At 73.5% G+C, this 57,360-nt stretch carries 49 protein-coding genes and 1 riboswitch (2 of these 50 running past the window's edge); of the genes, 23 read left to right on the forward strand and 26 right to left on the reverse strand.

Annotated elements, in window-relative coordinates; genetic code table 11:
• The 4 genes from AB0P06_RS16465 to AB0P06_RS16480 all read right to left on the reverse strand — a co-directional run.
• Positions 1-974 carry the 5' portion of a S8 family serine peptidase gene (locus AB0P06_RS16465; RefSeq protein WP_363607964.1) on the reverse strand. The gene continues 514 nt to the left of window position 1, outside the view, so the window shows 974 of its 1,488 coding nt (coding positions 1-974); it begins with the start codon at positions 972-974; its stop codon lies beyond the left edge, outside the window.
• A gap of 263 nt (positions 975-1,237) precedes the next feature.
• A complete protein-coding gene (locus AB0P06_RS16470; protein WP_363607965.1) occupies positions 1,238-2,356 on the reverse strand; it encodes an amidohydrolase family protein in 1,119 nt (372 codons plus the stop codon).
• A gap of 3 nt (positions 2,357-2,359) precedes the next feature.
• Positions 2,360-3,799 (reverse strand): glutamine synthetase family protein, encoded by a 1,440-nt coding sequence (locus AB0P06_RS16475; RefSeq protein ID WP_363607966.1) that lies wholly within the window; start codon positions 3,797-3,799, stop codon positions 2,360-2,362.
• Between the two features lie 76 nt (positions 3,800-3,875).
• Positions 3,876-6,578 carry an MXAN_6230/SCO0854 family RING domain-containing protein gene (locus tag AB0P06_RS16480; RefSeq protein WP_363607967.1) on the reverse strand — a complete coding sequence of 901 codons (2,703 nt, stop codon included), beginning with the start codon at positions 6,576-6,578 and terminating at the stop codon, positions 3,876-3,878.
• Positions 6,579-7,138: 560 nt separating this feature from the next.
• Between AB0P06_RS16480 and AB0P06_RS16485 the strand changes: the two genes are divergently transcribed.
• The 9 genes from AB0P06_RS16485 (at position 7,139) to AB0P06_RS16525 (ending at position 18,768) form a co-directional block, all read left to right on the forward strand.
• Entirely contained in the window at positions 7,139-8,914 is a 1,776-nt protein-coding gene (locus AB0P06_RS16485) for a 3-hydroxybutyryl-CoA dehydrogenase (RefSeq protein ID WP_363607968.1), read from the forward strand.
• A gap of 182 nt (positions 8,915-9,096) precedes the next feature.
• The gene (locus AB0P06_RS16490; RefSeq protein ID WP_363607969.1) at positions 9,097-10,014 is read left to right on the forward strand and encodes a TetR family transcriptional regulator; all 918 of its coding nucleotides are present in this window, start codon (positions 9,097-9,099) and stop codon (positions 10,012-10,014) included.
• Positions 10,015-10,405: 391 nt separating this feature from the next.
• Positions 10,406-11,776, forward strand: coding sequence for a crotonyl-CoA carboxylase/reductase (gene ccrA / locus AB0P06_RS16495; RefSeq protein ID WP_363607970.1), 1,371 nt, complete (start codon positions 10,406-10,408; stop codon positions 11,774-11,776).
• A complete protein-coding gene (locus tag AB0P06_RS16500; RefSeq protein ID WP_363607971.1) occupies positions 11,776-13,815 on the forward strand; it encodes a protein meaA in 2,040 nt (679 codons plus the stop codon). The genes ccrA and AB0P06_RS16500 overlap by 1 nt, the downstream gene beginning before the upstream one ends.
• A gap of 26 nt (positions 13,816-13,841) precedes the next feature.
• On the forward strand, positions 13,842-14,828 hold the full coding sequence (locus tag AB0P06_RS16505; RefSeq protein WP_363607972.1) for a CoA ester lyase: 987 nt from the start codon (positions 13,842-13,844) through the stop codon (positions 14,826-14,828).
• 18 nt (positions 14,829-14,846) lie between these two features.
• Positions 14,847-15,350, forward strand: a complete 504-nt coding sequence (locus tag AB0P06_RS16510; RefSeq protein WP_363607973.1) for a MaoC family dehydratase — start codon at positions 14,847-14,849, stop codon at positions 15,348-15,350.
• Positions 15,351-15,510: 160 nt separating this feature from the next.
• Positions 15,511-16,713, forward strand: coding sequence for an acyl-CoA dehydrogenase family protein (locus AB0P06_RS16515; protein WP_363607974.1), 1,203 nt, complete (start codon positions 15,511-15,513; stop codon positions 16,711-16,713).
• Between the two features lie 497 nt (positions 16,714-17,210).
• Positions 17,211-17,903, forward strand: coding sequence for a phosphatidylserine decarboxylase (locus tag AB0P06_RS16520; RefSeq protein ID WP_363607975.1), 693 nt, complete (start codon positions 17,211-17,213; stop codon positions 17,901-17,903).
• Positions 17,904-17,943: 40 nt separating this feature from the next.
• Complete coding sequence (locus tag AB0P06_RS16525; protein ID WP_363608014.1) at positions 17,944-18,768, forward strand: CDP-alcohol phosphatidyltransferase family protein; 825 nt, start codon at positions 17,944-17,946, stop codon at positions 18,766-18,768.
• 106 nt (positions 18,769-18,874) lie between these two features.
• Here the strand turns inward: AB0P06_RS16525 and AB0P06_RS16530 are convergent, their stop codons facing one another.
• A complete protein-coding gene (locus AB0P06_RS16530; RefSeq protein ID WP_363607976.1) occupies positions 18,875-20,149 on the reverse strand; it encodes a hypothetical protein in 1,275 nt (424 codons plus the stop codon).
• A gap of 430 nt (positions 20,150-20,579) precedes the next feature.
• Positions 20,580-21,695 (reverse strand): hypothetical protein, encoded by a 1,116-nt coding sequence (locus AB0P06_RS16535; protein WP_363607977.1) that lies wholly within the window; start codon positions 21,693-21,695, stop codon positions 20,580-20,582.
• Between the two features lie 280 nt (positions 21,696-21,975).
• Positions 21,976-22,140: riboswitch (cobalamin riboswitch) on the forward strand.
• 98 nt (positions 22,141-22,238) lie between these two features.
• Here AB0P06_RS16535 and AB0P06_RS16540 point away from each other — a divergent pair.
• Genes AB0P06_RS16540 through AB0P06_RS16560 form a run of 5 tightly spaced genes read left to right on the forward strand, consistent with a single transcriptional unit; the run spans position 22,239 to position 28,869 of the window.
• Complete coding sequence (locus tag AB0P06_RS16540) at positions 22,239-23,228, forward strand: cobalamin biosynthesis protein (protein WP_363607978.1); 990 nt, start codon at positions 22,239-22,241, stop codon at positions 23,226-23,228.
• On the forward strand, positions 23,225-24,769 hold the full coding sequence (locus AB0P06_RS16545) for a cobyric acid synthase (RefSeq protein WP_363607979.1): 1,545 nt from the start codon (positions 23,225-23,227) through the stop codon (positions 24,767-24,769). Before AB0P06_RS16540 ends, AB0P06_RS16545 begins: the two co-directional genes overlap by 4 nt.
• Complete coding sequence (locus AB0P06_RS16550) at positions 24,766-26,868, forward strand: putative cobaltochelatase (RefSeq protein ID WP_363607980.1); 2,103 nt, start codon at positions 24,766-24,768, stop codon at positions 26,866-26,868. The genes AB0P06_RS16545 and AB0P06_RS16550 overlap by 4 nt, the downstream gene beginning before the upstream one ends.
• A gap of 5 nt (positions 26,869-26,873) precedes the next feature.
• A complete protein-coding gene (cobO, locus tag AB0P06_RS16555; protein WP_363607981.1) occupies positions 26,874-27,479 on the forward strand; it encodes a cob(I)yrinic acid a,c-diamide adenosyltransferase in 606 nt (201 codons plus the stop codon).
• 10 nt (positions 27,480-27,489) lie between these two features.
• A complete protein-coding gene (locus AB0P06_RS16560; RefSeq protein ID WP_363607982.1) occupies positions 27,490-28,869 on the forward strand; it encodes a cobyrinate a,c-diamide synthase in 1,380 nt (459 codons plus the stop codon).
• A gap of 38 nt (positions 28,870-28,907) precedes the next feature.
• On the opposite strand, the gene AB0P06_RS16565 is transcribed toward AB0P06_RS16560, so the two are convergent.
• From AB0P06_RS16565 to AB0P06_RS16580, 4 genes are all read right to left on the reverse strand, one after another.
• Positions 28,908-29,738, reverse strand: coding sequence for a hypothetical protein (locus AB0P06_RS16565; protein WP_363607983.1), 831 nt, complete (start codon positions 29,736-29,738; stop codon positions 28,908-28,910).
• A 208-nt stretch (positions 29,739-29,946) separates the two neighbouring features.
• Complete coding sequence (locus AB0P06_RS16570) at positions 29,947-30,981, reverse strand: TolB-like translocation protein (RefSeq protein WP_363607984.1); 1,035 nt, start codon at positions 30,979-30,981, stop codon at positions 29,947-29,949.
• Positions 30,978-32,300, reverse strand: coding sequence for an MFS transporter (locus tag AB0P06_RS16575; RefSeq protein WP_363607985.1), 1,323 nt, complete (start codon positions 32,298-32,300; stop codon positions 30,978-30,980). The genes AB0P06_RS16570 and AB0P06_RS16575 overlap by 4 nt, the downstream gene beginning before the upstream one ends.
• 5 nt (positions 32,301-32,305) lie before the next feature.
• Positions 32,306-33,253, reverse strand: a complete 948-nt coding sequence (locus AB0P06_RS16580) for an alkaline phosphatase family protein (RefSeq protein WP_363607986.1) — start codon at positions 33,251-33,253, stop codon at positions 32,306-32,308.
• A gap of 307 nt (positions 33,254-33,560) precedes the next feature.
• On the opposite strand from AB0P06_RS16580, the gene AB0P06_RS16585 reads away from it, so the two are divergent.
• Together AB0P06_RS16585 and cobC are read left to right on the forward strand one after the other, a co-directional pair.
• On the forward strand, positions 33,561-34,787 hold the full coding sequence (locus AB0P06_RS16585) for a cobalamin biosynthesis protein (RefSeq protein ID WP_363607987.1): 1,227 nt from the start codon (positions 33,561-33,563) through the stop codon (positions 34,785-34,787).
• A complete protein-coding gene (cobC, locus tag AB0P06_RS16590; protein ID WP_363607988.1) occupies positions 34,784-35,830 on the forward strand; it encodes an Rv2231c family pyridoxal phosphate-dependent protein CobC in 1,047 nt (348 codons plus the stop codon). Before AB0P06_RS16585 ends, cobC begins: the two co-directional genes overlap by 4 nt.
• Positions 35,831-35,992: 162 nt before the next feature.
• Here the strand turns inward: cobC and AB0P06_RS16595 are convergent, their stop codons facing one another.
• The 3 genes from AB0P06_RS16595 to AB0P06_RS16605 all read right to left on the reverse strand — a co-directional run bounded on the left by AB0P06_RS16595 (position 35,993) and on the right by AB0P06_RS16605 (position 38,650).
• The gene (locus tag AB0P06_RS16595) at positions 35,993-36,520 is read right to left on the reverse strand and encodes an HAD domain-containing protein (RefSeq protein WP_363607989.1); all 528 of its coding nucleotides are present in this window, start codon (positions 36,518-36,520) and stop codon (positions 35,993-35,995) included.
• A gap of 186 nt (positions 36,521-36,706) precedes the next feature.
• On the reverse strand, positions 36,707-37,894 hold the full coding sequence (locus AB0P06_RS16600; RefSeq protein WP_363607990.1) for a serine hydrolase: 1,188 nt from the start codon (positions 37,892-37,894) through the stop codon (positions 36,707-36,709).
• Positions 37,895-38,017: 123 nt separating this feature from the next.
• Positions 38,018-38,650 carry a TetR/AcrR family transcriptional regulator gene (locus AB0P06_RS16605; protein ID WP_363607991.1) on the reverse strand — a complete coding sequence of 211 codons (633 nt, stop codon included), beginning with the start codon at positions 38,648-38,650 and terminating at the stop codon, positions 38,018-38,020.
• 109 nt (positions 38,651-38,759) lie between these two features.
• Between AB0P06_RS16605 and AB0P06_RS16610 the strand changes: the two genes are divergently transcribed.
• The 3 genes from AB0P06_RS16610 to AB0P06_RS16620 all read left to right on the forward strand — a co-directional run bounded on the left by AB0P06_RS16610 (position 38,760) and on the right by AB0P06_RS16620 (position 43,047).
• The gene (locus AB0P06_RS16610; RefSeq protein ID WP_363607992.1) at positions 38,760-40,316 is read left to right on the forward strand and encodes a long-chain fatty acid--CoA ligase; all 1,557 of its coding nucleotides are present in this window, start codon (positions 38,760-38,762) and stop codon (positions 40,314-40,316) included.
• A gap of 46 nt (positions 40,317-40,362) precedes the next feature.
• Positions 40,363-41,532 (forward strand): acyl-CoA dehydrogenase family protein, encoded by a 1,170-nt coding sequence (locus tag AB0P06_RS16615; RefSeq protein WP_363607993.1) that lies wholly within the window; start codon positions 40,363-40,365, stop codon positions 41,530-41,532.
• Positions 41,533-41,718: 186 nt separating this feature from the next.
• On the forward strand, positions 41,719-43,047 hold the full coding sequence (locus AB0P06_RS16620; protein WP_363607994.1) for an MFS transporter: 1,329 nt from the start codon (positions 41,719-41,721) through the stop codon (positions 43,045-43,047).
• Between the two features lie 100 nt (positions 43,048-43,147).
• Here AB0P06_RS16620 and AB0P06_RS16625 read toward each other — a convergent pair whose 3' ends face one another.
• The 7 genes from AB0P06_RS16625 to AB0P06_RS16655 all read right to left on the reverse strand — a co-directional run bounded on the left by AB0P06_RS16625 (position 43,148) and on the right by AB0P06_RS16655 (position 47,177).
• On the reverse strand, positions 43,148-43,498 hold the full coding sequence (locus tag AB0P06_RS16625; RefSeq protein WP_363608015.1) for a cupin domain-containing protein: 351 nt from the start codon (positions 43,496-43,498) through the stop codon (positions 43,148-43,150).
• 311 nt (positions 43,499-43,809) lie between these two features.
• A complete protein-coding gene (locus AB0P06_RS16630; RefSeq protein ID WP_363607995.1) occupies positions 43,810-44,526 on the reverse strand; it encodes a hypothetical protein in 717 nt (238 codons plus the stop codon).
• A 22-nt stretch (positions 44,527-44,548) separates the two neighbouring features.
• A complete protein-coding gene (locus tag AB0P06_RS16635; protein WP_363607996.1) occupies positions 44,549-45,235 on the reverse strand; it encodes a pentapeptide repeat-containing protein in 687 nt (228 codons plus the stop codon).
• A 73-nt stretch (positions 45,236-45,308) separates the two neighbouring features.
• Positions 45,309-45,479 carry a multiple cyclophane-containing RiPP AmcA gene (amcA, locus tag AB0P06_RS16640; RefSeq protein WP_363607997.1) on the reverse strand — a complete coding sequence of 57 codons (171 nt, stop codon included), beginning with the start codon at positions 45,477-45,479 and terminating at the stop codon, positions 45,309-45,311.
• A complete protein-coding gene (amcB, locus tag AB0P06_RS16645; protein WP_363607998.1) occupies positions 45,476-46,618 on the reverse strand; it encodes a cyclophane-forming radical SAM peptide maturase AmcB in 1,143 nt (380 codons plus the stop codon). Before amcB ends, amcA begins: the two co-directional genes overlap by 4 nt.
• A 23-nt stretch (positions 46,619-46,641) precedes the next feature.
• Entirely contained in the window at positions 46,642-46,812 is a 171-nt protein-coding gene (locus AB0P06_RS16650) for a hypothetical protein (protein ID WP_363607999.1), read from the reverse strand.
• Entirely contained in the window at positions 46,809-47,177 is a 369-nt protein-coding gene (locus AB0P06_RS16655) for an ATP-binding protein (protein WP_363608000.1), read from the reverse strand. Before AB0P06_RS16655 ends, AB0P06_RS16650 begins: the two co-directional genes overlap by 4 nt.
• Before the next feature lie 697 nt (positions 47,178-47,874).
• Between AB0P06_RS16655 and AB0P06_RS16660 the strand changes: the two genes are divergently transcribed.
• Together AB0P06_RS16660 and AB0P06_RS16665 are read left to right on the forward strand one after the other, a co-directional pair.
• A complete protein-coding gene (locus AB0P06_RS16660; protein WP_363608001.1) occupies positions 47,875-48,771 on the forward strand; it encodes a hypothetical protein in 897 nt (298 codons plus the stop codon).
• A complete protein-coding gene (locus tag AB0P06_RS16665; RefSeq protein WP_363608002.1) occupies positions 48,768-49,295 on the forward strand; it encodes a GNAT family N-acetyltransferase in 528 nt (175 codons plus the stop codon). Before AB0P06_RS16660 ends, AB0P06_RS16665 begins: the two co-directional genes overlap by 4 nt.
• Before the next feature lie 195 nt (positions 49,296-49,490).
• Here AB0P06_RS16665 and AB0P06_RS16670 read toward each other — a convergent pair whose 3' ends face one another.
• From AB0P06_RS16670 to AB0P06_RS16690, 5 genes are all read right to left on the reverse strand, one after another.
• The gene (locus tag AB0P06_RS16670; protein ID WP_363608003.1) at positions 49,491-50,588 is read right to left on the reverse strand and encodes an LLM class flavin-dependent oxidoreductase; all 1,098 of its coding nucleotides are present in this window, start codon (positions 50,586-50,588) and stop codon (positions 49,491-49,493) included.
• A 267-nt stretch (positions 50,589-50,855) separates the two neighbouring features.
• A complete protein-coding gene (glnII, locus tag AB0P06_RS16675) occupies positions 50,856-51,878 on the reverse strand; it encodes a glutamine synthetase (RefSeq protein ID WP_363608004.1) in 1,023 nt (340 codons plus the stop codon).
• A gap of 175 nt (positions 51,879-52,053) precedes the next feature.
• A complete protein-coding gene (locus AB0P06_RS16680) occupies positions 52,054-53,064 on the reverse strand; it encodes an SCO1860 family LAETG-anchored protein (RefSeq protein ID WP_363608005.1) in 1,011 nt (336 codons plus the stop codon).
• Positions 53,065-53,263: 199 nt separating this feature from the next.
• Positions 53,264-53,941 (reverse strand): uracil-DNA glycosylase, encoded by a 678-nt coding sequence (locus AB0P06_RS16685; protein WP_363608006.1) that lies wholly within the window; start codon positions 53,939-53,941, stop codon positions 53,264-53,266.
• Positions 53,942-54,024: 83 nt separating this feature from the next.
• Positions 54,025-55,116 carry an amidohydrolase family protein gene (locus AB0P06_RS16690; RefSeq protein WP_363608007.1) on the reverse strand — a complete coding sequence of 364 codons (1,092 nt, stop codon included), beginning with the start codon at positions 55,114-55,116 and terminating at the stop codon, positions 54,025-54,027.
• Positions 55,117-55,159: 43 nt separating this feature from the next.
• Here AB0P06_RS16690 and AB0P06_RS16695 point away from each other — a divergent pair, with 43 nt between their 5' ends.
• Positions 55,160-56,323, forward strand: coding sequence for an aminotransferase class V-fold PLP-dependent enzyme (locus AB0P06_RS16695; RefSeq protein ID WP_363608008.1), 1,164 nt, complete (start codon positions 55,160-55,162; stop codon positions 56,321-56,323).
• 158 nt (positions 56,324-56,481) lie between these two features.
• Here the strand turns inward: AB0P06_RS16695 and AB0P06_RS16700 are convergent, their stop codons facing one another.
• Entirely contained in the window at positions 56,482-57,072 is a 591-nt protein-coding gene (locus AB0P06_RS16700; protein WP_363608009.1) for a hypothetical protein, read from the reverse strand.
• A gap of 212 nt (positions 57,073-57,284) precedes the next feature.
• Between AB0P06_RS16700 and AB0P06_RS16705 the strand changes: the two genes are divergently transcribed.
• Positions 57,285-57,360, forward strand: partial view of a phosphonate degradation HD-domain oxygenase gene (locus tag AB0P06_RS16705; protein ID WP_363608010.1) — the 5' portion only. The gene runs 1,505 nt beyond the window's last position; 76 of the gene's 1,581 nt are visible here — the first part of the coding sequence; its start codon is at positions 57,285-57,287; its stop codon lies beyond the right edge, outside the window.

Genomic DNA, 57,360 nt, shown 5'->3' on the forward strand with positions numbered 1-57,360 from the left:
TCGGTGGTCTTGTGCGCCAGGTCGATGTTCTCGTTGCCCGCGGCGGCCACGTTCAGGACGCCCTTGCGCTGCGAGAACTCGACCGCGCGGCGGACGGCGGTGGTGATCGCCGCCTGGTCCGCGTCGTTCTGGCAGTTGAACATCCACGGGTCGACGTAGTAGCTGTTGTTGGTGACCTTGAACTTGTGCTCACCGGCCCAGACGAAGCCGCAGATGGCGTACTCCGGGTAGATGAAGCCGCCCTCGTCGACGACCTTGACCGCGGCCAGCTTGACGTTCGGGGCCACACCGACGACGCCCTTGCCGTTCTTGGCGGCGGCGATGGTGCCGGCCACGTGGGTGCCGTGGTCGCTGCTGGTCGGCTGCCAGGCGTTCCAGTCGGTGTTCGGCTTGCCGCCGTCGATGCAGGAGACCGACTGCGAGGCGTCCACGTTGGGTGCCAGGTCCTCGTGCAGCGCGTCGATGCCGGAGTCCAGCACGCCGACGGTGACGTTGCGGCTGCCGAGGGATATCTTGTGCGCCTTGTCCGCACCGATCTGGCGCATGTCCCACTGGTTGGCCTCAAGGGGCTCCTGGCCGGGGGCGGGCGCGGCGGTCGGCTCGGCGGCCACCTCGGCCTTCTGCGAGTCGGCGGCGGTGATGCCCTTGGTACGGCTGGCACCGACCGACTCGACGCCCTTCGCCTGCCGCAGCTTGGCGGCGAACTGGGTGTCGTTCGAGCGGGCGATCACCACGCCGATCTGCTCGTACGAGTAGACCACCGTGCCGCCGAGCGCGCTGACGGCCTTCTCGACCTTCTGCACCTGGCCGTGGTTGGCCTTGGTGTTGACGACGTAGCTGAGCAGAGGCCCGGTCGTCGGCTCGGCCCCGGCGGCCGCGACGGCGGTGCCTGCCGGCAGCGCGAGGGCGCCGGCGGTGGCGAGAACGAGGCCCACCGCGGCGTACCGGGTCCGGCTGATCCGAGGAACACTCATAGGGGTTGGCCCTCCCGAGTCGTCATGCAGCTGCGGTTGGCAGGTGCACTGGAATGATCGGGACGCTAGTGAACAAGCGTTGCAATCCGCAAGAGGTAGACATCTAATCGTCACAAGTCGGCCATCTGCGGAAGTTAAGACTCCGCTGTTGACGGCCGCGACGAAAGGTTCAGACCATCGGACTGTCAATCACATGAGCCCGGGCGTGTCGAGAGGGGGGAGTCAGCCCCGGACGGACGGCTGCTCGGGAACCGCCGACCGACTCAAAGGCCGTACAGGCAACGGGCGTTGTCCGCGGCGACCTGCCGGGCGAGGCCCTGCGCGTCCGCCGCCGAGCAGGCGCCGTCGGCCCGCCAGCCGGCCAGCAGGGCACCCAGGCCGTGCCGGAACTGGGCCGCGCCGACCAGGTACAGCTCCGGCAGCCCGTAGGCGTCGGTGGAGAACAACAGTTTGCCGAACGGTGCCAGCTCCAGCATCTCGCCGAGCACCGCCGCCGCGCGCGGCCCGACGTAGGAGGCCGTCAGCCCGAGATCGGTGTAGACCCGGGGGAACGCCTGGGCCAGCCAGGCCGCCTGCCGGTGGTACGGATAGCCGTGCAGCAGCACCAGCGGGACGCCGCTCGGCTCGGCGGCCCGGACGAAGTCGGTCAGCAGGGACGGGTCGGCCCGGTGCAGGGTGAGGTCCGGATCGCCGAAGCCGGTGTGCAGTTGGAGCGGCAGACCGAGGTCCGCGCAGACCTCCAGGGCCGTCCAGAGCAGGTGGTGCAGCAGCACCGGATCGGTCAGCCGGCCGCGCCCCGCCCGCAGCCACTCCCCCGCGGCGGCGACCACCGCCGCCGGGGCGGGCCGCTCGGCGGGCACCGCGAGACCGTACCGGTAGGCGAGCACCGACTTGACCGCCACCGCACCGGCGGCGGCCGCCGCCAGCGCCTCCCGTACCGCGAGCGGCCAGGCCTGCGCCGTCGCCGAGACCGCCTGGGCCACCGACTCCAGCCGCACCACCTCGCGCACCCGGGCGCCGGCCGCCTCGGCGAACTCGCTGAGCGGGAGCAGCTGGTGGCCGGCCGCCGTGGTCAGCCCGGCGTCCACCAGGCAGGTGTCCAGCGCGGCGGCCGCGAGCAGCCGCCGGGTGGCCTCGGGAGCGCCGAGCTCGCGCCGCCGGGCCAGGTAGTCGGCGGCCGGGGCGTGGCAGGGCAGCCCGAGCGCGGGCGGGCACCAGCGCCGGACCGCCAGGCCGAGTGCGCTGTCGAACGGCGAGGTGCCGGGGGCGGGCGGCCGGTCGGACTCGGTGAGCAGCCCGGCCAGGGCGTCGTCGGCCAGATCGGCCACCACCACGCTGTGGCAGTGGTGGTCGAGCAGCGCCGGGACATCCAGCGAGTCCACCGGTCAGTACCGCCAGCGGGTGGCCGCGGCCAGCTGCTCGGGGGTGGCCGCGGCGTACTGCTCGCTCTCGGCCCGGCGGACGGCCAGCACCGCCTCGTACAGCGGCTCACCGAGCGCCTCGCGGAGCACCGCCGACTTCTCGTACGCCGCGATCGCCTCGGCCGGGCTCGCGGGCAGCCGGGGCACCGTGCCGGGAGCGGCCTCGGCCGGATCACCGGTGAACTCCGGTGGCAGCGCGAGCCGTTGGTCCAGCCCTGCGAGGCCGGTGGCGAGCACCGCGCCGACCGCCAGGTACGGATTGGCGGTGGCGTCGAAGCACTTGACCTCGGCGTTGGCCGCGGTGGCCCGCTCGCCGGAGGAGCCGGTGATCAGCCGCAGGGCGGCCTCGCGGTTCTCCAGACCCCAGCACTGGTAGGCGCCGGCCCAGTGCGAGGGCACCAGCCGCAGATAGCCGGCGGGGCTGGAGGAGCCGAGCACCAGCAGCTCGGGCAGCGCGCCGAGCACCCCGGCGAGGAAGCCCTCGGCCTCCACCGTCAGCCCGTGCGGTCCGGCGCCGCCCCGGCCGAGGTTCCGCCCGTCGCGCCAGAGGCTGAGGTGGAGGTGGCCGCCGTTGCCGACCGCGCCGGGCTCGACCACGGGAGCGAAGGAGACCCGCAGGCCGTGCCGGGCGGAGACGGCCCGCACGGTGTGCCGGACCAGCACGGAGGCGTCGGCCGCGCCGACCGGGCCCTCGGGGGCGACCGACACCTCGAACTGGCCCGGGGAGTACTCGGGGTGGATCTGCAGCACCGTCAGGCCCTGCTCGCCGAGGGCGCGCAGCACGTCCCCGAGGTAGTCGGAGAGGTCGGTCAGGCGGTGCATGCCGTAGGCCGGGCCGTCCGTCGGGTAGCGCAGGCCCTCCTGGGGCGCTCCGGCGCGGGCGACCACCCACTCGACCTCGATGCCGGCCTTGAGACTCAGGCCGCGCGCGGCCGCGGCGGCCTCCATCCGGCGGGCGAACAGCCGCTGGCACCCGGGGTGCGGGTCCCCCGTCTGGGTGTACCTCTCCCCCGGCGCCCAGGCCCAGCCGGGCTGGGCGGCCAGCGGGACGATCCGGTCGAGGGCCGGGTAGAGCCGCAGATCACCCGTCGGGCCGCCGATGATCCGGCTGGTGGTGATCGTGTCGTCGGCCAGGAAGACGTCGAAGCAGGGCGCGGTGCCGACGCCCCACTGCGCGGCGTGCACCAGCCCACCGAGCGGGACGGCCTTCACCCGGGTGATGCCCGCGTTGTCCACCCAGGTGACGGCCACCGCGTCCACCCCGGCCACGCGCAGCCGCTCGGCGGCCGCCTCCGCCCGCTCGCCGCGCTCGGCGCGCGGCGGCAGGGCGACGGCGCCGAGGTGGCCGCCGAGGCCGGTGGCGGGCGGCTCGGCGGGGCCCGCGGCAACGGTTCCGGTGCTCATGCCCCCATGCTGCCGGGCCCGTTGACCCCGGGGAATTCCTCTATCGGGTGATTGGAGTGGACGCCTGTCCGCCCGTTCACTCGTCCGGGTTGAACAGGGCCACCAAGTCCCCTGCGGTGAGCCGCTCCACGGTGTCGGGCGCGGCGTCCGACGGGCCCGGGTACAGCCGGTAGGCGGCGCCGGTGAGGCCCGCGGGGACGGGCACATCGGCGTGCACCAGCGCGGTGAACGCCCGGGCGCCGGTGAGCCGTTCGGCGAGCAGCCGGACGGTGTCGTCGGCCGGCCCGTCGGTCCGGTCGTCGGGCTCGTGCCGGGCGCGCAGCCGCTCGGCGAAGGCCGCCACCGGCTCGCCCCCGGCCCGGCGGTAGGCGCTCAGCGCGGTGCCGGTGCGGCCGCGGACCAGGACCTCGTCGGTACGGGCGGCGGCGGTGGCGCAGGCGAGGTCCCAGAGCGTGGCGCGGGAGCCCCCGGCGAAGTGCGCCAGCACGTCGGCGGCGAGCACGCCGATCCGGTCCCGGTGCCGCCAGACGTTGTGGAAGCCGCCCGAGGCACTGGTGTTGAGGTCCGTCCAGACGTACTCGCGCTGGGTCAGGTCGACGATCATCGGGACACAGACCCTGGCGTCGCCGGCCAGGTCGAGGCGCTGGCGGACGTCCTTCGGCCGGAAGCTGCTCCGGCGGTACTTCGCGGTCTCGGTGGCGTCAAGGTCCAGGAAACCGGCGAAGGCGTCGGTGAGGTCCTCGAAGGGGATGTCGTTGTAGCTGAAGACGATCGTCACCGCGTAGCGCGCCCCGGCCGCGGCCAGCACGAGCAGGTCGAGGTCGACGAACTCGGTGGCGCCGTGCGGCGGCGGGGCCGAGGTGAGGTCGCCCGAGTGCACCGCCGCGCGCGGGCCGTGCACCAGGTGGGTGTAGTCGCAGAGGCCGACGAACCGCCACTGGTCGTCGTAGAGGGCGACCGACAGATCCAGGTCGACGCGTTGGCGCGGGGTCTGCATCCAGTGCAGGAAGAGCCGCACCCGCCGGCCGTCCGGGAGCCGTTGCACGCTGCCGCGCGGCAGCGCCACCAGCGTTTTGGCGCTGGCCCGTTCGGCGAACGGGACGACCAGGTCGGCCAGGCCCTCGTCCAGCACCGCGAGGTCGAGGCGCTCGTGCGCACCCGCCCGGCGCAGCAGTTCGGCCTCGATCAGGGCGCAGACCGGTGCGCTGAGGGCGGCCGGGACGACGGTGCCCCAGTCGTCGCGGGCGTGGGCCAGCGAGACCCGGCCGCGCGGGAAGTACAGCCGGCGCTCGCCGAGTTCACGCGCGGCGCGCAGCCGACCGTACGCGCCGAGCAGCGGGCCGGGCGCGACCTTGCGCAGCGCGCCCGGAAGCGCCCCGGCGAGCGCGGCGGGCAGCGGTTCGGCCGGGCTCCAGGTGGCGTGCACCCGCAGCAGGTGGTGCAGTCGGCGGACCAGCTCGCCCGGGCGGGCGGTCAGCAGCCGGACGGCGGCGGGCACGTCACCGACGGCGAGGGCCTGTTCGACCCGGCCCGCGAAGGTGGTGACGGCCAGCCTGGTGTGGCCGCCCGGGGTCTCGGCGACCCGCAGCGGCGCGGGCGCGTCGCGCAGTTCGGCGCCGAGGCCGTGCAGGTCGAGGTCGCTCTGCCGGAGCACGGCGAACGCGGCGGCGGCGTACGGGAAGCGGGCCCGGTGCTCGTAGGGGTGCAGCAGTTCGCCGGCCCGCAGCCAGGCGGACCGGTGGCGGCCGAGGTCCTCGGCCAGGGTGCCGAGCGGCAACGCGTCGAGGGCGGCGAGCAGTTCGCGGCGGAGCGGGCGGGGCAGGTTGCGCAGCCGCAGGCCCTTGGCGGTGGCGGGCAGCAGGTCGGGCTCGGCGCCGGACCAGGCCCAGATCAGCCGCAGTACGTCGGTGGCGATGGTGAGGCGGTCGGCGAGCAGTGGGCGGGCGGTGGCCTGGTCGCGGTGGAGCAGGGCGGCCAGGACGCTCGCGCGGCTCTCCCGGACGGGGATGTCGACGGGCAGCCAGTCGGCCGGATCGGCGGGGGCGTGGTCGAGCAGCAGGGCGAGGTCTTCGCGGTCCTGCGGGTCGAGCGGGGTGCGGCGCCCGAGCAGCCGGGCCAGTTCGGCGGCGGCCACGGCGGCCGGGTCGGCGCCCTCGGCGAGGCGCAGCGGGCGCAGCAGGCTGTCGCGGGGGTGCTCGCGGGCTGCGTTGCGGACGGCCTTGGCGTCCAGCGGGAGGTGGCGTTCCCCGTCGACCGGGGTGCTGCAGAGCAGGCATCGCGCCCCGCGCGGCCAGAGGGCCTCGGCGTCCTGGTAGCAGTCGTCGCAGAGCAGGTGGGCACAGGGCGCGAGGGCGCCGATGCCGGCCTCGGCGCCGGTGCGGTCGCACCAGGAGCAGGGCTGGTTCGGCTGGTTGAGCAGGAAGGCGCGGATGTGCGCGGAGTAGGTGGCGTGCGCGTGGGCCGGGACCGTCTCCGGGAAGCGGCGGAACAGCGGCTGGTGCTTGCGGTCGGCGCCGAGCAGGGCGTCGATCCGGCGCAGCAGTTCCGCTCCGGCGTCGGCCAGGGCGGCCGGGCGGAGCCGTCCGAGCGCGGCGCGCAGCGGCCCGGTCAGCAGGAAGCCGCGCTGCGCGAGGTCGGCCTCCAGGGCGATCAGCCCCGACGCGTTGGAGGGGTCCGGCTCTCCCGGGGCCGCCCCGGCGGCGACCACGACCGCCCCGTGCCGGCGCAGCAGGTAGGCGTCCAGACCGGTGTCGGGCGTGGCGGTGCTCTGCTTCTTCACTGGTGTCCCCCGGGGATATGACGAAGCGGGGGCGGAGAGTGGGCGCACTCGGGTTCATTGTAAGAGATGAGAGGAGAAGGAAGCACGCCGCGGAGCCGCCCCCGCACCGCCACCCTAGCGAAGCCCCCGCCCGACGCCGAACGGATTTCCGGTTCGGTCCCCCCACCCCCTTCCTACTGGCGAGTAGCTTCGCTACAGTGTCCGCACGCACCACCACCGGGCTTCGGGAGCCGCACCGGCGGGGTCGTCGGCCGGCGCGCGGGATCGTGCGGTACGGGCGGCGGCGGGCGGTGCGTCTTTCACCGGTCCGTGCCGCGATGGGCGGCGGGCCGGGTTTCCTCCTCGTATCAGCGCCGCTTCCTTCACCTTTGAGCGCCTGAGTACCACGGCACACCCGCGGCACGGCCGGAGCGGACCGGCGGCTGCGCCGGTGGGCCGCAACCGTCGTCTCCCCAGCCCCGCGCGCGAACCCTCCTCCGGCGGCGGCCGTCCCCGGTGTACGGGCGCGGCGGCGCGCCCGCCGGAGCGCGCGGGCCCTTCATGACAAGGAGTCAGGACAGATGGAGCGTCCCTTTCCCACGGTCGCCGTGGTCGGCCTCGGCACGATGGGTGCCGGTGTCGCGGTCGCGGCCGCGAAGAGCGGCCGCCGGGTGATCGGCATCGAGGCCACCGCGGACTCGGCCGCCCGGGCGCTGGCCCGGATCGAGGAGGCGACCGCCCACGCGGTGGCCCGTGCGCGGATCACCGCCGAGGAGCGGGCCGCGCTGCTCGCGCTGATCTCGGTGGGCCACGCGCTGGAGGCCGCCGCGGCGGCGGACCTGGTGATCGAGGAGGTCCCCGAGCAACTGGAGCTGAAGCGGGAGCTGTTCGCCGCACTGGACCGGATCTGCCCGGCGGAGACGGTGCTGGCCACCGGCACCACCGCCCTGTCGGTGACCCGGATCGCCGCCGCCACCACCCGCCCGGAGCGGGTGCTGGGGCTGCACTTCTTCAACCCGGTGCACACCATGAAGCTGGTCGAGGTGGTCCGCACCGTGCTGACCGCCCCGCAGGTGGCCGAGGACGCCGCCGCGTTCTCCCGCGACCTGGGCAAGGAGCCGGTGGCGGCGGGCGACCGGGCCGGCTTCGTGGTGAACGGGCTGCTCTTCGCCTATCTGAACCAGGCCGCCGCGATGTACGAGTCCCGGTACGCCACCCGGGAGGACATCGACGCCGCGATGCGGCTCGGCTGCGGCCTGCCGATGGGCCCGCTGGCGCTGCTCGACCTGATCGGCGTGGACACCGCCCGCACCGTGCTGGAGGCGATGTACGAGCAGTCCAGGGACCGGCTGCACGCGCCCGCGCCGATCCTCGGCCAGCTGGTGGCGGCCGGGCTGCTGGGCCGCAAGACCGGCCGCGGCTTCTACACCTACGAGGCGCCGGGCTCGTCCAGGACGGTCGACGCGGCGACCGCCGGCACCGCGGCGCGGGTGCCGGGCCGGGAGGTGCGCGACGTCGGAGTCTGCGGCTCGGGCACCATGGCCACCGGCATCGCCGAGGTGTTCGCCAAGGCCGGGTACCCGGTGCTGCTGGCCGCCCGCGGCCAGGAGAAGGCCGACCGGGCCAAGGCGCGGCTCGCCGGGTCGCTGGAGCGCTCGGTCTCCCGGGGCCGGCTGACGGCGGACCAGCGGGACGCGGCGCTGGCGCTGGTGACACCGGTCGACCGGTACACCGAGCTGGCCGGGGTGGACCTGGTGGTCGAGGCGGTGGCCGAGGACCTGGCGGTCAAGCGCGAGCTGTTCGCCACCCTGGACAAGATCGTCAAGCCCGGCGCGGTGCTCGCCACCACCACCTCCTCGCTGCCGGTGATCAGCTGCGCCACGGCCACCTCGCGGCCGCAGGACGTGATCGGGATGCACTTCTTCAACCCGGCGCCGGCGATGCGGCTGGTCGAGGTGGTCTCCACGGTGCTGACCGCGCCGGACGTCACCACGACCGTGCTGGAGCTGTGCGCGGCGGTGCGCAAGCACCCCGTGGAGTGCGGCGACCGGGCCGGGTTCATCGTGAACGCGCTGCTCTTCCCGTACCTGAACGACGCGGTGCGGATGCTGCAGGAGCACTACGCGACGGTGGACGACATCGACACCGCGATGAAGCTGGGCTGCGGCTATCCGATGGGTCCGTTCGAACTGCTGGACGTGGTCGGCCTGGACGTCTCGCTGACCATCGAGCAGGTGCTGCACCAGGAGTTCCGCGAGCCGGGTCTGGCGGCGGCGCCACTGCTGGAGCACCTGGTGGCGGCCGGCTGCCTGGGCCGCAAGACCGGCCGCGGCTTCCGCGACCACGCGCGCCGGTGACCGCGCCGTCGACCGGGGGCGCCGGGCCCCGCGGCGCGGTGCCGCACGGGTCCCCGCCGCCCGGCTGGAGCCCCGGGGCGGTGGCCGCCCGGTGGCCGAGACCGGCCGTGACCGGCCCGGTTCCGCCGGTGCGCCGGGGAAGGCCGGCCACCCCGGCGTCGGGGACGTGTAGCGTTCCGGACATGGATCGGGTTCAGTCAGCCTCCCCACAGCACGCCGCCGTACCGCGCGGCGCCGACCGGCCGGCCGGGTCCGGCCCCGCCGTCCCCGACACCGGCCCGGGCAGCCGCCGGGCGGCCGCGCAGCGCCAGCAGATGCGCCAGGACCTGGCGACGGCGGCGATGGAGCTGTTCGCCTCGCAGGGCTACGAGGAGACCACGGTCGATCAGATCGCGGCGGCCGCCGGGGTGGCCCGACGCACCTTCTTCCGGTACTTCCGGTCCAAGGAGGAGGCGATCTTCCCGGACCACGACGACACCCTGGTCCGGGTGGCCGACCTGCTGGCCAGCGCCGAGCCCGAGGAGCACCCGCTGGACGTGGTCTGCCGGGGCATCAAGGAGGTGCTGCGGATGTACGCCTCCACCCCCTCGGTGTCGGTCGCGCGGTACCAGCTGATCCGTCAGGTCCCGGCGCTGCGCGAGCGGGAGATCGCGGTGGTGGCCCGGTACGAGCGGTTGTTCACCCGCTATCTGCTGGGGCGGTTCGACACCCGCGAGTCCATCCCGTCGGGCTGGCAGCGCGGCGGTGAGGACGACTCGATGCTGGCCGAGGTCTCGGCGGCGGCGGTCGTGGCGGCGCACAACCACGTGCTGCGGCGCTGGCTGCGGGCCGGCGGGCGGGGGGACGTGGAGGCGCAGCTGGACCACTCCTTCGAGGTGATCCGGCGGACCTTCTGGGCCGCCTCGGAGCCCGGCCCGCGACGGCGTGGGTCGCTGGTGGCACCCGGTGCCAGTGCGACGCCGCTGGAGACGGCGGCCCGGAGCGCACTGAGTGCCAGCCCCGGAGGTGAGGTGCTCATCACAGTGGCCAGGACGGACGCCCCGCTGGACGTGGTGGTGGACAGCATCAGGGCTGCGCTGATCAGCGCCAAGGAGGCCTGAGCAGCAGCGTCTTCGCAGGTCGAAGCGGTTTCACAGGGCTTTGGGGGCCCGCGCCGGAGGGTCGGCGCGGGCCCCTTCCGCGCCTGCGGGCACCCGGTCGAACACGGATCCGGTTCACCCGAATTGATGACACCCGGTGTCTTTACGCGTGGCACAGGGTGCCACTACCTTGTTACCCACCAGTCGCGGCGCCGCGGCTCCCACCTCGGCGCGCCGTCGTCCGGCGTTCCCACACCCCGGGAGCTCTGCCCTACGCCAGGCACCAGCCGGGCGCACGCCAGGCCCACCCCGCCAGACCACCCACCACCCACCTCAGCGAAGCCGGTGTCCGCTCCCGGCTCCCCCAGACGCCCTGTGCTCCCTCGGCACAGGTACGCCTTCGGAGGCAGCCATGAAGGAAATCCTCGACGCGATCCTCAGCTCCGACAGCACGTCCGCGGACTTCGCCGCGCTCAGACTGCCGGAGTCCTACCGGGCGGTGACGCTCCACAAGGACGAGGAGCAGATGTTCGCGGGCCTCGACAGCCGCGACAAGGACCCCCGCACGTCCCTCCACCTCGACGAGGTCGCCCTGCCCGAGCTGGGCCCCGGCGAGGCGCTGGTCGCCGTCATGGCCAGCGCCGTGAACTACAACACGGTGTGGAGCTCGATCTTCGAACCGGTCTCCACCTTCGGCTTCCTGGAGCGCTACGGCCGCCTCTCGCCGCTCACCAGGCGCCACGACCTGCCGTACCACGTGGTCGGCTCGGACCTCGCGGGCGTGGTCCTGCGCACCGGCGCCGGGGTCAACGCCTGGAAGCCGGGCGACGAGGTGGTCGCCCACTGCCTCTCGGTCGAGCTGGAGTCCTCCGACGGCCACAACGACACGATGATGGACCCGGAGCAGCGGATCTGGGGCTTCGAGACCAACTTCGGCGGCCTGGCCCAGCTGGCCCTGGTGAAGACCAACCAGCTGATGCCCAAGCCCGCCCACCTGACCTGGGAGGAGGCCGCCTCCCCCGGTCTGGTCAACTCCACCGCCTACCGCCAGCTGGTCTCGCAGAACGGCGCGGGCCTGAAGCAGGGCGACAACGTGCTGATCTGGGGCGCCAGCGGCGGCCTCGGCTCGTACGCCACCCAGTACGCGCTGGCCGGTGGCGCCACCCCGATCTGTGTGGTCTCCAACGACCAGAAGGCCGAGATCTGCCGGGCGATGGGCGCCGAGGCGATCATCGACCGCTCCGCCGAGGGCTACCGGTTCTGGAAGGACGAGAACACCCAGGACCCGCGCGAGTGGAAGCGCCTCGGCGGGCGGATCCGCGAGCTGACCGGCGGCGAGGACGTGGACATCGTCTTCGAGCACCCCGGCCGCGAGACCTTCGGCGCGAGCGTCTACGTCACCCGCAAGGGCGGCACCATCGTCACCTGCGCCTCCACCTCCGGCTACATGCACTCGTACGACAACCGGTACCTGTGGATGTCGCTCAAGCGCATCGTCGGCTCGCACTTCGCCAACTACCGCGAGGCCTGGGAGGCCAACCGCCTGATCGCCAAGGGGAAGATCCACCCGACGCTGTCCAAGGTCTACCCGCTGGAGCAGACCGGCCAGGCCGCCCTCGACGTCCACCACAACAAGCACCAGGGCAAGGTCGGCGTGCTCTGCCTCGCCCCCGCCGAGGGCCTGGGCGTGCGCGACGCCGAGCTGCGCGCGAAGCACCTGCCGGCCATCAACCTGTTCCGCGAGGTCTCCGAGCGGGCGGCAGAGCCGAGCCGGGGCCTCTGATGGCAGACCGCGACCGCCCCTGGCTGATGCGGACCTACGCCGGCCACTCCACCGCGAGCGACTCCAACGCCCTCTACCGGCGGAACCTGGCGAAGGGTCAGACCGGTCTCTCCGTCGCCTTCGACCTGCCGACCCAGACCGGCTACGACTCCGACCACGTCCTCGCCCGCGGCGAGGTCGGCCGGGTCGGCGTCCCGGTCGGCCACGTCGGGGACATGCGCACCCTGTTCGAGGGCATCCCGCTCGACCGGACCAACACCTCGATGACGATCAACGCCACCGCGATGTGGCTGCTGGCGCTCTACCAGGTGGTCGCCGAGGAGCAGGGCGCCGACATCTCCGGGCTCACCGGCACCACCCAGAACGACATCGTCAAGGAGTACCTCTCGCGGGGGACGCACGTCTTCCCGCCGGGCCCCTCGGTGCGCCTGATCACCGACATGATCGCCTACACGGTCGGGCGCCTCCCCAAGTGGAACCCGATCAACATCTGCAGCTACCACCTCCAGGAGGCCGGTGCCACCCCGGTCCAGGAGATCGCCTACGCGATGTGCACCGCCATCTCGGTGCTGGACGCGGTCCGCGACTCCGGCCAGGTGCCGGCCGAGCGGATGGGCGAGGTGGTCGCCCGGATCTCCTTCTTCGTCAACGCCGGCGTGCGCTTCGTCGAGGAGATGTGCAAGATGCGCGCCTTCGCCCGGCTCTGGGAGAAGGTCACACTGGAGCGCTACGGCATCCAGGACGCCAAGCAGCGCCGCTTCCGCTACGGCGTCCAGGTCAACTCGCTGGGCCTGACCGAGGCCCAGCCGGAGAACAACGTCCAGCGGATCGTGCTGGAGATGCTCGCCGTCACGCTCTCCAAGGACGCCCGCGCCCGGGCCGTCCAGCTGCCCGCGTGGAACGAGGCGCTCGGCCTGCCCCGCCCCTGGGACCAGCAGTGGTCGCTGCGAATCCAGCAGGTGCTCGCCTACGAGTCCGACCTGCTGGAGTACGGGGACCTCTTCAACGGCTCCGAGGTGGTCGAGGCCAAGACCGCCGAGCTGCTGGCCGGCGCCGAGGCCGAGATCGCCAAGGTGCTGGAGATGGGCGCCCGGGCGGGCAACCGGGGCATCATCCCGGCCGTCGAGTCCGGCTACCTCAAGTCCAGCCTGGTCGCCTCGCACGCCGCCCGCCGGGCCAGGATCGAGTCCGGCGAGGACAAGATCGTCGGGGTCAACTGCTTCGACACCACCGAGGAGAGCCCGCTCACGGCCGACCTCGACACCGCGATCATGGTGGTCGACCCGGCCGCCGAGCAGTCCGTGCTCGCCGCGCTGGAGGACTGGCGCGCCCGGCGCGACGAGGCCGCCGCCCAGCGGGCGCTGGAGGAGCTCAAGGCCGTCGCCGCCACCGACGCCAACCTGATGGCGCCGACGCTCGACTGCGCCCGGGCCGGGGTCACCACCGGCGAGTGGGCCTTCGCCCTGCGCGAGGTCTTCGGCGAGTACCGCGCGCCCACCGGCGTCGGCGGCGCCCCGGTCGCGGTCGCGGCCGAGCCGGGCGGCGAGCTGGCCGCGGTCCGCGCCGCGGTGGCCGCGACGGCCGCCGAGCTCGGCGCCGGCAAGCTGCGGCTGCTGGTCGGCAAACCCGGGCTGGACGGGCACTCCAACGGCGCCGAGCAGATCGCCGTCCGCGCCCGGGACGCCGGGTTCGAGGTGGTCTACCAGGGCATCCGGCTGACACCCGAGCAGATCGTCTCCGCCGCCGTCGCCGAGGACGTGCACTGCGTGGGCCTGTCGATCCTCTCCGGCGCCCACACCGAGCTGGTTCCCGACGTACTGCGGCGGCTGCACCGCGCCGGGGTGGAGGATGTCCCGGTGATCGTGGGTGGCATCATCCCGGCAGCGGACGGCGAGGCCCTCAAGGCCGCCGGCGTCGCCGCCGTGTTCACCCCGAAGGACTTCGGCATCACGACCATCATCGGCCGGATCGTGGATGAGATCCGGCTGGCCAACAGGCTCCAGCCGTGGACGCCCGAGCCCGCCGCGACCACCAGCTGACCCCCGGAAGGAACTGACCCGCCCTCATGAGCAACGCCAGCCCGACGCCCGCCGCCGCCTTCGACCGGCTCCGCCCCCGCCGCTCCTGCCTCGCGGTACCGGGCAGCAACCCGCGCTTCCTGGAGAAGGCCCAGGGCCTGCCCGCCGACCAGGTCTTCCTCGACCTCGAGGACGCCTGCGCCCCGCTGGTCAAGGAGAGCGCCCGGCACTCCATCGTCGACGCGCTGAACAACGGCGACTGGGGCGGCAAGACCCGCGTCGTCCGCGTCAACGACTGGACCACCCACTGGACGTACCGCGACGTGATCACCGTCGTCGAGGGCGCCGGCCCGAACCTCGACTGCATCATGCTGCCGAAGGTCCAGGACGCCGAGCAGGTCAGGGCCCTCGATCTGCTGCTCACCCAGATCGAGAAGACCATGGGCTTCGAGGTCGGCCGGATCGGCATCGAGGCGCAGATCGAGAACGCCAAGGGCCTGATCAACGTCGACGCCATCGCCACGGCCTCGCCCCGGCTGGAGACGATCATCTTCGGCCCGGCCGACTTCATGGCCTCGATCAACATGAAGTCCCTGGCGGTCGGCGAGCAGCCGGCCGGCTACCCGGCCGACGCCTACCACTACATCCTGATGCGCATCCTGATGGCCGCCCGGGCCAACGACCTCCAGGCGATCGACGGCCCCTACCTCCAGATCCGCAACCAGGAGGGCTACCGCGAGGTGGCCGGCCGCGCCGCCGCGCTCGGCTTCGACGGCAAGTGGGTACTCCACCCCGACCAGGTCGCCGCCGCGAACGAGATCTTCTCGCCCGCGCAGGAGGACTACGACCACGCCGAGCTGATCCTCGACGCCTACGACTGGTGCACCTCCGAGGAGGGCGGCGCCAAGGGCTCCGCCATGCTCGGCGACGAGATGATCGACGAGGCCAGCCGGAAGATGGCACTGGTCATCGCCGGCAAGGGCCGCGCCGCCGGTCTCAAGCGCACCTCCACGTTCGAGCCCCCGCAGGCCTGACCCCCAGGAGCCCTGATCATGCAGTTCGGACGCACCTACGAGGAGTTCGAGGTCGGCGCGGTCTACAAGCACTGGCCCGGCAAGACGGTCACCGAGTACGACGACCACCTCTTCTGTCTGCTCACCATGAACCACCACCCGCTCCACCTGGACACCAACTACGCCGAGAAGACGACGGACTTCGGCAAGAACGTCGTGGTGGGCAACTACGTCTACTCCCTGCTGCTCGGCATGTCCGTCCCGGACGTCTCCGGGAAGGCCATCGCCAACCTGGAGGTCGAGTCGCTGCGGCACATCGCGCCGACCTTCCACGGCGACACCGTCTACGGCGAGACGACCGTGCTCGACAAGTGGCCGTCCAAGTCCAAGGACGACCGGGGCATCGTCCACGTCGAGACCAAGGGCTACAAGCAGGACGGCACCGTCGTCTGCGTCTTCCGCCGCAAGGTGATGGTGCCGACCGAGACCTACACCAAGGAGCGCGGGGGCGAACAGCCCGGGCGCCCCACCCCGCAGCCCTAGGACCCCGGACGGGTAGGCCGCCGTCATCGGCCGAACCCCACCCCGGTACGGGGGCCCTGCTGCCGCAGCCACGCCGGCGGGGCCCCCGGCAATCCCCCCCCCCCCCCCGCTCTTCCGCCCTCACCCCCACCCTCTTCCTCTTCTCCACAGGAGCCGCACGATGGGACGCCTCGCACAGACCGACGGCCTCACCGAGATCCAGCGGGACATCCTCGCCACCGTGCGGGATTTCGTCGACAAGGAGATCATTCCGGTCGCGACCGAGCTGGAGCACCGGGACGAGTACCCGACCGCCATCGTCGAGGGGATGAGGCAGCTCGGCCTCTTCGGCCTCACCATCCCCGAGGAGTACGGCGGCCTCGGGGAGTCGCTGCTGACCTACGCCCTGGTGGTGGAGGAGATCGCCCGCGGCTGGATGTCGGTATCCGGAATCGTCAACACCCACTTCATCGTCGCGCACATGATCAACGCGCACGGCACCCAGGAGCAGAAGGACTACTTTCTGCCGAAAATGGCGGCCGGCGAGATCCGCGGCGCCTTCTCGATGTCCGAACCGGGCCTCGGCTCCGACGTTTCCGCGATCTCCACCAAGGGGGTCCGGGACGGCGACTGCTACGTCCTCAACGGCCAGAAGATGTGGCTCACCAACGGCGGCACCTCCACCCTGGTCGCGGTGCTCTGCAAGACCGACGAGGGCGGCAGCACCCCGTACAAGAACATGACCACCTTCCTGATCGAGAAGACGGCGGGCTTCGGCCCGAACCCGTCCGTCCCCGGCCTGACCGTGCCCGGGAAGATCGAGAAGATGGGATACAAGGGCGTCGACACCACCGAGCTGGTGCTGCAGGACGTCCGCGTCCCGGCCGACCGCGTCCTCGGCGGCGTCCCGGGCCGGGGCTTCTACCAGATGATGGACGGCGTCGAGGTCGGCCGGGTCAACGTGGCCGCCCGCGGCTGCGGCGTCGCCCGCCGCGCCTTCGAGCTGGGCGTCTCCTACGCCCAGCAGCGCTCCACCTTCGGCAAGAAGATCGCCGAGCACCAGGCGATCCAGTTCAAGCTCGCCGAGATGGCCACCAAGGTGGAGGCCGCCCATCAGATGATGGTGATGGCCGCCCGGAAGAAGGACGGCGGCGAGCGCAACGACCTGGAGGCGGGGATGGCCAAGTACCTCGCCTCCGAGTACTGCAAGGAGGTCGTCGAGGACGCCTTCCGCATCCACGGCGGCTACGGTTTCTCCAAGGAGTACGAGATCGAGCGCCTCTACCGGGAGGCCCCGATGCTGCTCATCGGTGAAGGTACTGCGGAGATCCAGAAGATGATCATCGGACGCCGGCTGCTGGAGGAGTACCGCATCGCGGAGTGACCCCCGGGCGGGGGACGCGCCGAGCGGGGGTCTCCCCGGGCAGGCGACTCAACCGACCCGGTGACGGCCGGTCGACGGGCGTGCGGGCCCGTCCCGGCACCGCGCCGTGCCACCAGGAACCCCGGCCTGGTCCGCCGGGAGTCCGGCACGGCCTTCCGGAAGCGGCCGCAGGGCGTACAACTGCTGTCACACGCCCGGCGGCCGCTTCCGCGCGTCCGCGACACGCCCTTGGCGGTCCCCGGTTCCTCCGGGACGCCCGTTGAGACAAGAGTCACCGGCCTCGTCAGGACCCTTGGGAACCGGACCGGGGCGAGCTACGGTCGTACACACAGAAGGCGCGCGAACGCCGCGCACAGGACACATGAACGAGCAGGCGGGTTGCCCACCCACCGTGTGCTCCCGATAGCATCCACCGGGACAGCAGCCGTCCCTTTATTACTCGATCCCCGCGGTGGCCCCCGTCCAGCGGCCATGATCCCCCGCGACAAAGGTCTTCGATGCCCATCAGCCCGTCCCCTCACACCTCCGTCCCGGAAGGCGATGCCCTCGCCGCTCCGACGGCCGGTCGGCGACCCCGCGTGACCATCGCGCGCGGAGCCACCCCCTGGTTCGTCCCCACCCTCGCCACGGCCGCCGTGACCACCGCGCTCACCCGGCGCAGCGGCAAGTGGGCCCTGGCGGCGGTACCCGCCTGCGCGCTCGGCGCGGGCATGCTGTGGTTCTTCCGCGACCCCGAGCGTGAGATCGGCACGGGCAGAGTGATCTCCCCCGCCGACGGCGTGGTGCAGAGCATCGACGCCTGGCCGGACGGCCGCACCCGGGTCGCGATCTTCATGAGCCCGCTCAACGTCCACGTGAACCGCGCGCCGCTGCCGGGCACGGTCACGTCGGTCGAGCACGTGGCGGGCGGCTTCGTGCCCGCGTTCAACAAGGACAGCGACCAGAACGAGCGGGTCGTCTGGCACTTCGACACCGAGCTCGGCGACATCGAGATGGTGCAGATCGCGGGGGCCGTGGCCCGCCGGATCGTGCCGTACGTCGAGGCCGGAACCAAGGTCGAGCAGGGCGATCGGATCGGTCTGATCCGGTTCGGGTCCCGGGTCGACACCTACCTGCCGGCCGGCGTCGAGGTCGGCGTCGAGGTCGGCCAGAAGACCACAGCCGGGGTGACGCGCCTTGACCGTGACTGATCCTGAGACGATCGTCGGCCTGGACGACGAGGAGACGGTTCTGCGCCGCCGCCGCTGGGCGCGCGACCGCGAGCTGCGTGCTCCGCGTTCTCCGCAGCACCTGTCCACCGCCGACTTCCTGACCCTGGGGAACGCCGTCTGCGGCTTCCTGGCGATCTACTCGATCACCACCGGGGTCCTGGTCCCGCACATCACCAACCCGGACGTCGCTCCGGACCGGCACAGCGCCGCCACCGCGGTGACGCTGCTGCTGATCGGCTCGATGTGCGACCTCTTCGACGGGCTGGTGGCGCGCAAGCTGCGCTCCTCCGCCCTCGGGGCCGAACTCGACAACCTGGCCGACCTGATCAGCTTCGGCATCGCGCCGGCCTACTTCGTCGCGGTCTGGGGCATGGTCTCGCCGGGCTCCGACAGCCGGCTCTCCGCCCTGATCGCACTGACGGTCCTGCTGTCGGTGGTGCTGCGGCTGGCCCGCTTCTCGGCCGTGAAGATGCGCCCGGGGGTGTTCCAGGGCATGCCCTGCCCGATGGGCGCCATGACGGTGATCGCCATCGTGCTGCTGGACCCGCCGTTCCTGCCCGGCCTGCTGGCCATCGCGGGCACCGCGTACCTGATGATGAGCCGCATCGAGTACCCGAAGCCGCAGGGGCTGCTGGCCACCGCCACGCTCTGCTGGATCGTGGTCTCGATCGGCTGCCTGGCGGCCTGGGCGACCGGCCTGCCCGGCGGCGACATGCTGCTGCACATCGGCGCCTTCGCCCAGATCACGCTGGCCGCGATGGCTCCGCTGCTGGTCATCCGCCGCAAGGTGGGCCAGAAGGTCGGCGACGTCCGCGCCCGCCGCGCGGAGTCCCGGATCGGCTGACCGGCCGCACGCGCGACCGCATGACGGAGGGCCCGGATCCACTGGATCCGGGCCCTCCGTCATGTCCTGGGCCCTGAGCCCTGGAGCCTGGGGACCGCCGGCCGGGTTACGCCCCGCCGCGGTGGACGCTGAACGCCGAACGGCGGGCCGCGCGGGCCACGCCCGGGTCCGGGTGGACACCGGAGACGGCGGTCAGCACCGAGGCGGCCCGGGGGTGCCCGGACTGCCTGGCGCGGGCGAACAGCCGGACCGGGTCACCCGCCGAGGCGCCCTCGACATGGCCGACCAGCAGATCCGTCTCCCCGTGGTCGAGTACGGCGGCGGCGGTGTCCACCCAGAGCCAGGCGGCGTCCTCCGCGCCCAGCACATCGGCCGGGGAGACCCCCTCGTCCGACTGCTCGGCCAGCCAGAGCAGCGCGTACGGGCGCAGCACCGGCTCGTCCACCGCGGCGCGGACGGCCTGTTCGGCGGTGCTGCCGGCCACCCGGAGCGCCTCGAAGGCCAGGCCGCGGACCAGCGCGTCGTCGCCCTGGGCGGCGTCCAGCAGCTCGGCCACGGCCCGGTCGGCCGGACGGGCGGCGACCCAGGCGCGGAACTCGGCCCGGGCCGGGCCCGGCGAGTAGTCGGCGCAGGCGTTGAGCAGTTCGAAGGCGCTCTGCTCGATGTGGCCGGCGGCGGTCTGCGCGACGGTGCAGATCTCCTCCAGCTTGGCCCGCACCGCCCAGTGCCCGAGCGGCGAGAGTTCGGCGGCCTCGTCCCGGCGGACCACGGCGCCGACGGCGGCCAGGCCGTCCAGCATCCAGTCCAGGACGGCGGCGACGTCGGACGGCGCGGCCGGGGTGTCGATCTGCGGCTCGCGGCAGGTGCCGCGGACGGCGGACACGGCGGAGGCGGCGTGCGGGATGGGCGAGAGGCCCAGCGCACCGGCGCCACCGCCGACCCGGCGCTCGTCCAGGCCCCGGCGCAGCAGCTCCAGCAGTTCGCTGTCGGCGACCGGGCCGGCCACCAGGTGCAGGAAGGAGAGCAGCTGCGGCGCCTGGTCGACGGCCTGCCCGGCGAGCACCGCGAAGACGCCGCGCAGCGCGGCGGGCGGGACGGGGGCGAGCAGCGTCCAGGCGTCGAACAGCGCCGACCAGCCGCGGACCACGGCCTCGTCGTCGTGCTCCCAGGCGTGCAGGCGCCAGCCGGGGGCGGCGCCGCCGTCCCTGGCCTCGACCAGGCCGACCAGCAGGGCCTGGCCCCAGGCCCGGGCCGCGGCGCCCACCGTCATGGCGAGTGCCCGGCCGGCGGCGCGGGCGTCCTCGGGGAGCAGTTCGCCGCGCTTGTCGACCTCGGAGAGTTCGCCGGCCCAGCGGGCGATCCGGACGGCGTCGACGAGCATCCGACGGGCCAGCGGAGCGAGCTCGGCGGGGGCCGGGAAGCCCTCCGGTACGGGGACCCGGCCTCGGCCGGGAGCGGGTGCGGGGCCTCGTCGGCGGGGTACGCCGGGAGCGCCCGGCCTGATGCCGGCGGGGCGGTGGGCCGTTCCGGGGAGACGGGTCACCGTCGCACCGGTACCGATCGTCGGCGGGAGCGGGGCATCACGGTCGCGCGGGTTCCGAGACGTCACGTCGAGCAGTCTTCCCCTTGTACCGGCCTTCTGTCACATCCGGTTGGCCACGGACTCCGGAAGGGCGGTCGCGGCGGGTCGACAAGATCGGGCAACAGAGGCCAAACCGCCTGGCCGGATCTGCATGACGCGAACACGCCAGGTCAGAGCGGTCGGCCGGCCGGGCCGGAGGGAGCTGCCGGACGGCCGGCCGGAGCCGTCGTCAGAGCAACGGCGTGAGCCAGCGGCGCAACAGCTCTTCATAGCGGTCGGGGTCGGCGTTCCAGAGGGCGGCGTGGTCGGCGCCGGGGAAGGCCTGGAGGCTGACCAGGTCGAAGCGGCGGTCGGCGAGCCGGGCGGCGGCCCGCCAGGGCGCCACCGGGTCGTCGGGGCTGTGCAGCACCATGGTGGGCACCCGCAGGTCGGTGCCCTCGGCGAGCCGCGCGAAGTCGGCCAGGTCCACCCCGGTCCGGCCCTCGGCGGCGAGCACGCCCGGCCCGGCGGCCGTACGGCCGAACCCGGCCCGGGTGGCGCCCCGGCGGGCGAAGACCGGCCGGTCGAGCACCGGGGAGTCCAGTACCAGGCCGCTGATCGCCGAGGTCCAGGCGGACCGGGCGGCGGTCTGCAGCACCATCGTGGCGCCGAGCGACCAGCCGTGTAGGACGACCCGGCCGGCGCCGCTGTCCAGGGCCAGCCGCACTGCCGCCTCGACGTCCCGCCACTCGGTCTCGCCGAAGTCGTCGAGGCCGTCCGGCGCGGCCGGCGCGCCCCGGTCTCCCCGGTAGGTGACGGCGAGGGCGGGCAGACCGAGACGGTGCAGCACGGGCAACACCGGGAGCGTCTGCTGCCGGTCGGCGCCCGGGCCGTGCACCAGGATCACCCAGGTGCCGCGTTTGCCGTCGAGCCGCCAGGCGGGCAGGGCGCCCAGCTCACCCTCGGCGGCGGTCTCGACGTAGGGCAGGCCGAGCGCGCCGGTCGGGTCGCCGAGGTGGACCCGGGGGGTGAAGCGGACCTCGGTGCCGGGTGTCAGGGCGCCCCGGTCGGCGCGGACCAGTCGGCGGGTGACGCCCTGTTCGTCGGCGTGCAGGATCTCGTCGACCACCGCGTGGCCGCCCTCGTCCCACTCGACGGCCCAGCGGCCGGGGCGGGTGCTCTCCGGGCTGCGGGTGAAGGTGGCCCGCCCGACGGCCAGGCTCCGCACCGTGACGGGGCCCGCCTGCGGCCGGGAAACGGCCGCCGGGTGGAGCATCCGCTGGACGGCCCTGCGCCCGGCCAGCAGTACGGCGGCCCCGGTGCCGACGGCGGCGGCCGCCACGGCGGCCGCGGTTCCCCAACGCATATCGCTCCCCGCTCTGTTGATCGCGGACTGGGCACCCACCAGTCCACTCGCGGGACCGGACCGGGGCCACCGGGCATGGGCCGACCGGGTGTCACGCCGGACGGGACAGCGGGGGCCGCGGCCTCCACCTGCGGCCGGGCGATCGCGCCCTCTCCGCACCCCCGCGACACCGACCCGCGGAGGCGGCGCGCGGGCGGGCCGTGTGACCAACCCCTCCGTGACCTTGGTTGACTCCCGGTTCGGCCGCGTGATGGGATCCTTCAGCCAAACGGAGGCATGCAGAGGAAGCCGGTGCGAGTCCGGCGCGGTCCCGCCACTGTCACCGGGGAGCACGCTCGGATCAATTCCCTCCTTGCCCGCCAACAGGCAGGAGGGGCCCATCGGCGGGCCGTCAGAAGCCGCTGGAGGCTCCGGGGGTGTGTCGGACCCGGAAGCCAGGAGACTCTCGCCGCCGGTACGTCGATCCAGGGCGCGGACCCTGAGTGAGGACACGCACGCGATGCAGGCTGCCCCGACCACCCGCCCCCTCTGCCGCCCTTCGCCGTGCGCCCGCTGACCCGCGCGGCCGCCTTCGCGCTGGGCGCCGTCGCGGGACATCTCGCCGACGCCCGCTTCGCCGATCCCCGGCGCGGCCACCCGGTGGCCGCCTTCGGCAGCGCGGCGGGCCGGCTGGAGAAGACGCTCTGGCGCGACGACCGCGCCGCCGGCACCGCCTACACCGCGCTCTGCGTGGGCACCGTCGCGGCCGGGGCGGTGGCCGCCGAACGCGCCCTGGGCCGGCGGCCGCTCGGCCGCGCCGCGCTGACCGCCGCCGCGACCTGGACGGTGCTCGGCGGCACCTCGCTCACCCGGGAGGCCAGGACCATCGGCCGCTCGCTCGCCGCGGGCGATCTGACGGCGGCCCGGGAACGGCTGCCGCATCTGTGCGGGCGCGACCCGAGCGCGCTGGACGAACAGCAGATCGCCCGCGCGGTGGTCGAGTCGGTCGCCGAGAACACCGCCGACGCCGTGGTGAACGCCCTGGTCTGGGGCGCGCTCGCGGGCACGCCCGGGCTGCTGGCGTTCCGCGCCGTCAACACGCTGGACGCGATGGTCGGCCACCGCTCGCCGCGCTACGCCCGGTTCGGCTGGGCCTCGGCCCGGCTGGACGACGTAGCGGGCTGGCCGGGCGCCCGGCTGACCGCGCTGCTCACCGTGGCCGCCGCGCCCGAACCCCGGACGGCCTGGCGGATCTGGCGCCGGGACGGCTCCGCGCACCCGAGCCCCAACGCGGGCCAGGCCGAGTCCGCGTTCGCGGGCGCGGTCGGCGTGCGGCTGGGCGGCACCCTCGCGTACGGGGAGCGGGTGGAGCACCGGCCGGTGCTGGGCGGCGAGCTGCGGCCGGTGACGGTGGACGACATCGAGCGGGCCTGCCGGCTCTCCCGCCGGGTGGGCCTGCTGGCCCTGGGCACGGCCGTCGCCGGGCACGCGGCGGTCCGGGCCGCCACAGGAAGCCGGACCGTCCTGGGACGGAAGAAGAGGAGGAGCGCATGAGCAACGCACTGCTGGTCGCCGGGACGACCTCGGACGCCGGCAAGACCGTGGTCACCGCGGGCATCTGCCGCTGGCTGGCCCGGCAGGGTGTCCGGGTGGCGCCGTTCAAGGCGCAGAACATGTCGCTGAACTCCTTCGTCACCGCCGGCGGCGCCGAGATCGGCCGCGCCCAGGCGATGCAGGCGCAGGCGGCCCGGGTGGAGCCCGAGGCGGCGATGAACCCGGTGCTGCTCAAGCCGGGCGCGGACGGCCGCAGCCAGGTCGTGCTGCTCGGCCGCCCGGTCGCCGAGGTGGGCGCGCTGGACTACCGCGAGCGCAAGCCGGTGCTGCTGGAGCGGGCCCTGGAGTGCCTGGCGGACCTGCGCAGCCGCTACGACGTGGTGGTCTGCGAGGGGGCCGGGTCGCCCGCCGAGATCAATCTGCGCGACCGGGACATCGCCAACATGGGTCTGGCCACCGCCGCCGGGCTGCCGGTGGTGGTGGTCGGGGACATCGACCGCGGCGGGGTGTTCGCCGCCATGTACGGGACGCTGGCGCTGCTGTCCGCCGAGGACCAGCGCCATGTGACGGGCTGGTTCGTCAACAAGTTCCGGGGCGACGCCCGGCTGCTGGCGCCCGGGCTGGAGATGCTGGACCGGCTGACCGGCCGCCCGGTGCTCGGCACCCTGCCGATGCTGCCCGGGCTCTGGCTGGACGCCGAGGACTCGCTGGACCTGTCCACCGTGGTGGACCGCGCCGAGGGCCGCGGGCCGGTCGGCGCGGACGTGCTGCGGGTGGCCGTGGTGCGCTTCCCGAGGCTGTCCAACTTCACCGACGTGGACGCGCTGGCGCAGGAGCCCGGGGTGCTGGTCCGCTGGGCCACCCGGCCCGAGGAGCTGGCCGACGCCGACCTGGTGATCCTGCCCGGCACCCGGGCCACCGTCGCCGACCTGGCCTGGCTGCGCGAACGTGGTCTGGAGCCGGCCCTGAAGGCACGGGCCGCCGCCGGGCGGCCGGTTCTCGGTGTCTGCGGCGGCTACCAGATGCTGGCGCGCGGCATCGTGGACGAGGTCGAGTCCGGGGCCGGCGAGGTGGCCGGGCTCGGGCTGCTGCCGACGCGTGTCCGGTTCGGGGCCGCGAAGGTGCTCGGCCGTCCGGTCGGCGAGGCGTACGGGCAGCGGGTCGAGGGGTACGAGATCCATCACGGTGTGGTGGCCGTCGAGGGGGGAGACCCCTTCTTCTCCGACGGCCGGGGCCGCGCTCTGGACGGCTGCCGGGTGGGCGCGGTCTGGGGCACGACCTGGCACGGCGCACTGGAGAACGACGGGTTCCGTCGCGAACTGCTGTGCGAGACCGCCGAGTTGGCCGGCCGGGCGTTCGCTCCCGCGCCGGACACCTCGTTCGCCGCGGCGCGCGAGGCCCGGCTGGACCGGCTGGGGGACCTGATCGAGGAGCACGCGGACACCGACGCGCTGTGGAAGCTGATCGAGGGCGGGGTGCCGGCCGCGGGGTCGCTGCCGTTCCTGCCGCCCGGAGCGCCTGAGGAGGCCGACAAGGCATGAGTGACGTCCGCTACCCCTTCACCGCGATCGTCGGTATGGCCGACCTGCGGCTCGGACTGCTGCTCAACGCGGTCTCCCCGGCCGTCGGCGGCGTGCTGGTGCGCGGCGAGAAGGGCACCGCCAAGTCGACCATGGTGCGCGCGCTGGCCGGCCTGCTGCCGTCCATCGCCACCGTCGACGGCTGCCGCTTCGCCTGCGACCCGGCCGCGCCCGACCCGCAGTGCCCGGACGGCGCGCACGCCGGCGCCACGGCCTCCGGCCGTCCGGCCCAGCTGGTCGAGCTGCCGGTCGGCGTCTCCGAGGACCGGATCGTCGGCTCGCTGGACCTCGAACGGGCGCTCGCCGAGGGCGTCAAGGCGTACGAGCCGGGGCTGCTGGCGCGGGCGCACCGGGGCGTGCTCTACATCGACGAGGTCAACCTGCTCCAGGACCACGTGGTGGACCTGCTGCTGGACGCCGCCGCGATGGGCCGCTCCTACGTGGAGCGCGAGGGCGTCTCGGTGCGGCACGCGGCCCGGTTCCTGCTGGTCGGCACGATGAACCCGGAGGAGGGCGAGCTGCGCCCGCAGCTGCTCGACCGGTTCGGCCTGACCGTGGAGATCGCCGCCACCCGCGACCCGGCGGAGCGCGCCGAGGTGGTCCGCCGCCGCCTGGCGTACGACGCCGACCCGGCCGGGTTCGCCGCCCGGTTCGCCGAGGACGAGCGGGCGCTCGCCGAACGGATCACCACCGCACGGGAGTTGCTGCCCAAGGTCGAACTGGCCGATGTGGCGCTGCGTCAGATCACCGCCGTCTGCGCGGCGTTCGAGGTGGACGGGCTGCGGGCGGACATCGTGATGGCCCGTACCGCCGTCGCGCTGGCCGCCTGGGCGGGCCGGACGGAGGTGCTGGAGGAGGACGTCCGCAAGGCCGCCCGGCTGGCCCTGCCGCACCGCCGCCGGCGCAACCCGTTCGACGCGCCCGGCCTGGACGAGGAGCAGCTCGACCGGACCCTGGAGGAGCACGCCGACCCGGAGCCCGAGCCCGCGTCGCAGCCGGAGGACGGGCCCGAGGGCGGCCCCGAGGGCGACGGACCCGACCCGGACGGCGGTCCGGACGGGGGCGGCCCCGACGGCGGTGGCGGCGCACCCGAGCCGACCGGGCCGACCGGCCCGGACGCACCCGGCGCCGAGGCCCCCGCCCCCGAACCCGGACCGGCCCCGGAGCAGACGCCCGAGCAGGCGCCCGTGCCCGCACAGCACCCCGCCCCCGCGCGCGAGTCCGCGCCGGTGGCCGCCGGGGAGCCGTACCGGACCAGGCTGTTCAAGGTGGACGGCACCGGGCGCGGGGCCCAGGGCCGCCGCTCCCCCGCCGAGACCGACGGCGGCCACACCATCCGCGCCCGGCGCCCGCAGGGGCGGCTGGCCCGGCTGCACCTGAGCGCCACCCTGCAGGCCGCCGCGCCGCACCAGGCGGCGCGCGGGCGGGCGTCCCGCGCGCTGGTTCTGCACAAGGACGACTTCCGCGAACAGGTCCGCCAGGGCCGGGAGTCCAACCTGGTGCTGTTCCTGGTGGACGCCTCCGGCTCGATGGCGGCCCGGCAGCGGATGACCGCCGTCAAGGGCGCCGTGCTCTCGCTGCTGATGGACGCCTACCAGCGGCGCGACAAGATCGGCATGATCACCTTCCGGGGCGCGTCCGCCGAGCTGGCGCTGCCCCCCACCTCCTCGGTCGAGGTCGGCGCCGCCCGGCTGGAGTCGCTGCCCACCGGCGGACGCACCCCGCTGGCGGCCGGGCTGCTGCGCGCGCACGAGGTGCTGCGGGTGGAGCGGATGCGCGACCCCGACCGCCGTCCGCTGCTGGTCGTGGTGACCGACGGCCGTGCCACCGGCGCCCGGGACGCCGTCGCGCAGTCCCACCGCGCGGCCGCCCTGTTCGCCGCCCAGGGCGTGGCGAGCGTGGTGCTGGACTGCGAGACCGGCCCCGTCCGGCTCGGCCTCGCCCGGACGCTGGCCGCCCGGCTCGGCGCCTCCGCCGTTACCTTGGACGAGCTGCGGGCCGAAGGCGTGGCCTCGCTCGTCCGCGACAACCGTGCAACCACGATGCGAAAGGCGGCCTGAACCCCATGCCCAAGGGAGTGCCCGAGAACGTCCCCGACGACGGCCTGACGACCCGTCAGCGCCGTACGCTGCCGATCACCGCCGTGCACACCGGCCCCGGCAAGGGCAAGTCCACGGCCGCGTTCGGCATGGCGCTGCGGGCCTGGAACCAGGGCTGGCCGGTCGGGGTGTTCCAGTTCGTCAAGTCCGCCAAGTGGAAGGTCGGCGAGGAGAACGCGCTGCGCGTCCTCGGCGCCTCCGGCGAGGGCGGCACGGTGGCCTGGCACAAGATGGGCGAGGGCTGGTCCTGGGTGCAGCGCTCCGCCGAGATGGAGATGGACAGCGAGGCGGCGGCCAAGGAGGGCTGGGAGCAGGTCAAGCGCGACCTGGCCGCCGAGACCTACCGCTTCTACGTGCTGGACGAGTTCACCTACCCGATGCACTGGGGCTGGATCGACGTGGACGAGGTGCTGACGGTGCTGAGGGACCGCCCGGGCAGCCAGCACGTGGTCATCACCGGCCGGTACGCGCCCGAGGCGCTGACCGAAGTCGCCGACCTGGTCACCGAGATGACCAAGGTCAAGCACCCCATGGACGCCGGCCGCAAGGGCCAGCGCGGTATCGAGTGGTAGTCGCAGGTACGTGAACATTCCCCGTCTCGTCGTCGCCGCGCCGTCCTCCGGCTCGGGCAAGACCACCGTCGCCACCGGCCTGATCGCGGCGCTCGCCGCCCGTGGGCTGGCGGTCTCGCCGCACAAGGTGGGCCCGGACTACATCGACCCGGGCTACCACGGCCTGGCCGCCGGCCGCCCGGGCCGCAACCTGGACGCCTTCATGTGCGGGCCGGAGCGGATCGCGCCGCTCTTCCTGCACGGCGCGGCCGGGGCGGACGTGGCGGTGGTCGAGGGCGTGATGGGGCTCTTCGACGGGGCCTCCGGGCGCGGGGAGCTGGCGTCCACCGCGCACGTCGCCAAGCTGCTGCGGGCGCCCGTGGTGCTGGTGGTCGACGCCTCCTCGCAGTCCCGCTCGGTGGCCGCGCTGGTGCACGGCTTCGCCTCCTGGGACCCGGAGGTCCGCCTCGCCGGGGTGATCCTCAACCGGGTCGCCTCCGACCGGCACGAGCACCTGCTGCGCGAGGCCCTGGAGGAGGGCTCCGGCGTGCCCGTGCTGGGCGCGGTGCGCCGCTCGGCGGCGGTCGCCACGCCGTCCCGCCACCTCGGCCTGATCCCGGCCGTGGAGCGCTCGGCCGAGGCCCTGCGGGCCGTCGCGGACATGGGCGAACTGATCGGCCGGTCGGTCGATCTGGACGCGGTGCTGGCACTGGCCCGGACCGCTCCCCCGCTGGACGACGCGCCGTGGGACCCGGCCGCCGAGGTGGCGCCGGTGCCCGGCACGCCCCGGATCGCGGTGGCCGGTGGCGCCGCGTTCTCCTTCTCGTACGCCGAGAACGCCGAACTGCTGACCGCCGCCGGCGCCGAGGTGGTGCCGTTCGACCCGCTGCACGCCGACGCGCTGCCCGAGGGCACGGCGGGGCTGGTGATCGGCGGCGGCTTCCCCGAGCTGTACGTCCGCGAGCTGAGCGGCAACACCACGCTGCGCGGGGCGATCGCCGCGTTCGCCGCCTCGGGTGCGCCGATCGCCGCCGAGTGCGCCGGACTGCTGTACCTGGGACGGGAGCTGGACGGCCTGCCGATGTGCGGCGTGCTGGACACCGCGGCCCGGATGACCGAGCGGCTCACCCTCGGCTACCGGGAGGCGGTGGCGCTGCACGACTCGCCGCTCGGCCCGGCCGGCACCCGGGTACGGGGGCACGAGTTCCACCGCACGGTCTGCGAGCCCGGCGCGGGCGAGCGGCCGGCCTGGGGCTGGCGGCTGCCGGCCGGCCCGCGCACCGAGGGCTTCGCGGGCCCGGGTACGGGGGCGGGCCAGGTGCACGCCTCCTACCTGCACCTGCACTGGGCCGGATCGCCACAGCTGGCCGCCTCGTTCACGGCGGCGGCCGCCGCGCACCGGGCGGGCTGAACCCCGCCGGGGCGGGCGGGCCGGATCCCGGCCGCCCCTCAGCCGGTGGCGCGGACGTAGATGTCGGCGGCGCCCGGCAGGCCTCCGGGGACGGTGGCGACGTAGATCCGGCGGCCGGTGGTCGGGCGGGCGTCCGGGGGTGCCGGGGTGGGGGTCGGGGCGGGAGTCGCGGTCGGAGCCGGGACGGGCTCGGGCTCGGGCGTGGCCGGGGCGGGGGTCTCCGTCGCCCCGCACGGCTCCGTCTCCTCGTCCCCGCTCCCGTCGCCGTCCTCGCCCGCGCACTCACTCGGGCCCGCGCCCTCGGCCTGGAGGCCGGGCGGGGCCGGGGAGACGACGGGCCCGGTGTCGGACGCGCTGCCGGGCGCGGCCGCCGGTACCGCCGCCGTGGGCGCCGGGTCCGGCGGGGCGTCGGGGGCGGACGACGGCAGGTCGGTCCGCGGCTCCGGCAGTTCCGGCGCCTCGGCCGGTTCGTCGCCGCCGAGGGCCTCCGCCAGGTCGGGCGGCAGCGGCGCGCTGGGGCCGGGGGCGGGCAGGTCGTAGGTCCGCAGGAAGTCGCCGACCCCGACGTTCCGGCCGCCGCCGAGCCGGTAGTGCAGATAGGCCACCGGAACGCCGTCCGCGGTGCGCGTGTACACCGCCCCGACGGGCACGTAGTACGGCCCCGCGCCCGGGTGCTGGGACGGATGCAGACCGGCCAGCAGTTCGGCGCGGTCGCGGTCGGTCTCGGGCGTCTCCCGGCCGAGCGTCAGCGCGTTGACGCCCCGGACCATCAGCGCCGCCGCGACCGCCACGCAGAGCACCAGCCCCACCGCGACCGTGCGCCGCAGCACCGGGCGCCCGTGCAGCGCCGGCCAGGAGTCGCTGGGCATCCGCTCGCCCGGCGCCCCTCCCGACAGCCCGCCCGTGCGCGCTCCGCCCGGCCGTTCCGCTTCCTTCACCGCTCCCGATCCCCCGCCCTGTCGGCACGCCCGAGGCACTCACCGTGCCGTCGGCCCGGCCGCCATGTTCTCGCATCGCTCTCGCAGTGCTCGACGTGGACCGGCCGCTCGAAGTTCCGGGTCGTACCGATCGGCCCGGTCAGCCGGGGTAGGCCGGAGCCACCGCCGCTTCGAGCACCCGCCGGGACTGCCCGGTTCCGTCCGCCGGAACGGTCCACAGATCCGCCCCGAAGTCGCCGGGAAGCGCGTAGAGCAGGGTCGAGGCGTCCGACCAGACCGCCTGGTCGTCGATGCTGCGCTGCTCGGCGGTGGCGGTCTCGGTCATGGTGGCGAGGTCGAGCACGTAGAGCCGCCAGGGCGCGTCCTCGGGCAGGCCGGGGACGCGCCGCTTGTACGCGATCCGGGTGCCGTCCGGGGAGAGCGAGGGGCACTCGACGTTCTGGTGGAGGGTGGTGAGGCGGCGGGCGGCGAGGTCGCCGCGGACGAGGTAGGTCTGGCCGCCGGTGGCCAGGGTGGCGTAGAAGAGGTCGTCGTCGGCGAAGGTGACCCCCCAGATGTTGACGTCGTGCGCCTGGTACGGGTGGCCGTCCTTGATCACGTCGAAGGTCTCCAGGTTGTCCCGGAGGTTCCCGTCGCGGACGTCGACGATCGAGGTCCGGGTGGAGAAGTCGGTACCCGCGTAGGAGTCCCCGCTGACGAAGACCGTCCAGGCGGCGAGGTGGCCGGAGGGTGAGACCCGGGAACGGGTCGGGATGCCGGCGGCCGGGAAGGAGCGGAGTTCGCGCAGGTGGTCGTCGAGCAGGACGGCCCGGTAGCTGTCCTGCAGCGTCCCGCGCTCGGCCTGGAGGCAGACGCCCGTCCCGGCCGCCGCGTAGAAGCGCAGGCACTGGACGCCGGAGGCGGTGCGCGGGCCGTCGGGGTGGTCGGCGGGGACGGTGGCGAGCTCGTCGCGGTGCGGCCCCCAGGCGAGGTTGCGGAACACCAGCTGCCGTCCGTCGGAGGGTCGGCCGAGCGAGACCGGGCCGGTGGTGACGACCGGCCCGCCGGGCTGCGCCTGGTCCCGGCGGGCCGAGCGGTCGGCGGCGTACAGCACGGCGCCGGTGCCGACCGCGCCGAGCAGCAGGACGGCCACCAGCAGGATCAGCACCCTGGTACGGCCGGGGAGTCGGGTCATGAGAGCACCTCGGAGTCGGATCCGGCGCCGGGCCGGGCGTCACGGAGCACGAAGGCCGCCCCGAGCACGCACCCGGCCAGCGCGACCGCCGACCAGGCCAGCGCGGCGGTGCCGCCCACCGCGCTCCACAGGGCACCGAACACCAGCGAGCAGGCGAACCGGGCGAGCGCCTGCCCGGTGCCGACCAGGGCGAGCCCGGCGCCACGCTGTTCGGCCGGCACCGCGTCGGCCGCGGCGGCGGCGAGCACACCGTCGGTCGCCGCGTAGAACGCGCCGTGCAGCACCAGCACGCCGAGCACCGCGGGCAGCCCGTCCAGCGGCGAGAGCAGCAGCCCGTACGCGAGCAGCAGGAGGCCGTGCCCGGCCAGGAAGAGCCGGCGGCGGCCGATCCGGTCGGCGAGCGCCCCGAGCGGGACGGCGAGCAGCAGGAAGGCGGCGGCCGTGCCGAGCGGCAGCAGCGGGAAGAGGTCGGTGGCGAGGCCTAGCCTGCGCTGCACCAGCAGATAGAGGAAGGAGTCACTGACGGTGGTCAGCCCGAGCAGCACCGCGCAGAGCGCCAGCCGGCGCAGCGCGGGCCTCCGCAGCAGGGCGAGGCCTTCACGCAGCGAGGGAGCGGTAGTTGACGCTGCGTCAGCCTGCTGCCGATTCGGCACGAACAGCAGCAGGACCAGCACCCCGAGCACCGCCACACAGGCACTGACCGCGAACACCGCGTCGTAGCCGTGCCGTTCGCCGCCGTCGGCGAGCAGCGGGCCGCCGGCGAGGCGCAGCACCAGGAACGCGGTGAGCGGTCCGAGCAGCGCGCCCGCCGTGTCCATCGCCCGGTGGACGCCGAACGCCCGCCCCCGGTGCTCGGGTTGGGTCGCCAGCGAGATCATCGCGTCCCGGGGCGCGGTGCGCAGACCCTTGCCGGTGCGGTCGACGGCGAGCACGGCACCGATCAGCGGCACGGTGTGGACGAGCAGCAGCAGCGGTTTGCAGAGCGCCGACAGGCCGTAGCCGACCGCCGCGACCGCCTTGTGCCGGGCCGCGCCGTCCGCGCCGCGCCGGTCGGCGAGATGGCCGCCGGCCAGCCGGACCAGCGCGCTGAACCCGTTCTGGATGCCGTCCAGCAGGCCGAAGCCGAGCGGGGAGAGGCCGAGCCCGGTGAGCAGGTAGAGCGGCAGGACGGCGCTGACCATCTCGGAGGAGACGTCGGTGACCAGGCTGACGGTGCCCAGGACCAGCACGGTGCCGGGCACGGCGGCGGCCCCCCTCCGCCCCGGCCGGTCGGCCGGGGCGGAGGGGGCCTTGGAACTGCGGGATTCCGCGACGTACACGGGCGTCAGTTCCAGATGCCGGTGATGGTGGCGGCGGAGGCGGCGTTGCCCGCGTGGCTGCTCAGCCCGACGAGGTCCTCCAGGGTGCGCAGCACGTTGTAGTGGTTGTAGGTGGTGGCGGTGGTGCTGCCGGGCGTGACGTGCGCGCCGTAGAAGAGGGTCGGGATGCGGTTGCCGGAGAGCTTGTTGTCCTCGTCGAAGGTGAGCACGAGGAGGCTGTTGTGGCTCTGGGCCCAGGCCGCGTACGCGCCGAGCTTGTTCTTGACCCAGGTGTCGCCGGTGGAGACCGAGCAGTCGTGCATGTCGTTGCAGAGGTCGGGCACGACGAAGGAGACCTTCGGCAGCGTGGTGTAGTCGGCCGGGAACTGCGCGAAGGTGTACGCGCTGCTGGTCGGCACGTTGTTGAAGCCGAACCACGGGTTGTGCTTCTGGGCGTAGTTGCCGCTGCTGCAGGTGGTCGAACCCTGGCTCGGCAGGCCCTCGTTGTAGCTGGCCCAGGTCTGGCCGGCGGCGATCAGCTCGGAGCCCAGGTTGGGGGCGGAGAGCGAGCCGACCGGCACGCAGCTGTCGTCCGTACGGCCCTGGGTGGCGCCGGAGAACAGCATGTAGTAGTTGGGCTCGCTGGGGTGGGTGAGCCCGTAGGACTGGGTGAGGGTGGCCCCGCCCGCCTTGAGGGTGCCGTTGATGTACGGCGCGCTGGAGCTGCCGACGACCTGCGAGTAGGCGTGGTTCTCCAGGACGACGACCACCACGTGGTCGGGCGCGGGCAGGGTGGCGGCCTGCGCGGTGCTGCCGGTGGCCGCCCAGAGGCCGAGCGAGCCGGCGACCAGGCCGAGGCCGGCCACGAGGGCGGTGAGCGTGCGGCGGGGGGCCGCCTCGGCGGTTCCTTCGGTGGCTCGTTCGGCGGTCTCTTCGGTGGTCTTCTCGGTGGCGCGGAATCGTGCGAAGGGCATGGTGGTGTCGTCCTCCGTGCGTCGGGACTTCCGGGTTCGGGATTTCCGGGGTTGGAGCGCCGCAAACAGTAGGAGCGCGGCGGTGTCGTGTACCGCACAAGGAAGGTGAAGAACAGACGAACACGGCGATGCCGTCCGCGGTGGCTGTCACAGCCGTCCCGATTGACCCGTCCGTCGCCGCCGTGGTGGGATTCCACGGGCGCCGCCTCCTCTGCGCGGCTTTGTCCCGGGGCCTCGCGGGGCCTCTCGCGGGGCGTCCCGCGAAGCCCGTCAAGCCCGTCAAGCCCGTCGCGCTAGGGAGCGGAACGTGATCGGTCTGGTCGCCGTGACCGCGGCGGGCCGCCCGCTCGCCGAGGAGCTGCACGCGGCCTGGCCGGACGGCAGCGTGGTCGTCCCGGCCGGGCGCGACGCGGACGGGGACCCTCGGGAGATCCTTGACCTCGCGCTGGGCGGCTGCCGGAGACTGGTCTGCTTCGCGCCCGTCGGTCTCGTCGTGCGACTGCTCCTCGACGCGGCCCCCGGCCTGTCGGAGCGGCCCGCCGTGGTCTGCGTCGATCTCGAACGCCGCTTCACCGTCTCGCTGACCGGGGGTCCCGGGGGAGCGGGCGGAGGCGCTGACGGGGGTGCGGCGGCCGACGGGGGCGCGGGCAGCGACGGGGGCGCCGACGAGCTGGCCGGGGAGGTGGCGGCCGTCCTCGGCATCTGGCCGGTGGTCACCGACGGGCCCGCGGCCGACCCGCTCGCCGACGCGACGGAAGCACCCGGCCGCCCCACCGCGCTCCCGGCCCGCCCCGGCGGCCTGCCGCCCCTCCCGCGCCGCAGAGACCTGGTCATCGGGATCGGCGCCCGCCAGGCGACCGAACCCCCGGAGGTGGCCCGGCTCATCCGCCGGACGCTGCTGGAGGCCGGACTGTCCAGCCGCTCCGTCGCCCGGCTCGCGACCCTGGACGGCAAGGGCGACCACCCCGCCGTCCGCTGGGCCTCCGCCCGGATGGGCCTGCCGGTGGACGAGCACCCGGCCGACACGCTCGCGGCCGTCGCGGTGCCGAACCCGTCCGCCGCCGTCGGCAGCGCGGTCGGCACCATGAGCGTGGCGGAGGCCGCCGCGCTGGCGAGTGCGCCGGGTGGCGAGCTCGTCGTCGCCAAACGCAAGTCGGCGACGGCGACGGTCGCGGTGGCCCGCGCCGCGGTGCGCGGCCGGCTCGCCGTCGTCGGCCTGGGCCCCGGGGAGCACGACCTGCTCGTCCCCCGTGCCCTGGCGGAGCTGCGGCGCGCGACGGTGGTGGTCGGCGAACCCGGCGCGGTCGAGCGGATCGCCGGACTGCTGCGGCCGGGAACACGGCGGTCCGCCGTCCCGGACGGCTGTGCGGAGCTCGCCGTCGCACTCGCCTCGCAGCGGCAGGCCGTCGCCCTGGTCGCGCTCGGGGACGGCGCCTCGTACGCGCCGCCGCCCGGGCCGTACGAGCTGCACCGCGTCCCCGGTCTGCCCCTTCCGCCCCCTCCCCCCGTTCCCCCCGTAGGAGACCTCTCATGACCACCGCTGGGCCCGACCTCCGCCACCACGGCGACGCCGAGGTGCGCGCCGACGGGCTCGGTCTGGTCGACCTCGCCGTCAACGTCCGGACCGGCACGCCCCCGTCGTGGCTGCGCGAGCACCTCGCGGCGACCCTCGGAGGTCTCGCCGCCTACCCCGACCAGACCGCCGCCCGGGCCGCCGTCGCCGCCCGGCACGGCCGGCCGGTGGAGGAGGTGCTGCTGACCTCGGGCGCGGCGGAGGCGTTCGTGCTGCTGGCCCGCGTCCTGGCGGCACGTCATATCGTCGTGGTGCACCCGCAGTTCACCGAGCCCGAGGCGGCGCTGCGGGACGCCGGGCACGAGGTGGACCGGGTGCTGCTCGCCCCCTCGGACGGCTTCCGGCTGGGATCCGTGCCTCCCACCGCGGACCTGGTCGTGCTCGGCAACCCGACCAACCCGACCTCCGTCCTGCACCCGGCCGCCGCCGTCGCCGCCCTCGCCCGGCCCGGCCGGACCCTGGTGGTGGACGAGGCGTTCATGGACACCGTGCCCGGCGAGCGCGAATCCCTCGCCGCCGTCCGGGACCTGCCCGGCCAGGTGGTCGTCCTGCGCAGCCTCACCAAGACCTGGGGCCTGGCCGGCCTGCGGATCGGCTACGCCCTCGGCCCGGCGCCGCTGATCGCCGCCCTCGGCGCCGCCCAGCCGCTCTGGCCGGTCTCCACCCCCGCCCTGGCCGCCGCCGAGGTGTGCAGTGCCCCCGCCGCCCTCGCCGAGGCCGAGCGGGCCGCCGCCGAACTGGGCGTCCACCGGGACCACCTGCTGAAGGGGCTCGCCGCGTTCCCGTCCGTCCGGGTGCACGGCGAGCCGGCCGCCTCCTTCGTGCTGATCCGGCTGCCCGGCGCGGCCGTCGTCCGCGAGCGCCTGCGGGACGCCGGCTTCGCCGTCCGCAGGGGCGACACCTTCCCCGGCCTCGGCCCGGACTGGCTGCGCATCGCCGTCCGGGACGAGGAGACGACCGACCGGTTCCTCACCGCCCTGGCCGGCGTCCTCAGCACAGACTGACCGCGCCCCCACCGCCACCCGCCCGGCGGCCACCACTCGCGCACAGACACCGGCGCGGGGCATCGGCGCCATGCCCTCCGGCGGCACCAGCCGGTTCCGCTCGGCGAGCACCCGCGGCGCGGCCGTGCTGCGCGGCAGCGGCCCGCGGGTGTCCCCCCACCCTCATACCGCCGCCCACTCCTTCAGCGTCGCGAAGTCGCCCTCCCGCAGGCCGAGTCTGGGATCGATGCGGAGGGTGAGGGCGCGGCCCGGGTGGTGGGCCGCTGTCCACGCGGTGTCCTGCGGCCCCAACTCGTCGTCCACCCAGGCGAACGGCCGCCCGGCCGCCCGGGCGACGAGGCATCTGGTCTTCCAGTGCAGCCCGTCCGGATCCTCCCGGTGCGGCTCCGGCCAGTCCACGAACGGCAGCTGCGGCAGCCCGAGCAGCGGTGCGATCCAGGCATTCGCCTCGTCCATCCAGGTGGTGGCCCAGACCAGCTCGTACGGCAGCGCGAGCAGCTCCGGCCCGTGCACCGGGTTGAGCCACAACCGCAACGGCCGCACGTACTCGGCGGGCCCGCGCGGGAACCGGGACACCCAGAAATCCGGCTTCACCCGGTGGGTGAGGTACCCCTCCGGCCGCTTGTGCGGCTTCGCGGCATACGGATTCAGCGGACCGTCGACGTCGAGGAGGAGCAGTGGTGGCGGCATGCCCCGCATCCTGACCCCGCCGCCCCGCCTCCGGCCACCCGTTTTCCGGCTGCCGCTTCGTCCGGTGGGCCTCCGGCCGGGCGACCGGTTCCTGCGGGCGGCCCGGTGCCGCGAGGTGGCCGGTGTTCCGGAGCGGCTCGAAGGTCCCGACCGCCGAGCGGTCGGGACCGAACGCACCGTTGGACCCTAGGAGTTCAGGTGGATTCCGATCGTCAGGAACGCCTGGACGAGGGGGACCTGGGGGACGGCCGGGGAGACGACCTGGGAGGCGTAGTGGACGATGACCAGGTCGAGTGCGGGGGAGATGAAGAGCCGCTGGCCGTGGATGCCGCTCGCCATGAAGGAGCCGTACGGGTCGTTGGGGATCCACCACAGGTCGTGGTAGGAGAGGGTGGCCGGCGCGTCGGGGGGTGCGGCGGGGAAGCGGACCCGGCGGGGACAGCCGTCCGGGACGCCCGACACGATGGTTGACGCGACGGCCTCGGGAATGACCTGGCGGTCGCCGACGGCGCCGCCGCAGCGGATCATCTCGCCGAGCCTGGCCACGTCGCGCGCGGTGGCGCTGAATCCGCCGCAGGCGGACTCGTTCCCCTCGGCGTCGAGGATGTAGTAGGCGTCCTCCTCGGCGCCGATCCGGGTCCAGATCGTGTCGGACAGGTGCGCCGAGGTGGTGGTGCCGGTGACGCGGCGCAGGACTTCGGCGAGGGCTTCGACGTTGCCGTTCTCGTAGCGGAAGCCGGTGCCGGGTTCGCCGGTCGCCCGGGCCGTCGCGAGGTGTTCGCGGATGGTGGCCGGTCCGCTGTAGCCGAAGGGCCGCAGCTGGGGTGCCAGGACGGCGAAGTAGCGCTGGGCCTCCAGCGCCTTGTCGTAGGGTCGCCCCGCGTAGCTCATCCGGGTGCCCATGTGGAGCAGGTGGTCGACCGTGGCGTCGCCGAAGGCGGTGCCGGCGAGTTCGGGGACGTACGTCGAGACCTCGGCGTCGCGGTCGAGCCGTCCTTCGTGGACGAGGACGGCCGCCAGCAGGCCCAGGTAGGACTTGGCGGCCGAGGCGTTGAAGTGGGGTACGTGGGGCTCGTAGCCGTGCAGGTACTGCTCGTGGACGACGCTGCCCCGGTGCAGGACGAGCAGGGCGTCGGTCTCGGCCTCGGCGAGCAGCCGCGCGAGTGTCAGCGTACGGCCCTGCGGCCCGGCGAAGGCGAGACCGTCGAGCGCGCCGGACGGTGCGCCGGGCAGGTCCCGGGCCGGGCCTCGGCCCCGCCAGACACCACGGCTGGGAACGGTCTCCCGGCCGGACGTCGTATGGCGGCGGGCCCAGGACGGGTCCGTGAATCCGCGGGCCCAGGAGAGGTCGGACAGTGGGGGCATGACGGGCATGCGGCAGCTCCGCTCTTCTCATGCGTGCCTTCCGGGCTCGTTACCGTACATCGTGTCTGGTAAATCGGCCAGGAACGGCAGGGTGCGGTGAGAGACGGAAGGGTGCGGTGAGATGAGCGGGCCCTACGGCACCAGGTCCAGGGCCCCCGGAGCATCCGAGGGCGCCAGCCCCGTGGCCCACACCCGCCCGTAGACGGACAGGTCGCGCAGGTGGGCGGTGATGTCGGCGGCGCTGTAGCCGGTGTCGCTCTCCACCCACCAGGCCAGCACGCCGATGAGCTCGCCGGTCCAGGCCCGCGCGACGAGGTCGAGCGGGATCCGCGGCGTCACTCCGAGCTGTGCGACCCGCTCACGGAACGCGGCCTCGGCGTGCGCACGGATGAGCTCGGTGAACTCGCGCAGCGCCCGCCCGTCGCCCTCCCCCCGCAGGATCACCTGGTAGACCGGCCGTTCCTGCGCGGCGTGCTCGAAGATGTACTTCACCGGCAGTCCGGTGAAGCCCTGGGCGTGCGCCTGCCGGACCGCCGGCAGGAGGCGCTCGCGGTCTTCGGCGAGGTCGCGGACGATGCCGACGAGCAGGTCCTCCTTGTCCCGGCAGTGCGCGTAGAAGGTGGCGCGGCCGACGTCCGCGCGCTCGGTGATCTCCTCGACCGTGATCGCCTGGAACCCCTTCTCCAGGGCGAGTTCCACCAGGGCTCGGCGCAACGCGGCGCGTGTCCGGCGAACGCGGCGGTCTCCCGCTGGCTTCATGTCCACATCGTTTCCTTCTGGTCCGGACCGTTGACCCGACCCTAACGCTGCCCTTAGGTTGCCGGACACCAAACTAGTTACCGAACAAAGAGTTCGGAATTTCTGTGGAGGTGCGATGAATCTCGGGCGATACGTGCGCCGGGCGGCCGGCCATCACCCCGACGCCGAAGCCGTGGTCTGCGGGCCTGTCCGGCTGACCTACGCGGAACTCGACGACCACAGCGACCGGCTCGCGACCGCGCTGCGCGAGCTGGGGCTGAACAGGGGTGACCGGGTCGCGACGCTCGCGGCCAATCGTGCCGAACTCGTCGTCACCGAAGTGGCGCTGTACAAGGCCGGACTGGCCCGCGCACCTGTCAACGCGCGCCTCGGCGACGCCGAAGTGGCCCATCTGCTCCGCGAGTCCGAAGCCCGGGTCCTGCTCACCGACGCCGGCCATCTGGACACGGCCCGCGCGGCGGTGCCCGGCACGGAGGTGAAGACCGTCCTCGGCTACGACGGTCCCGGCGATCTGGGCCCGGGCTACGCGGACACGCTGGCCGACGCCGCCGGTGGGGCCGTCGACGTCGACTGCGACGAGAGGGACATCGCCGTCCTGCACTTCACCTCCGGCTCCACGGGCCGGCTCAAGGCGGCGGTCCAGACGTACGGCAACCGGCTGGCGCTGATGCGCAAGTCGGTGATGAACGCGGACACCCGGATCGGCCCGGGAGAGCGGCAGATCCTCGCCGGCCCCGTGACCCACGCCTCCGGCATGCCGCTGATGGGCGTCTTCTTCGCCGGCGGCTGCGCGGTCGTCCTGCCGCGCTGGGACGCCGAGGAGTTCCTCGCCACCGTCCAGCGGGAGCGCGCCACCCACGCCTTCGTCGTACCGACCATGGTCAACACGGTGCTCGCGCTCCCGAACGCCCGCGACTACGACCTCTCCAGCCTGCGTCAGCTGATCTACGGCGCCGCGCCCATGTCACCGGCCCGCATCCGCGCCGCCTGGGACCTGTTCGGGCCCGTGCTCTCCCAGGGATACGGCTGCGGGGAGACCACCTCCGGGGTCCTGTTCCTCTCCACCGAGGACCATCGGCGGGCGATCGACGGCGAGGACGAGGAACTGCTCCTGTCCTGCGGGCGCCCGCTCGCCGAGGCCGACGTCCGGATCGTCGACGAGGCGGGCGCGCAGGTGCCCGACGGCGGGATCGGCGAGATCGCCGTCCGCGGCCCCGATGTCGTCCCCGGCTACCACAACGAGCCGGCGCTGACCGCCGAATCCTTCCGCGACGGCTGGTTCCTCACCGGAGACCTCGCCCGCCGCCGGTCCGACGGCTACGTCTTCATCGTCGACCGCAAGAAGGACATGATCATCTCCGGCGGGTTCAACATCTACGCCGTCGAGGTGGAATCCGTCCTTCACCAGCACCCGGACGTCTACGAGGCCGCCGTCGTCGGCGTCCCGGACGACCGGTGGGGCGAGGCCGTCAAGGCCGTGGTCGTCCCCCGCGCCGGCGCCGTGCTCACCGAGACGCAGCTCGTCGGGTTCTGTGCCGAACGGCTGGCCCGCATGAAGAAGCCCCGCTCCGTCGACTTCGTCGCGGCCCTGCCCCACAACCCCAACGGCAAGATCGACCGCCGCGCGATCCGCGAGCCGTACTGGGCGGGCGCCGAGCGCCGCGTCCACTGACCCTCCGAGCCCGCCTGACGCACCCCCAGGAACAGGAACCGCACCCATGCCCTACACCCTCGAACCCTCCTACGAGGACAACCCCCGCCTCCAGGACCTCGTCGTCCGGCTACGCGGCTACCTCGCCGACGAACTCATCCCCTACGAACGCGAGCACGGCATCACCCCCGAGAGCAGGCTCGACCGCGCCACCCTCGAACGCGTCTGGAAGCGCAGCGGCGAACTCGGCTTCTACGGCATCAGCCTGCCGCCCGAACTCGGCGGCCAGGGCCTGGGCTTCACCGAACTGTGCGCCCTGAAGGAGGAACTGACCGCCTCCGGAGCCGCCCTGTCGCACTCCGTCCTCGGAGACCTGGGCGGGCCGCTGCGGGTGGGCGCCATCGTGAAGTACGCCACCGAATACCAGCTGGAGCGCTACCTCCTGCCGGTGATCCGCGGCGAACGCGCCTGCTGCTTCTCCCTCACCGAGCAGGACGCCGGCTCCGACGTGCGGCGCATGACCACCACGGCCGTCCCCGACGGCGACAGCTACGTCCTCAACGGGCACAAGGTCTTCAGCTCCGCCGCCCCCTTCGCCGACTTCGCGATCGTCGTCGCCCGCATGGCCGGCACGGACGAGGCGTACAGCGCCTTCCTGGTCGACCTCGACAGCCCCGGCTGCCAGGTCCTCGACGGAGAAGTCCCCATGTCCGGCCAGCAGATGGAAGGAGACCTGCTCCTCGAGGACTGCCGCGTCCCGGCGGCCAACCTGCTCGGCGAGATCGGCCAGGGCCTGCGCATCGGCATCGGTCGCATCACCCTCAACCGGCTGCTCCACTGCCCCTCGCTGATCGGCGCCGCCCGGCGCGCCTGGGACCTCTCCGTGGCCCACTCCAAGAGCCGGGTCGCGTTCGGGCAACCGCTGCTCGCGCTCCAGGCCATCCAGCACAAGCTCGCCGAGATGGCCACCGACATCTACGCGGCCCGCTCCATGGTCACGGCCACCGCCGCCCGCGCCGACCTCGGCGCGAACATCGCGGTGGAGGCCAACATGTGCAAGCTGTTCACCTCCGAGGCGTGCTTCCGCGTCGCGGACCAGGCCGTCCAGATCCACGGCAAGGCCGGTCTGACCCGCGGTCACGAGGTCGAGCAGATCTTCCGCACCCTGCGGATGTTCCGGATCGTCACCGGAACCACCGAGATCCACAAGAACGCCATCGTCAAGGCACTTGTCTGACCGGGCACTCCCCACCCCGGGAAGCAGAGGCCGCCGGGCGTACACCCGTACGCCCGGCGGCCCCGACACACGCAAGCCCGCCTCCCCGGAACTCTGCCCCCTCACTGTCCGGGGCCGCCCGGCCCGACCACGGTGGCCCGTCGGCATCACGACCCCCTGCTCCACCCCCACCCGCAGGAGTCACCCATGGCACCCCACCCCACCGCTCCCCCGCTCGGCCGGACCGACGCCGTGGCCACCGATCCCCCGTACGACCGCCGCCGCGCCTGGCTGATCACCGCCATGATCGTGACCTTCATGGTCATCAACTTCGCCGACAAGTCCGTCCTGGGTCTCGCCGCCCTCCCGATCATGGACGAGCTGCACATCGACAACAGCACCTACGGCCTGGTCTCCAGCTCCTTCTCCCTGCTCTTCAGCCTCTCCGGCCTCGTCGTCGGCTTCCTCTCCACCCGGATATCCAGCCGAACGCTCCTGTTCGCCATGACCATGCTGTGGGCCGTCGCACAGCTGCCCGTCCTGCTCGCCGCCACCGTGCCCGCGCTGATCGCCGGCCGCGCCCTCCTCGGCGCCGCGGAGGGCCCCGCCGCGTCCATGTCCATGCACGCGCTGTACAAGTGGTTTCCCCCGAACCGCCGCGGCCTGCCCTCGGCCCTGCAGATCGGCGGTGCGGCCCTCGGCACGCTCATCGCGGCGCCCGTCCTCACCTGGGTCATCACCGGATTCGGCTGGCGGGCGGCCTTCGCCGCGCTCGCCGTCGTCAGCGCGATCTGGGGCCTGCTCTGGTGGCGGGTGGGCCACGACGGCCCGTTCGACCACGCCCGCACCACTCCTGTCACGGGTGGCACGCCGGGGGCCAGGCTCCCCTACCGCCGGTTGCTGACCACCGGCACCGTGCTGGGCAGCATCTCCAGTGCCTTCGGTGCCGCGTGGGCCCTCTCCCTCAGCCAGTCATGGCTTCCCGCCTACCTCCGAACCGAACTCGGGATGAGCCCGAAGGCCGCCGCCACCACCATCAGCGCCGTCTCCGCCTTCAGCCTCGTTCTGCTGCTGGCCGTCTCCCCGCTCATGGACGCGCTCAAGTCCCGTGGCGTGTCGAGCCGTTGGTCGAGCGGCGCCGCTCAGGGCAGCGCGGTCTGCGTGGCAGGCTGCGCGATGGCCGCCCTCCCGCTCGCCGACGCCGCCCTTCCCCGCCTGCTCCTGATCGCGCTCGCCTTCGGCACCGTCGCCATCGCGATCCCCCTGCACTACATGACCGCCGCCGAGGTCGTCCCCACCGCCCAGCGAGGCGCCCTCTTCGGTATCGTCGCCGCCACCGGCACCCTCCCCGGCCTCCTCGCGCCCTTCCTCACCGGCCGCCTCCTCGACACCGCGGACGATCCCGCCTCGGGCTACCGCACCGCATTCCTCATCGCCGGCCTCGTGATGACGGTGGCGGGAACACTCGCCCTCATCGCCATCCGCCCCGAACGCGACGCCCGGCGCCTGGAACTGGACACACCCGGGAGTCCATGACGAATCGAGGTCCCGCCGGAGGGCCGGCTCGTAGGCGGGAGGTCTGGTGGACGGCCCTCGCCGCCGCGCCAGGGGTAGCACTCCGCCGGGCGGCGGAGCGCTACCCCTGCGGCCGGTGGAGGTACAGGGCGGGCAGGTTGACCACGATCGCCTCCTGGGTGGAGCGGGCGATGACGACCACGGCCTCCTCCTCCCCGTCCGGGTTCTCCTCCCGGTGGGGGACGAAGGGCGGGATGAAGACGTAGTCGCCGGGAGCGGTGCGGATCCGCTCCTCCGCGCCGTCCTCCCGCAGGAAGACGAACTCGGGCCGACCGCTGACCACGTAGATCGCCGTCTCGGAGTCGCCGTGGTGGTGGTCGCCGGAGGAGGTGGCGGGGGCGACATGGGTCTGCCCCATCCAGAGGCGTTCGGCGCCGACGCTCGCACCGCGGACGGCGGCGAAGCGGCGCATGCCGCCGGTCTGGGCGGTGCCCGCGTCGTTCTCTGTCAAGTTCAGCGTGTTGCATGATCACGACCCCCTCCGCCCGGGCCGCACCCACCCTGTCAGGAGGCGCGGCCGCCGGCTCACCGGTTCGTCGACCGGCAATTCTCTCTGCTTCCTATATGCGACTGACAAGAAATCAGAAATTGGCCAATTTTCATACGTCTTACTCATTGCCGGATTGATTCGGACCGGTGTCCTGCACGGGCCACTTATCGCAACACGGTGACCTGCGCAGAGGACACTGCTCCCGACCGGTAGGACAGTCCGGTTGAGTCGGATCAGACCAGGGAGGGGAGGATGCGGCGCGGCCAGTGGCCGAGCCAGAACGCGGCAGTGGACGGCTCGGGCTGATCCTCGGTGGAGCCGTCGTGGGGCAGCAGTTCGGTGGGGGCGATGTAACCCTCGCCCGGTTCGAGGCGGATGCGGAAGATCCGCAGGGGCTGGTGGCCGGCGGCGTACGCCCGCAGGTCATCGGTGTGCGGGTAGCGGCTGGCGGGGTCGCGGTACAGGGTGCGGCAGATGGTGCGGATGTCGAGGTCGGCGAGCAGGAGGTAGCGGGTGCCGGGGCCGAGGTTGAAGCACAGGCGCCGTCGGCCGGTGTGCTTGGACTGGTAGTCCAGCTTGTCCCAGTTGTCGAGGTGCAGCCCGATGCGGCGGCCGTCCTGGTAGTTGGGGGTGGTGGTCAGGGCCTTGGCGGGGCTGGCGGCCTGGCCGAGGTGGACGGCGTCCGGATCGCCGAGCGGATCGGCCAGAGCCGCCAGGCTCGCGGGCGCCGCGCCGCCGGGGAGCTTGACCAGCTCCACCAGCGTGTTGTCGGCGGTTGAGGCGGTCGGCCTGAGTCGCGTGGCCAGGTCGGCGGTCAGGGGCTGCCAGGGGCCAGCCGGAAGGACGGCCCCCGGTTCGTACTCCGGCTCGCCCCCGGCGATGCGGACCCCAGTGGTCTCGCACCGGGCGATGAGGGCGGCAGGGTCGGTGTGGGCTATGGCGAGGTTCAATCCGGGCTCCTCCCGGTTCGGGTCACCGGCGCTCGTTCAGGGTGTCGCCGAAGGTTACGTCCAGCTCTGCGATCAGGGCTTCGGCGAGCTCGGACTGCTGGGCCCGGTCGATGATGACCTTGCCGAGGTTGGCGACGCCCCGGACCGTGGTCAGGTCGTTGCCGCGCAGGTCGAGGTCTTGGTACTTGCCGCGGCCGAACTCGGCCAGCCGCAGCGTGCACTCGTCGATGACCGTGCGGCTGAGGTCGCAGCCGGTGAACACGGCCTCGGTCAGTACGCACTTGGAGAAGGCGACCGGCCCGGTAGCCCGCACCTGCTCGAAGCTCGCGTAGTCGAGCTTGCAGTTCTCGAAGAGCACGTTGTCCAGGGTCACGCCGGTGAGGTTGGCTCCCATGATCTTGCAGTTGCGGAAGACGACGCGGGACAGCTTGGTGTCGCTGATCCGGGCGGTGGCGAGGTCGCAGGTGTCGAACTCGACGGAGTCCAGGCGGACTTTGTCGAGCTGGACGCGGTCGGCCCGCAGCCCGGTGACGCGGCCGGTGATGAGGCTGGTGTCGGTGAGGTCCAGGTCCCGCAGGTCGGCGTCGCCGTACTGGAAGCCCTGGACGATGCCCCGCGCGGAGTCGAGCGTGCTGACGTTGGACAGGTAGAGGCCGGGCTCGTTCAGGCTGGGCAGGGTCACGGTGACGCGGCCGAAGGTGCTGTCCACTGTCTTGCTCCGCTCTCTCGGTTCGGGGCCGGGCCCGCACCGTGTGGTGCGGGCCCGGGTGGTTCAGGTGGTGCTACTTGCTGGCCTTGTTGTCCCAGGTCGGCCGGTTGTCGAACTTGGGTGTGGGGTTGTCCCAGGTCGGCCGGTTGTCGAACTTGGCGACCGCGCTGTCGGCCAGGGTGCCGGCGGTGAGGTCGGCGATCACCGGGGCGTCGGTGCTGGCCAGCAGTTCGAGCAGGGTCATGCGGTTTGCTCCTCTCGGACGGTATCGGACAGTGCGGTGATGAGGGCCTGCCTGGACACGCGGCAGTAGTTCGTTTCGGTGGTGTCCAGGCGGCCGTTCTCGAAGTAGCGATTGCCGGCCTGCGCTCCCCGGCAGAAGCCGAAGAACTCGCAGGTGGCCTCGCACTCGTCCAGGCCGGTCAGGAACTCGCGCACGTACCGCAGGTCGTGCGCGCGGTCCAGCATGGAGCCGATGCTCAGCTCCAGGACGTTCCCGGCCCGGAAGTCCTCGTAGGCCGGGTCTTTGATCCCGGCGAGCTCGGGCGAGAGCAGGACGACGTCCCCAGCGGAGGAGACGGTCGGTATGGGATCGATCAGCAGCCCGTCCCCGGTTGCCTGTGCGCCGGAGCGGGCGGCTCGCAGGTAGCCGCCGAGGCGGTCGACCTCCCGGATGGTCAGCTCCTTGTGCTGCCGGGACCAGGCGATGGTGCGGTGCCAGAACTCGCGGGCCTGTTCGACAGCGGGCACCAGGCGATCGGTGTTGACGCCCTCCGTCTCCTCCATGTTCAGGCCCACGCTGTGGCAGCCGAGGCCGGCCATGAAGTCCAGCAGACCCTCGGGGTCGCTGATGCTCTCCGCGCTGACGACCGCGATTGCCGAGAACCGAACGTCGTGCTCGCGCAGGCAGCCGATCCCCTTCATGATCCGGTCGAACGCGGGCCGCCCGGCCCAGTCGACCCGCTGCCGGTTGAGGGCTGCCGGACCGTCGATGCTCACCCCGACCCGGAACCCGTACTCGGTCAGGAACTCGCACCAGGCGGGGTTGAGCAGGACGGCGTTGGTCTGCACCGAGTGCTCGACCAGGCCGGCCTGCCGCAGCGGTTCGAAGGGCGCCAGCAGCTCGGCGAAGCGCCGGCGGCCGATCGCCAGCGGCTCACCGGCATGCCAGATGATCTCGACCGACTCCGGCGAGGCGGTGTCGGCGAACTCGGCGACCGAGCGGGCCACCGCCTCGGCGACCGCGACGGGCATCGGCGTGCGCTTGTCGCGGTCGGGCAGGTAGCAGTAGGTGCAGTTGAGGTTGCAGAAGCCGTCGGGCTGTACAACCACCATGTTCGGGCGGCGGGCGATGCGGCGCCGGTATCGGGCCAGGGTCTGCATCGTGCTGGCTCCTCGCTCGGATGTCAGAGGGATTCGGTGCCCGGATCGGTGTCCGGCGCGCTGGCAGGTCTGAGCGGCTGGTGCTCGACCAGGTAGCCGAGCAGGCCGAGCACGATGAGGTGGCCGGAGACCACCAGGGCCTTCACGGTGTCGCCGAACAGGTCGCGGTCGGGGTCGCGGTGCTGGGCACTCATGCCGCCACTCCCAGCTTCGCGTGGACCGTCTTGCCGTCCGGCAGCTGGTCGGCTCCCCAGTGACCGTCGGTGAGGTGGTGGACCAGGGCGATACCCCGGCCGCCCAGAGCCCCGCTGTCGGCCTCGACCATGACCGGCAGGACACGGCAGCCGTCGGTGACACGGATCTGGACCGCCTTCTCGTCGAGCCGCTCGATCTCGACCCTCATCCGCAGCTGGCAGCCGGTCTTGGCCGCGTTGGTCGCCAGCTCCGAGACGATCACCTGGGCATCTTCGACCAGGTGATCCAGGGCCCAGACCGCCAGCTGCACGCGCACCGGCCGACGGGCGGCCGACACGGACTCGGCCCGGTAGGGCAGGTTCACGCCGACAGACTCGGTGTCACTGGTGGCCGTGGTCGCGGCGGCCGTCGGCTCGGCTCCCGGGTGCATGCCAGCGGTGACGCCATGGCGGAACTCCTGGTTGAGGGTGCGGATGAGGGTTGGCCGGCGCCAGGCCCGGAACGCAGGACGGGCCTGGCGCCAGATGCCGCCCCCAGGGGATGTCGGGCGGCGTTGCGCAACCAGTGAACGACCGTCAGCTACCAAGTGGTGAGGCAAAGTACGCACGTTGCAGGTCTCGGCCGAACCGGAAAACTTGACCGTCTCATTGCCCGTTCCCCTGCACGCCACGTCACACCGCGGCTACGTTGATCACATGGTGGCCAACGTCGCACTCCGCCTCCGGATGGCCGAACGCCGCATGACGAAGGCAGAGTTAGCCCGCGAAGTGAACGCCGAGGTCAAGATCCTCACGGGGAAGCTCGGCACGGTATCAGAGCGCACGGTGCACAACTGGCTTACCGGTCAGACCCGTTGGCCGCCGTTGAAGATCCGCCTCGCGCTCACGGCAGTATTCGACTGCATGCCCGAGGAACTGGGCTTCGTCCCCACCGGGCGGACCCGCACCACAACGGAGGTCAACGTGAGGCGACGCGACTTCATAGCGGTTGCCGGAGGCACGGCGGCTGCCGTGTTGACCAGCACCGCGGCAAGCGGACCGCGTCGGATCGGGATCAGCGACGTGCAGCAGTTGCAGGCCCGCTTCGCCGAGGTCGTCGCCAGCGACCACCGCCACGGCGGCCGACTCAGCATCGAGACCCGCGTCGGCCAACTCGCCGACAAAGCCCTCGCCCTCCAGGAGCACGGCACCGCCACCCAGCGGATCAGAGCCCAGCTGTATGCCAGCGCGGCCTCCTTCATGTCGAGCGCGATGTGGGCCGCCATCGACGGCCGCCGCTTCGACGCCGCTCTTCAGCACCACCAGAAGGCCGCCTCCCTGGCCGCGATGTCCGGCGACAGCGGCATCCAGTTCCGCGTCTGGTCCCACGCCGGCAGCCTCTACCGCCACCTCTCCCGCCCCGGCGACGCACTCGCCGCCAACGACGTGGCCCGCAACCTGCCCATCGCCCGCCGTGACCCGCTGTTCGCCTCCCTCGGACATGCCCGCCACGCGGCCATCCACGGCCTGACCGGCGACACCAACGCGGTGCGGCGTTCCCTCGGCCACGCGCAGGACGCCCTCGACCGAGCCGGCCCTGCTGCGACCCGCCCGCTGTGGATAACCGCCTTCTACGATCAGTCGGAACTCGACTCCCTCGCGCTCGCCGCCCACCTGGCCGCCGGGAACTGGGAGGACGCTGAGGCCCACGCGCACCGCAGCATCGCGCTTCGCCGGGGCGCCATGCAGCGCTCCCACGCGATCACCACCGTCCGCCTGGCCCATGCCCAGCTCGGCCAGGACGCCCTCGAGCCCGCCGTCGCCACCGCCATGTCGGTACCGGCCGAGGTCTCCACCCATCCCCGTGTCACTGGCATGCTGAGCGTCTTCGGCACCAAGCTCACCGACCGCGCCGCGGGAAGCGGCCCCGCCCGCACCTGGGCCGAATACGCCCACGAGACCTGGAGGACCACCGCGTGACCGTCGAACTCCGCCACCACACCGACCTCACGGCCCAGGCCCGCCAGGACCTGCTGGACGTCTACGCGGACGTCCGGGCGCCGCTGCTGCACCTGGCCAACTACCGCGTTGAGGCGTTCGCCGAACGACTCGACCGGCACGCCACCGAGCCCGGGTTCGAACTCGTCCTCGGCTACGACGGCGAAGTCCCGGTGGGGTACGCGTACGGCAACACCGCCGAAGCCGGCGACCGGTACTGGAAGCGCATGGCCGAACCTCTACTCGACGGCTTCACCGACACCCCCGTGCTGGTCATCAAGGAGATCGGCGTCCGCACCCCCTGGCGCGGCACCGGCACCGCCCGCCGCATCCACGACGAGCTCCTCGCCCACCGCAACGAGGACCGCGTCACCCTCATGGTCAACCCGCTCGCCGGGGACGGCAAGGTCCAGGCCCTGTACGAGACCTGGGGCTACCAGGCCATCAATAGCCAGCAGCCCTCACCCGAGTCGCCCCGGCTCACCGCCATGCTTCGCGCACGCTGACGAACCGCATCCGATCCGGCGGGGGTGAGTTCCGGAGGAACCCCGCACTGCAGGCCTTCGACATCGCCTTCGACGGCCGACTCTCCGTCGGCCGCCGGTAACTCACAACACCCGAGTTACACCGTTGGCTGCAGACCCGGATGTGGTGGACACGGGAGGCGGCGGCGGGCGGCAGGTCGGGGTGGAAGGCGTCGGTCACGGCCGGCTCCACAGGTTGCGGGCGGCCAGCAGCGGCAGCACGCCCTCGCCGAACCAGTACGCCTCCTCCAGGTGCGGCATCCCGGAGAGCACGAACTCGTCGATGCCCAGCTCGTGGTACTCGGTGACGAGGTCGGCGACCTCGCGGTGGCTGCCGACCAGTGCCGTGCCCGCGCCACCGCGCAGCAGGCCGATGCCCGCCCACAGGCCGGGGTGGATCTCCAGCCGTTCCGCCGAGCCGCCGTGCAGCGCGAGCATCCGCCGCTGGCCCTCCGACTCGCTTTCGGCGAGGGCCCGTTGGGTCGCGCGGATGCGTCCCGGGTCCATCGCGGCGAGCAGCCGCTCCGTCTCGGCCCAGGCCTGCGCGGAGGTGTCCCGGGTGATGACGTGCAGACGGATGCCGAAGCGGACCACCCGGCCCCGGGCGGCGGCGAGTTCACGGATCCGGGCGATCTTCTCCCGTACCTGGCCGGGCGGTTCGCCCCAGGTCAGGTAGACGTCGGCGTACCGGGCGGCGATCTCGCCGGCCGCCGGGGAGGAGCCGCCGAAGTAGACGGGCGGCACCGGGTCGGGCAGCCGGTTCAACGTGGCGCGCTCGACGCGCAGATGGGGGCCGTCGTGGTCGACGGTCTCCCCCGCCCAGAGCCGCCGGGTGATGGAGAGGAACTCCCCGGTCCTGGCGTAGCGCGCGTCCTTGTCCAGGAAGTCCCCGTACGCCCGCTGCTCGGCCGACTCGCCGCCGGTCACCACGTTGAGCAGCAGCCGTCCGCCGGACTGCCGTTGGTAGGTCGCCGCCATCTGCGCGGCCAGCGTCGGGCTGAGCTGCCCGGGCCGGAACGCCACCAGGTACTTGAGCCGATCGGTGACCTGGGTCAGCATCGCCGTCGTCAGCCAGGCGTCCTCGCACCACGCGCCGGTCGGCGTCAGCACCCCCTCGAAGCCCAGCTGTTCGGCGCTGCGGGCTATCTGTCCCAGGTAGGCGACGCTCGGCGGCCGGTCCGACCCGGCCGTCCCGGGCGTCGAGCCGTGCCCGCCGCCGACGACGTGCCGGCTGTCGCCGTTGGTGGGGAGGAACCAGTGGAAGGTGAGGGACATGGGCGTACGCTCCTGTGCCGGGCATGCGTGCCTGAAGGGTGAACTCGAAGGACGGTTCAGGGACGACAGGCGGCCGAGCAGACCCGCACCAGGTCCACGTGCAGACGGCGCACGAGGGGGTGGCGGGCGGGAGCGGTCATGCAGGCGATTATGCCCGACCCGGCCCGGAACGACCCGGCCCGGCACGAACACGGCCCGGCCCGGCACGAACACGGCCGCCGACCCTCCCCGTGGGGAAGGCCGGCGGCCGTGGCGGAGCGGGGCGGATCAGACCTGGCCGGCCTTCTCCAGGGCGGCGCAGCAGGTGTTGATCAGGAGCCGGGTGACGACGTAGGGGTCGACGTTGGCGTTCGGGCGGCGGTCCTCGATGTAGCCCTTCTGGTCCACCTCGACCTGCCACGGGATGCGGACCGAGGCGCCGCGGTCGGAGACGCCGTAGCTGTAGACGTTCCACGGGGCGGTCTCGTGCTTGCCGGTCAGGCGGGACTGGATGTCGTCACCGTACTGGCTGACGTGCTCCAGCACCGTCTCCTGGGAGGCACCGAGCGACTCGCAGGCGGTGATGATCGCGTCGTAGCCCTCGCGCATCGCCTTGGTGGAGAAGTTGGTGTGCGCGCCCGCGCCGTTCCAGTCGCCGCGGACCGGCTTGGCGTCGAGGGTGGCGTCGATGCCGAACTCCTCGGCGGTGCGGTAGAGCAGGTAGCGGGCGATCCACATGTCGTCCGAGGCGGTCAGCGCGTCGACCGGGCCGATCTGGAACTCCCACTGGCCGGGCATGACCTCGGCGTTGATGCCGCAGATGGCCAGGCCGGCGTCGATGCAGCGGTCGAGGTGCAGTTCGACGATCTCGCGGCCGAAGACCTCCTCGGCGCCGACGCCGCAGTAGTAGCCGCCCTGCGGGGCCGGGAAGCCGCCGTCGGGGAAGCCGAGCGGGCGGGCGCCCTTGAAGAAGGTGTACTCCTGCTCGATGCCGAAGATCGACTCCTGCGCGGCGTACTGCTCGGCCACGGAGCGGAGCAGCGCGCGGGTGTTGGACTCGTGCGGGGTGCCGTCGGTCTCCAGCACCTCGCAGAGGACGAGGATGTTGTCGCCGCCGCGGATCGGGTCCGGCACGATCCTGACCGGGTCGAGCACGCGGTCCGAGGCGTGGCCCTTGGCCTGGTTGGTGGAGGAACCGTCGAAGCCCCAGGTGGGGATCTTGTCGGCGTTCGGCAGGACCCGAGTCTTGGAGCGGAGCTTGGCGGTCGGCTTCGTGCCGTCGATCCAGATGTACTCGGCCTTGATTGCCACGGCGGTGAACCTCGCAAACTGAGTGGTGGGTGCCCGCGTAGCGTTGCAAGCCGCCGTTTCCCGGTTGTTCCTCTCATGTAACACGCAGGTGAACCAACCGTCCGCATTGGTGCGGTCACGGTGCGAGAGTGCCGCCGCCGGGCACCCCCGCACCGCGGCGCCGGTGCCGGTGGCGTCAGCGGCGGCGGGCGTGCGCGGCCCGGCGGCGGCGGGTGGCCCAGAGGGCGCAGCCCCCACCCGCGACCAGGGCGGCGGCTCCGGCGGCCAGCGGGCCGGTGGCGTCGCTGCCGCCGGTGGCGGCCAGATGCTCCCCGGGGGCCGCAGCGGCCCCGGTGGCGGCCTGCGGGACGGTGGCCGGGCGGGTGGCGGCCGGGGTGGTGGCCGCTGTGACGGCGGTCGTCGCGGTGCCGTCCGCGACGGGCTGCACGGTCGGGGTCGCCGTCGGGGTGGCGGAGGCGGTCGGAGCGGTCGGCTTCTCGCAGCTCACCGAGGCGACGGTGATCTTCCCGGTCACCTTGGCGACGTTCAGGTTGAGCGGGTTCACCTCGACCCGCACCTCCAGTGCGGAGGCGGCGGCGGTGGTGGAGGTGGTGGTGCGCTTGGAGAACTCGACCGAGACGCTGCCGACCAGCGGGACGTCCACCGCGGTCGGACCGTACAGGCTGAGGGTGACCGGCTTGCCGAGGACGGTGAGCCGGGCGGGCGCGGTGACGTTCGCCGTGGGCTGCCCGTCGACCGGACAGGTGGCCTCGGAGCTGAGCGCCTCCAGGCCGAGCAGGGTGGTGAGCGGCAGGCCGGGTGCGTGCACGTCGGCGTTGACCAGCTGGACGGAGGCGGTGGCGCCCTTGGCGTCGGCCCTGGTCACCGACTTGCCGATGTCGGCCTTGACCAGGGTGATCGGCCCCCGCTGGTCGACGCCGTCCACCGTGGCGGTGAGCACCGAGCCGTCGCGCTGGGCCGGGGTCTCGACCTTGTTGAGCGCGACGTTCACCGGGACGTCCACCGTCTTGTTCAACAGGCTGACGTGCAGGTCGAGTTCGGCGGTGACGGCGCGCGCCCTGCCGGGTTTGGCAGCCGCCGGGGCGGTGGGCCCGGCAGCGTGCGCGAACGGCGCGGCGAGCAGGGCCGGGACCACCACCCCGGCGGCGACGGAGGCGGAGAAGGAGACGGAACGCGAAGAAGACATGGCGGTACCCCCACGGATGGCGATGCGGTGGAGCGCGCCTCCGACGTCACCCACGACAGGGCGGGGAAAGGGGTCGGCGCTCCGAACGACGAGCCGCCAGTCTTCTCGAACAATCCGTCACATGAGTCACACAGAAAGTCATTTCACTCGTTCGAGTGAGAATCCAGGTTGACGCTCAGTGCCGGCCCCCGCCGACGCGCTACGGCAGCCGCCAGTCCACCGGCTGCGCCCCCTGCCGCACCAGCAGCTCATTGGCCCGGCTGAACGGCCGCGAGCCGAAGAAGCCGCCGTTCGCCGAGTACGGGCTCGGGTGCGCGGACTCGATCGCCGGCACCTCCCCCAGCAGCGGGCGCAGATTGCGGGCGTCGCGCCCCCAGAGGATCGCGACCAGCGGGCCGCCGCGGGCCACCAGCGCCCGGATCGCCTGCTCGGTGACCTCCTCCCAGCCCTTGCCCCGGTGCGCGGCGGGCTTGCGCGGAGCCGTGGTCAGGGCCCGGTTCAGCAGCAGCACGCCCTGCTGCGTCCACGGCGTGAGGTCGCCGTTGGACGGCTGCGGCAGGCCGAGGTCGTTGCCGTACTCCTGGAAGATGTTGATCAGGCTGGCCGGGATCGGCCGCACCTCGGGCCCCACCGAGAAACTGAGCCCGACGGCGTGCCCGGGCGTCGGGTACGGGTCCTGCCCGACGATCAGCACCCGCACCGAGGCGAAGGGCTGCTGAAAGGCGCGCAGGACGTTCGGCCCGGAGGGCAGGTACGTGCGGCCGGCGGCCAGCTCCGTGCGCAGGAAGTCGCCCATGGCGGCGACCCGCCCGGCGACCGGCTCCAGGGCGGTGGCCCAACCGGGCTCGACGATCTCGTTCAGTGGACGCGGTGCCATGGGCGCCACCCTATCGGCCTACACCGACAGGTCGTTCCCCTGCACGCCACCGAAAGGATCATGACGGGGGGGCGCGGAGAGGATCACCCCACCGGACGCCCCCTCAGCACCACCACCCGCGGGTCCGCCAGCACCCGGACGTCCGCGCGCGGGTCCTCGTCGTACACCACGAAGTCCGCCGACGCGCCCTCCTCCAGCCCGGGCCGGCCCAGCCACTCCCGCGCCCCCCAACTGGCCGCCGACAGCGCCTCGGCCGGGGTGAGCCCCGCCTTCACCAGCTCGGCCACCTCCTCGGCGACCAGGCCGTGGGCCAGCGAGCCGCCCGCGTCCGTGCCGACGTAGACCGGGATGCCCGCGTCGTGCGCCGCGCCGACGGTGTCGTACCGGCGCGCGTGCAGCCGGCGCATGTGCGCGGACCAGGCCGGGAACTTGGCCTCGCCGCCGGCCGCGAGGCCCGGGAAGGTGGCGATGTTGACCAGGGTCGGGACGATCGCCACCCCGCGCTCGGCGAAGACCGGGATCAACTCCTCGGTGAGCCCGGTGGCGTGCTCGACGCAGTCGATGCCGGCCGCCAGCAGATCGGGCAGCGACTCGGCGGCGAAGCAGTGCGCGGTGACCCGGGCACCCTCCTCGTGCGCCGCCGCGATCGCCTCGGCCAGCGCGTCGCCCGGCCAGCAGGCGGCGAGGTCGCCGCGGTCACGGTCGATCCAGTCGCCGACCAGCTTCACCCAGCCGTCGCCGCGCCTGGCCTCGACGCGGACGTACGCGGTGAGGTCGCCGGGCTCGATCTCGTGCGCGTAGTTGCGGATGTAGCGGCGGGTCCGGGCGATGTGGCGGCCGGCCCGGATGATCCGGGGCAGATCCGCGCGGTCGTCGATCCAGCGGGTGTCGGCGGCCGAACCGGCGTCGCGGATCAGCAGGGTGCCGGCGTCACGGTCGGTGAGCGCCTGCTTCTCGCTGGTGGCCGCGTCCACCGCGCCGTGCGCGTCCAGGCCGACATGGCAGTGCGCGTCCACCAGACCGGGCAGCACCCAGCCGGTCACCGTCCGGACGTCCCCCGCGACGAGCGGGCGGACGAAGGTCACCTTCCCGTCCACCACCCAGAGTTCGTCCCGGACGTCCTCCGGGCCGACCAGTACCCGTCCCCTGACGTGCAGCACCGCGCCATCGCTCATGGCCGCACTCTACCGAGGAGGCCGTTCCCTGTAAGCAGTGACAATGGTGCAGACTCGTTCCCGCCCGTACCGCCCGTGTTCACCCGTCACCACCATCCCCGAAAGGCCGGCCGCCACCGTGAGCCCCTTCCTCGACCTGCCCCCGCTCAGCGCCGCCGACTTCGCGGCGATCGAGGACCAGGTGGCCGCGCTGCTGCACACCGAAGCCGACGTGATCGTCACCCAGGGTGAGGCGCTGCTGCCGCTGGAGGCCGCGATCCGGAGCGCCGCGCACCCGGGCTCCACCGCGCTGAACATCGTCACCGGCCCGTACGGCCAGACCTTCGGCAACTGGCTGCGCGACTGCGGGGCCGAGGTCGTGGACCTCGCCGTGCCGTTCGACAGCGCGGTCACCGCCGAACAGGTCGCCACCGCCCTCCGGGAGCACCCGGCGATCGACTTCGTCTCCCTCGTCCACGCCGAGGCCGCCACCGGCAACACCAACCCGGTCGCCGGGATCGCCGCCGCCGTCCGCGAGCACGGCGCGCTGCTGATGCTGGACGCCGTCGCCTCGGTGGCCGCCGAGCCGCTGCTCACCGACGCCTGGGGCATCGACCTGTGCGTGATCGGCGGGCAGAAGGCGATGGGCGGCCCGGCCGGAGTCTCCGCCGTCTCGGTCTCCGAGCGCGCCTGGGAGCGGATCGCCGCCAACCCGGCCGCGCCGCGCCGCTCCTACCTCTCGCTGCTGGACTGGAAGGAGCGCTGGACGGACGCCGGCCGCGCCGTACTCCCGCACGCCCCCGCCCAGTTGGAGATGCTGGCACTCGGCGCCTGCCTGGACCGGATCAGCACCGACGGCCTGCCCGCCGTGATCGCCCGCCACCGCGCCGCCGCCTCCGCCACCCGCGCGGGCGTCCGCGCCCTCGGCACCCTCACCCCGTTCGTCCCCCGCGACGAGGACGCGGCCCCGGTCGCCACCACCCTGCGCACCCCGCCCGGCCTGCACGCCGCCGAGCTCGCCGCCCGCCTCGACCCGGCCCTCCCCGTCCAGCCGGGCGGCGGCGCGCTGGCCGCCGAGATGCTCCGCGTCAACCACTACGGCGCCGCGGCCACCCTGCCCACCGTCCGGGCCTGCCTGACCGCCCTGGCCGAGGCCACCGGCGCGGACGCCGGCCCGGCCCTGGCGGCGGCGGAGGCGGCCTGGCAGGCCGGCCACTCGCCCGAGTGAGGAAGGTTTCCGCCCCCGGCCCGAACGTCGGCGCCGCCCGCACCGGGCCCGCAGGGCCAACCACTGGATGCGGACGCCCGGCCCGGGGGACGGCTCCGAACGCGTAGACCCCTTCGCCCGGGGGGCTCCGACCTCCGGCCGCCGAGCAGTCCCAAGGCTTAGGCGGGGACCTCGGCGAGCCGGCGGAACTCACGGGCGTGGCCGGTGACGGTGTCGAGGTTGACCACGGCGCCGTCGACACCCTCGGTGTAGACGGCCCACATGCTGCCGTCCACCCAGGTGCAGAGGCCCATTTCCTGGCGCTCACCGTCGCCGTCGACGCCGCCGGCGCGGCCGCACTTCATCACGCCGCCGCGCTCGCCGGGGTCGACCTCGTGGACGTCGGTGAGCTCAAGGCCGGCGTCCTCGTGGCCGACGATCACGTCATCGATCTGCGCGGACGGCAGGAAGGTGTGCTGCTCGGAGACGGCCAGCCAGATCACCCTCGCCCCGTCCGCGCTGAGGTAGGTGGTGGAGGAGACCCCGGAGCCGGAGCCGGGGCGCAGGGTCCGTTTGCCGGCCGAAGCCGTCGGGCTGAGCCGCAGCCCGTCGAACTCCTCGGGCGGGTTGTAGCGGTACGCGCCGAGCGCGGCGAAGTTGTCGGCGAACACGACGCCGAAGGCCGTCGCGGCCAGGACGCCGACGGCCGTGACGGTCAGCCAGAGCCGCCGCCGGGAGCGCCGCCCGGGGGCGGCGGGGGTCTCGTCCACGAGGACGTCTTCGGGGGTCGGTCGATCAGATTCGGGCACCGGCATATCCGAGCAGGTCCGGACCATTGCCCGCAAGGGCCTTTACCCCGGCGACGCCGGACAGTTCGCGGATCGTTCATCTGCCCGGCACCCGGACCTCACCGGCGCCCGGCAGGCTCCCACCGAGGCGAAGTTGGCTATACAACTTTGCCAGTCGCCGAGGAGGAGACCCCATGTCCCAGCTGTCGCCGTACTGGCTGCGCGACAACTGCCCCTGTGCCGAGTGCCGCGACCAGCGCACCGGGCAGA

Source organism: Kitasatospora sp. NPDC088351 (assembly GCF_040685575.1).
Taxonomy (GTDB): Bacteria; Actinomycetota; Actinomycetes; order Streptomycetales; family Streptomycetaceae; genus Kitasatospora.

Bases quoted from the DNA above. Each gene is read 5' to 3' on its own strand.
- AB0P06_RS16475 (WP_363607966.1), bottom strand. From the start codon at position 3,799: ATGAGCACCGGAACCGTTGCCGCGGGCCCCGCCGAGCCGCCCGCCACC.
- AB0P06_RS16485 (WP_363607968.1), top strand. From the start codon at position 7,139: ATGGAGCGTCCCTTTCCCACGGTCGCCGTGGTCGGCCTCGGCACGATG.
- AB0P06_RS16490 (WP_363607969.1), top strand. From the start codon at position 9,097: ATGGATCGGGTTCAGTCAGCCTCCCCACAGCACGCCGCCGTACCGCGC.
- ccrA (WP_363607970.1), top strand. From the start codon at position 10,406: ATGAAGGAAATCCTCGACGCGATCCTCAGCTCCGACAGCACGTCCGCG.
- AB0P06_RS16500 (WP_363607971.1), top strand. From the start codon at position 11,776: ATGGCAGACCGCGACCGCCCCTGGCTGATGCGGACCTACGCCGGCCAC.
- AB0P06_RS16505 (WP_363607972.1), top strand. From the start codon at position 13,842: ATGAGCAACGCCAGCCCGACGCCCGCCGCCGCCTTCGACCGGCTCCGC.
- AB0P06_RS16510 (WP_363607973.1), top strand. From the start codon at position 14,847: ATGCAGTTCGGACGCACCTACGAGGAGTTCGAGGTCGGCGCGGTCTAC.
- AB0P06_RS16515 (WP_363607974.1), top strand. From the start codon at position 15,511: ATGGGACGCCTCGCACAGACCGACGGCCTCACCGAGATCCAGCGGGAC.
- AB0P06_RS16520 (WP_363607975.1), top strand. From the start codon at position 17,211: ATGCCCATCAGCCCGTCCCCTCACACCTCCGTCCCGGAAGGCGATGCC.
- AB0P06_RS16530 (WP_363607976.1), bottom strand. From the start codon at position 20,149: ATGCTCGTCGACGCCGTCCGGATCGCCCGCTGGGCCGGCGAACTCTCC.
- AB0P06_RS16535 (WP_363607977.1), bottom strand. From the start codon at position 21,695: ATGCGTTGGGGAACCGCGGCCGCCGTGGCGGCCGCCGCCGTCGGCACC.
- AB0P06_RS16545 (WP_363607979.1), top strand. From the start codon at position 23,225: ATGAGCAACGCACTGCTGGTCGCCGGGACGACCTCGGACGCCGGCAAG.
- AB0P06_RS16550 (WP_363607980.1), top strand. From the start codon at position 24,766: ATGAGTGACGTCCGCTACCCCTTCACCGCGATCGTCGGTATGGCCGAC.
- cobO (WP_363607981.1), top strand. From the start codon at position 26,874: ATGCCCAAGGGAGTGCCCGAGAACGTCCCCGACGACGGCCTGACGACC.
- AB0P06_RS16565 (WP_363607983.1), bottom strand. From the start codon at position 29,738: ATGCCCAGCGACTCCTGGCCGGCGCTGCACGGGCGCCCGGTGCTGCGG.
- AB0P06_RS16570 (WP_363607984.1), bottom strand. From the start codon at position 30,981: ATGACCCGACTCCCCGGCCGTACCAGGGTGCTGATCCTGCTGGTGGCC.
- AB0P06_RS16580 (WP_363607986.1), bottom strand. From the start codon at position 33,253: ATGCCCTTCGCACGATTCCGCGCCACCGAGAAGACCACCGAAGAGACC.
- cobC (WP_363607988.1), top strand. From the start codon at position 34,784: ATGACCACCGCTGGGCCCGACCTCCGCCACCACGGCGACGCCGAGGTG.
- AB0P06_RS16595 (WP_363607989.1), bottom strand. From the start codon at position 36,520: ATGCCGCCACCACTGCTCCTCCTCGACGTCGACGGTCCGCTGAATCCG.
- AB0P06_RS16600 (WP_363607990.1), bottom strand. From the start codon at position 37,894: ATGCCCGTCATGCCCCCACTGTCCGACCTCTCCTGGGCCCGCGGATTC.
- AB0P06_RS16610 (WP_363607992.1), top strand. From the start codon at position 38,760: ATGAATCTCGGGCGATACGTGCGCCGGGCGGCCGGCCATCACCCCGAC.
- AB0P06_RS16615 (WP_363607993.1), top strand. From the start codon at position 40,363: ATGCCCTACACCCTCGAACCCTCCTACGAGGACAACCCCCGCCTCCAG.
- AB0P06_RS16620 (WP_363607994.1), top strand. From the start codon at position 41,719: ATGGCACCCCACCCCACCGCTCCCCCGCTCGGCCGGACCGACGCCGTG.
- AB0P06_RS16625 (WP_363608015.1), bottom strand. From the start codon at position 43,498: ATGCGCCGCTTCGCCGCCGTCCGCGGTGCGAGCGTCGGCGCCGAACGC.
- amcA (WP_363607997.1), bottom strand. From the start codon at position 45,479: ATGACCCTGCTCGAACTGCTGGCCAGCACCGACGCCCCGGTGATCGCC.
- amcB (WP_363607998.1), bottom strand. From the start codon at position 46,618: ATGCAGACCCTGGCCCGATACCGGCGCCGCATCGCCCGCCGCCCGAAC.
- AB0P06_RS16650 (WP_363607999.1), bottom strand. From the start codon at position 46,812: ATGAGTGCCCAGCACCGCGACCCCGACCGCGACCTGTTCGGCGACACC.
- AB0P06_RS16670 (WP_363608003.1), bottom strand. From the start codon at position 50,588: ATGTCCCTCACCTTCCACTGGTTCCTCCCCACCAACGGCGACAGCCGG.
- AB0P06_RS16680 (WP_363608005.1), bottom strand. From the start codon at position 53,064: ATGTCTTCTTCGCGTTCCGTCTCCTTCTCCGCCTCCGTCGCCGCCGGG.
- AB0P06_RS16685 (WP_363608006.1), bottom strand. From the start codon at position 53,941: ATGGCACCGCGTCCACTGAACGAGATCGTCGAGCCCGGTTGGGCCACC.
- AB0P06_RS16690 (WP_363608007.1), bottom strand. From the start codon at position 55,116: ATGAGCGATGGCGCGGTGCTGCACGTCAGGGGACGGGTACTGGTCGGC.
- AB0P06_RS16695 (WP_363608008.1), top strand. From the start codon at position 55,160: ATGGTGCAGACTCGTTCCCGCCCGTACCGCCCGTGTTCACCCGTCACC.